Source organism: Paraburkholderia sp. J8-2 (genome assembly GCF_905220195.1).
Classification (GTDB): domain Bacteria; phylum Pseudomonadota; class Gammaproteobacteria; order Burkholderiales; family Burkholderiaceae; genus Paraburkholderia.
Genome location: NZ_CAJMZA010000035.1, coordinates 1 through 57241, shown reverse-complemented (window position 1 = coordinate 57241; position 57241 = coordinate 1). Strand labels below are relative to the sequence as shown.

Sequence of the window (57241 nt, the reverse complement as noted above, 5' to 3'; positions counted from 1 at the left end):
CGTAGCCGACCACGAGGCCTTCGATGCCGGGCAGGCGGCCGAGCACCGGATTCCAGTCGGGCGTGACGTCGTAGACGCCGGTCCACGACGACGCGATGCCCGCCGTTTCGTAGGCCGGAAAGCGCTCGGCCACCTGCGCGCCGACTTCGACGACGTAGTCCATCGGAATGTCGCCTTGCTCGGTTTCGGCGGCGGCGAGCTTTTCGCCCACGATGCCTTCGCTCACCAGCATCTGACTGCCGCCGTAGCTGCGGTAATAGAGCATGCCGGGCGAGGCCAGGTCCTTGAATACCGGCATCGAGAACGTGTACTTCGCCGCGTCGCATTCGAGCGCGAGCACCGCGTGGCGTTCGGGCATCACGGGCAGGTTGCGGCCGGTCCAGCCCGCAAGTTCAGGCGTCCAGATGTTCTGTGTGCTGATGACGACGCCCGCTGCGAAGTCGCCCGCGCTCGTCGATACGCCGACCACGCGGTTGCCTTCGAACAGGATCTTGTTGACCGCGACGTTCTCGCGGATCGTCACGCCGCCGCGGCGCGCGGCGCGCGCGAAGCTGGTGGCGACGAGATACGCATCGGCGAAACCGGCTTCGGGCTCGTAGCCGATCAGCGCGGCGTCGTCGAAGCGGGCGATCGGCAGCAGTTCATGCGCGGTTTTCGCGTCGAGCAATTCGAGCGGCACGCCCTGGGCCTTTTGCTGATCGAGCGACGCGCGCAGCGGCTCGAGCTTGTCGCCTTCGCTCGCCACGATCATGTAGCCGCACTTCACGAGTCCACAGGACGCTTCTTCGTCGCCGAGATAGGCCGGGAAGTTGTTGAAGACTTCCCAGCTCTTGAGCGCGAGTTCCACGTTTTCCTTGACGGAGTAGTGGGTCCGCAAGATGCCGGACGACTGCGAGGTCGTCCCGGCGCCAATCGTGCCGCGATCGAGCACGAGCACGTTCTTCGCGCCGAGCTTCGCCAGTTGAAATGCGACGGAGCTGCCGATCACGCCAGCGCCAATCACGACCACATCATATTTGTCCACGGTTTCGCGTCCTTTCCTGAGCAAAGGGTATGGGGCGAAGTGTGAGACGCCATAAACCGCGGCGCGCCAATATAAGCAGGATCGATGCTTAGTAAAAGCGGGCGTCGCACTGCCGCCGCGCACAGGCCGTGCGCGCGGTATTCGGGCGCTATCCGCGCGGTTCTGGGTGGCGCTTGCCTTACGCGGGACTGGCCCGGTCGCATTCGCAGCGACGCGCACAGAATCACCACGACTGGACGCGCTCGCGTCGCCGCATTGAATTCACGCCATCGCAAGACCAACGCCGGCTTGATTGCTGCATAAGCGCCGGTGATGTCGCAGGCAACCGCTATCCGGCAACGTAGGATGGGTTTCAGGCCGGTCGTGCCGCTTCGCGCGGCGCGTGCCGGGAACTCCACAAGGCTGCGGCCCTTGCATGTGTGTGCGAGCCGCAGCCGTCCCGCACAGTCAGATATCGGTTGAAATGGACACGAAGAACTTCGCAGCGCGGTTTGGCCCGCGCGAATCGATGGAGTATGACGTCGTCATTGTCGGTGGAGGGCTGGCCGGTCTTTCCGCCGCCATCCGCCTCAAGCAGATGGCGCAAGAACGCAACGCTGATGTGAGCGTGTGCGTGCTCGAGAAAGGTTCGGCCATCGGCGCGCATACGCTCTCGGGCGCGGTCATGGACCCGCGCGCGCTTTCCGAGCTGATTCCCGACTGGAAGGAGCGCGGTGCACCGCTCGACGTACCGGTGACCGAAGACCGTTTTCTCTTCCTTTCCGAAGGCGGCGCGAGGCCGGTGCCCAACTGGCTGCTGCCCGATAACTTCAGGAACCACGGCAACTATGTCGTGAGCCTCGGCAATGTGACACGCTGGCTCGCGGAGCAGGCCGAAGCGCTGGGCGTGGAGATCTTCGCGGGCTTCGCAGCGGCGGAAGTGCTCTACGGCGAGCACGGCGAAGTGCGGGGTGTGGCGACGGGCAATATGGGCGTCGGCAAGGACGGCGAGCCGACTGCGAACTTCCAGCTGGGCATGGAACTGCACGCGCGCTATACGCTATTCGCGGAAGGCGCGCGCGGCCATCTCGGCCGCGAGCTGATCGGCCGTTTCAAACTCGACGAGGGCGCCGATCCGCAGGTATACGGGCTCGGCATCAAGGAACTCTGGGAGATCGATCCGGCCTTGCATCAGCCGGGCCTCGTGATACACACCGCGGGCTGGCCGCTCGAAAGCGACACCTACGGCGGCTCGTTTCTCTATCACCTGAACGACAACCAGGTGGTGGTGGGTTTCGTCGTGGGGCTCGGGTACACGAATCCGTATTTGTCACCGTTCGAGGAGTTTCAGCGCTACAAGACGCATCCGGCGATCCGGCGCTTTCTCGAAGGCGGCCGGCGTCTGTCGTATGGCGCGCGCGCCATTGCGGCGGGCGGCCTCATGTCGATGCCCAAACTCGTGTTCGCGGGCGGCGCGCTCCTGGGTTGCGAGGCGGGCATGCTCAACGCCTCACGCATCAAGGGCAGCCACGCGGCGATCGCCTCGGGCATGATGGCGGCGCAAGCGGCGTTCGACGCGTTGCAAGCGGGGCGTGGCAACGACACGCTCGAGGCGTACCCCGAGGCCTTCGAGCAATCGTGGCTCAAGGAAGAACTGCATCGTGCGCGCAATTTCAAGCAATGGATGAGCAAGGGCCTCTATCTCGGCAGCATGATGGTCGGCCTCGAGCAAAAGGTGCTGGGCGGACGCGTGCCATGGACGCTTCACCATCATCATTCGGATCACGAAACATTGCGGCCGGCAGCGCAGTGCAAGCCGATCGCCTATCCGAAGCCCGACGGCAAGCTCACGTTCGACCGGCTTTCTTCGGTGTTTCTCTCGAATACGAATCACGAAGAGAACCAGCCCGCTCATCTCACGCTCAAGGATGCGAGCGTGCCCGTGCGTGTGAATCTCGACCGCTACGCGGGGCCTGAAGCGCGGTTTTGCCCGGCGGGCGTCTACGAGTTCACGGGCGATGAAGGCGCGAGCGATCGCACGCTAGTCATTAATGCGCAGAACTGCGTTCACTGCAAGACCTGCGATATCAAGGACCCGACGCAAAACATCGTGTGGGTCACGCCCGAAGGCGGCGGCGGACCGAATTATCCGAACATGTAAAGCAAAAGGGCTCATCGTCGCGATGAGCCCTTTTTTCATGCGTCCCGGCTGTCACCGGGAGCAGGAACCGCGCGTGACGCTTACACGCCGAAACGCCACTCGCGCGTGGGCAGGTAGGTTTCCTTCACGACGCGCGGCGAGGCCCAGCGCAGCAGGTTCAGATACGAACCGGCCTTGTCGTTCGTGCCGCTCGCACGGCCGCCGCCGAACGGCTGCTGGCCGATCATCGCGCCAGTCGGCTTGTCGTTGAGGTAGAGGTTGCCCGCGGCGTTCACGAGCACGTCCTCGGCCTGATGCAGCGCGAAGCGGTCGGTGCAGAAGATCGAGCCGGTGAGGGCGTACGGGCTCGTCGCGTCGATCAGCGTGAGCGTGTCGTCCCATGCGTTGTCGTCGTACACATACACCGAGAGGATCGGCCCGAACAGTTCCTCGGTCATCAGCGCGTGCTTCGGATTGCTCACTTCGAGCACGGTCGGCTCGACAAAGTAGCCGGGTTCCGACCACGTCTTGCCGCCGCTCACGAAGGTGACAGCCGAGTCGTCCTTTGCCGCGGCCAGCACGCGGCTCAGCTTGTTATGCGAGGCTTCGGAAATCACGGCGCCCATGAACGTGCTGAAGTCGGCTACGTCGCCCACTTTCAGCTCGGCAAGGCGCGCGCGCAATTCCTCGCGCACGGTGGACCACAGGCTGCGCGGAATATAAGCGCGCGAGGCGGCGCTGCACTTTTGCCCTTGATAGCCGAACGCACCGCGAATCAGCGCGATGGCGACTTCGGACGGGTGCGCCGACGCATGCGCGAGCACGAAGTCCTTGCCGCCCGTTTCGCCCACGAGGCGCGGAATCGTGCGGAACGAGTCGACCTTGGACGCCACGCCCTTCCAGAGCGACTGGAACACCGCCGACGAGCCCGTGAAATGAATACCCGCGAGATCGGGCGAGGCCAACGCCACGCGTGTGGTGAGTTCGGCTTCGCCCGGCACGAAGTTGATCACGCCCGGCGGCAGGCCCGCCTCTTCGAGCGCTTCGAAGAAGATGTAATTGGCGAGCGCCGACTTTTCCGAGGGCTTCCACAGCACGGTATTGCCCATGATGGCGGGCGCCGTGGTCAGGTTGCCGCCGATGGCCGTGAAGTTGAACGGCGAGACGGCGTAGACGAAACCTTCGAGCGGACGCCAGTCGGCGCGGTTCGCGGCGGTTGCGACCGACATCGGCTGCTCCGCATACACGCGTTGTGCGTTGTAGGCGTTGAAGCGCAGGAAATCGATCAACTCGCAGGCGCTGTCCGGCTCGGCCTCTTCCACGGTCTTGCTCTGGCCGAGCATGGTCGCTGCGTTGATCTTCATGCGCGAACGCGTGGCGATGATCTCGGCGGCGCGATGCAGGATCGTTGCGCGGCTCGCGTGCGTGAGTCGGGCCCAATCTTTCGCCACGCGTTTGTTGCTCGCAATCGCTTCCTGGACCTGGGCTTCAGTGGGCCGGTGGATGCGGGCGAGCAGGCGCTGCGTGTCGTGCGGTGCGCGCACTTCGACGACGTCGTTCGAGAAGTAGCGCTTGCCGTCGATCACGGTGGGGATCTCGACCACGTCGCGCTGTTCGAGCGCCTGGCGCAACTCCGCTTGCGCTTGCGTGCCCGCGCCGAAATGCACTTCGGGTTCGTTCGCGGGCTGCGGGAATTGAGGACCTGAAATCACACTGGCTCCTAAGGGAAGGGGATTCGAAAACGCCGCCGGCGTAGCGGTTCGCATGCAGCGGCACGCCGCGCGCGCCGCTTTGCGCCGAAGGCGAAGCTCAGTGTCCAGACTAGTGGCAAGGCGGCAAACCGCGCGTTGCTAAACCTCGACTTATGCTTTGGATCGGCGAGGGTTATGGAAGCGGCGGAACATGCGGCCATCGCGCGGCGCGCATCATTGCTCGTCGGCGATACAGACATCCTCGGGCGCGAGCGCGAGCGCTTTGGCGATGTCGCGTGACACCTGGCGCTCGAACGCGCGCTTGAGCAGATCGTAGAGATCGGCGGGCAGATGGCCGAGTTCGTTCTCGCGCGAGGCGAGAAAGAACGAACGGCTCAGGCCCTGGTAAGCCCGGCCGTGCCGCGAGAACGACGAAAGCGCGACCACGCGCAGATCGGGCACGTAATGGCGCGACTGCCACAGACACAGCGGCGTGGTCACCGCGAAGCCGAGACCGGCGGCCACGAGACTGAGCATCGGGTCGGTGGCGTCGAATTCGCAGGTGCGCTCGATGTTTTCGGCGTTGGCGGCGAGATAGGCATCGACGTGTTGGCCGATGACCGAACGCGCGCTGTAGCGGATGAGTTGAAGCTGGCGGCTGAGTTCCGTGAGCGTCGTGAAGCGGTCCACTTCGAAGCTGCGCGGCAGCACGACCACGTAGGGCTCCGAAAACAGCTTCTGGCGGCGAATGCCGGGCACCTGCGAAAGCTCGGTGGTCGTCACGGCCATGTCGAGCTGGCGCGCCTCGAGCTGCGCGTCGAGCGTGGGCGTGATGCCCGACCACAAACGGATTTGATGCGACGTGCCCGCGAGCGCCTTGATGATGATCGGGCCGATGGTGGCCGCAAACGAATCGACGCATCCGAGACGCACGACAACGCGCTTGGCGCGCGTGACGTTGCGCACGGCTTCGACCATCTGGTCAGCGCCTTGCAGCAGCACGGTGGCATGTTCGAACAGGCGTTGACCGGCGGCGGTAGGACGCGCGGGGCGCGTGGCGCGATCGAGCAACGTGGTGTCGAGGATGGTTTCGAGCGCCTTGATGCGTTGTGAGACGCCGGCTTGCGAGATCGCGAGGCGGCTTGCCGCGTCTGAAATCGAACCCGATTCGACGACGGCCACCCAGCTTGCGAGTAAATCCCAGTCTGGATACTGTTCAGGTGCGCTTTCTTTCATGGTCGCCTGCAACGTGACAGCACGAATGCTAACACGGTTGCCTGAGCGTAAATATTAGGGAATCGCGCGTTGCCGTTACTTTGGCAGCCGGTCGGCGTGGGTTGACGTTGCGTGCGACGGCGCGAGCGTTGGCGCGCGCGGAAAGCGTGCGAGCGCGCCCTCGAGCGCATCGAGCAGCGCACTGAGCGTGGCAACCGCTTCGGCGCCTTCTGCCTGCTCGCGCTCGTATTCGAGCGCTGCCCGCCAGCGGCCCGCGATCTCCATTTCGACGGCGTGGATGCCCTCGTCGGGCGCGCCGTAGTGCTGCGCCGCGAACACGTCCGCGACCTTGCCGTTCACGACCCACGAGCGGCCGTGCTCGCCAACCGTATCGGTGAGCGCGGACACGAGTTGACGGTCGCACGAACGGCCGCGATTGCTGCCGACGTTGCAGTCGAGCGCGCCGCTCTGGTTGCGGTAAGGCGAGAGCCAGTAGCTCGCGTGCGAAACGAGCAGCAGCACGTTGGCGTGAAGGCTGCGCAAGCGTTCGATTTCCGCCGCCACGGCCGCATGAAAGGGACGCCAGTACTGTTCGACGCGGGCTTCGACCTCGCGCTCGGAAGGCGGGTGCGAGTCGTCGTAGAGCGGCTCGCCGCGCGAAGTGTGCGTGCGGCACAGGCCGCTTCGGCTCAGGCGCAACGATAGCGGACGGCTTTCCGTTGCCACGTTGAAGTCGATGACGCAAGGATGGTAGCGCGCACTGATCGTCGTGATGCCGCGCTTCGCGGCGAGGGCTTCGAGGGCGAGGCCCGCCGGATCGGCCATACGTCCCTCGATGGCGGTCCATGACGCGCTGCTCAGCAACTCGCCCGGAATCCGGCTGCCGCTATGCGGCGTGACGATGACAAGCGGTGAATCGGCACGAAAAACGTGCCCGAAAGCCAGGCTCTGCATGTTCAATACCCTCGGGTTCGCTTGCGCGCGTGTTTCGCTGGCAGCGGCGCGCCGGCCTTGAGCGCGGCGCGCGTTGTCCTAAGGTAGCCGAACCCGTTGCGAAACGCCGGTGCCTAAGCGGCTCTTTTCCTAACCATAAGCACCGCTTACGCAAATACGCCGGCGTTCGCGCGTTTTAGAACCGGTGCCGCATCCCGACAATCGCCATGACCTGGTTTTGCGTGGTCGAAGCGGTGAGGAAGTTGATGTTCGCGACCGCCTTTTCCCCCGTGGAATCGGTGCCGGATGCGTGCTGGTAGACCGCGTCGACGTACAAATCGGTGCGCTTCGAGAGGAAGTAATCGGCGCCCATCACACCCTGGTGATATGTCGCGCCGTTCACGCCATAGCCCTTGGTGTAGTCGTAAGCCGCGCCCAGCAGCAGCGCAGGCGTGAGCTGATAGCGGAAGTTCGCCTCGACATTGTGGAATTTCGCGTCGCCGCCGGCTCCCGTGGCAGGCAGCCCGGCGAGCGCGCCGATGTCCTTGAACTGCGTGTTGCTGTACGTGACGCCGAAGGTCGCGGCTTCGTAGGTATATTGCGCGCCCGCGACGATAACCTGCTGCGTTTTCGCCGACGCATAACCGGAGTAGACGCGGCTCGACGTCATGTTCGACGCCGTGGTGCTCGAGGTCGAGTTGTTGCCGAAGTACGAGTAGTTCGGGTCCCTGGCGTTGAGGTACGACACGCCGAGCACCAGAGGCCCGCGCGTGTAGTTCGCGCCGAGCGACCAGATCTGGTTGCGGGTGAAGTCGCCCGCCACGCCGCCTAGGCTGTAAAGCCCGCCGAACGTGAAGCCGCCGTAGGAGAGGCTCTTGTACTTGATCGCGTTGTTCACGCGGTTGGTGCCGTTCAGGTTGTCGAGGTCGCCGGGATGCGCGCCAAAGTACGGCGACCACACGTTCGCCGCTTCGAACATGTACGTGAAGTCAGTGATCGAATCGTACTGGCGGCCGAGCGTGATCGTGCCGAGATTCGCCGACGACAGTCCCACGTAGGCCTGGCGTCCGAATTCGTCGCCGCCCTGGCCAAGCTTGCCGGTCGCCACGTTGAAACCGTTTTCGAGCACGAACAGCGCCTTGAGCCCGCCACCCAGGTCTTCGTTGCCGCGCAAGCCCCAGCGGCTGCCCTGGATATTGCCGCTGCTCATCTGATACTGGCTATGGCCGCCGGCATTGTTGGCATAGAGGACGCCGACATCGATCAATCCATATAGCGTGACGGAGCTTTGGGCGTGCGCAGCGCTAGCGAATGCGAGCGCAATAGCCGCTGCAAGAAGGTGTTTTTGCATGTGAAGGTCTCTGCGGTTGAAAGAAGAACGAAGCCGGCGAAGCCGTTGGCGACGCCATGCGCTCGCAGAGTAGGTAGGTCAAAAAAATCGGCCGCGAAACGATCGGCGGATCTTATTCAGATAATAAGAGGGGGTGATATTCGCGTGACAGCATGCAATGACGGGCGATCTTCGGCTCTCGTGCTCGCGCGCGTGAGCATCACGGGCCGTTAATTTCTTTATCACGTTTCGTGATTGATTTCGCGTGCGGCCGCATTCTGGATGACGCTGACCGACTCTGGCGATACACGCCGCGGCCGTGCTTCGCTTGAACGAATCGTGGCGTCATTGATCGAGGGACGTGCGCCCTGCGCATCTGCTTTACGGACGGTAAGAATGAGAGAAGCACAAGGTGACGCCAGCACGCTATTGCTGCAAGAACCGCCAGACGATCGCACGGGCAGCGCGGAATCGAACCTTCCTCTTGACACGCCCGGTCACGCCGCGCCACTACCGGCCGCTCCGGCCGCTGCCTCGCAAACCCCCAGCGAATACCGAACCCTTGCGGGACTGCTGCTCGGCGCGGGCTTTCTGATTCTCGGCAATGGGCTGTTCCAGACGCTGATTCCGCTGCGTCTCGTGCGCCACGGCGAATCCACGCTCATGGTGGGACTCATCCAGTCGTGCTACTACCTTGGCTTTTTGCTCGGCGCATTTACCGCGCGACGTTTAATCGACCGGTTTGGCCAGCATCGGGTCTTTATCGCCTTCGCCGCGTTGGCCGCGATTCTCACGCAAGCGTTCGGAGCGTTCGACTCGGCACCGACGCTCGCGTTGATTCGTCTCGCGACCGGCTTCGCTTTCATGGGCCTGTTTTCGTCTATCGAAAGCTGGATTCAGGGCACGGCGTCGAATGCCAATAGAGGGCGCATATTCGGCACCTACTCCACCGTCAACTATTTCTCGCTGTGCGCGGGGCAATTATTGCTGAATATCGGCAGCCCGGGCGCTACAACCGGATTTGCGCTTGCCTCTGGACTTTTCTCAGCGGCGATCATTCCTGTGGCGTTGCTGTCGGGCTGGCCCAGGACGGCGAATAGCGGCGCGATTGAACCGTTGCGCGGGCATAGCTGGATCGAGGTCCTGCGAGCGTTGACCCGTGCGACGTCGCTTGCGGTGCCGGGCTGCATTCTCGCGGGGTTTCTCTACAGCAGCTTTTTTTCGTTGATGCCCGTCTTTCTTGTGCGTTCCGGCTTCGCCACGACCAATCTTTCGCTATTCATGGGCGTCTGTCTACTCGGCGCGTTGTTTACGCAGCGGCCGATAGGGCGGCTTTCCGACCGTTATGCGCGGCGTGTGCTCGTGTTCCGGATAGCGTTGCTATCGGCGGCGCTGAGCGTGGCGCTCGTCGTACTTCACGAAGGTGCGTTTCTCTGGATTGGCGCCATTGCGTATGTCGCGGTGACGTTCACGCAGTATGGACTTGTCGCGGGCGACACCAATGACCGTATCGATCCGCAATTGCGTGTGGCGATCTCTTCGCTGTTGCTGGTGCTGTTCTCATTGGGCGGCATGACAGGGCCTGCCATCGCATCCATGTTCATGACCGTGCTGGGCGCGAAGGGCCTTTTCGCTTTCAATGCATTTTCGTGCCTGGTACTGGCGTGGGCGGCGAAAGGCAGTCGCAAAACAATGCGCTAAGTGAACTTAGGGCGGTGCCCACCGCAAAGCGACAATTTGCGCTCAGCCCGGCCTCTCGCCGCCAAGATCGACTGTGCTCACAAAGTCCTCCGTCACGCGAGGCAGCGTGCGGCCGCGCTTCTTGACGAGCGCGATCGGGCGCACGAATGCCGGATCGTCAATCGGCCTAGTGACGAGGCCGCGCTCGGCATGCACTTCACGCGCCGATTCCGGTAGAACCGAAATCCCCAGGCCGCCGCGCACCATCGCAACGGCGGTCATCATGTACATCGGCTCGCACGCGATATCGGGCGTGCAACGCGAGTTCGACAGCGCGGCATCCACCACCGCGCGCACGCTGGTTCCCGGCGCGGTCAGCACGAGCGGCATCGAAGCGAAGTCGTCCACCGTCACCGTGCGCTTGCGGGCAAGCGGGTGGGTCTTCGGACACACGATCACGAGCCGGTCCTCGCCCGTCTGCAGAACATCGAGCGTCGCATCGACGCTGTGGCCGCCCGTCAGGCCAATATCGACCTCTTCATTGCGCACAAGTGCGTTGACGGCGCTCGCGACGACATCGCGAACCTGAAAGCGCGCCTGTGGCACGCGTAGACGAAACGCCTGAATGAGTTCGGGGAGCGCGCTGGCCGCGAAGGTCGGCAGACACGCGAGCCGCACCGTGCCGCTCGAACCGTCGCCGAGGGCGCGCGCGTCCCGCAGGGCCTGCTCCATGTCACTGAGCGACCGCGTCAGGATAGGCAGCAATTCGCGTCCCGTTTGCGTCAGTGCGACGCTGCGGCTGTTGCGATCGAACAGTCGCGCGCCCACGGTTTCTTCCAGACGCCGAATCTGCACGGTCAGCGCGGGCTGCGACAAATGCAGCCGGGCCGCCGCGCGCGTGAAGTTGCCCGCGTGCGCCACGGTCACGAAAGCTCGAATGTCGCGGAGATTGAGATCCATAACAAACTGTGATTGCTGCGATCAATTCATTTCAATTGCGTTATTGCACCGCCGAACTTACGCTGGTCCGCACTAAAAGACAAGACTGGAGACACAACATGCTGCCTTTGCTGGGGCTCGTGACGATCGTGGTGTTGCTGGCCGCGATTCTTTCAAAACGCATGTCGCCGCTCGTCGCGCTCATCATCGTGCCGATCGCCGCGTCGCTGATTGGCGGATTCGGCTTGCAGACGAGCAAATTCGTTGTCGACGGATTGAAGAGCCTCGCGCCCGTCGTCGGCATGTTCGTGTTCGCGATTCTCTATTTCGGCACGATTACGGACGCGGGCACGCTCGATCCGATCATCGACCGCATCCTGCGCACGGTCGGCACCAAGCCGACGCGTATCGTGGTGGGCACGACACTGCTCGCGCTGCTCATACACCTCGACGGCTCGGGCGCCGTGTGCTTTCTCGTCACGATCCCCGCGATGCTGCCGCTGTACGAGCGCCTGAATATGGACAAGCGCGTGCTCGCGGCGGCCGTTTCGATGGCGGCGGGCATCAACTTCCTGCCATGGACGGGGCCGATGATCCGCGCATCGGCGTCGCTGCATCTGCCTATTTCCGCGCTGTTCAACCCGCTGATTCCGGTGCAGGCAATCGGCCTCGTATTCGTGTTCAGCATGGCCTGGTGGCTCGGCTGGCGCGAGGAGAAGCGCCTCGGTTATTCGTCTGCGAACGGCGCTGTGCCGGTGCCAAAACGCGAACTCACGCCCGAGGAGCAAGCGCTGCGCCGCCCGCAGAACTTCTGGTTCAACATCGTGCTGACGATCATCGTGCTCGGCACGATGGTCGTGATGGGCGAGAAGATTCCGCCCGCGATCATGTTCATGGTGGGCCTGTGCATCGCGCTGATGGTGAATTACCCGAACGTCGACATGCAGCGAAAGCGCATCGACGCCCATGCGCGCGCCGCGCTGATGATGGCGGGCATCCTGCTTGCAGCCGGCGTGTTTACCGGCATCATGCAGGGCAGCGGCATGCTCAAGGCGATGGCGCAAGCGGCGGTCGGCTTCGTGCCGCCATCGTTTGCGGGGCAGATTCCGGTTGCGCTCGGCGTGCTGTCGATGCCGCTCTCGATGCTGTTCGACCCCGATTCGTTTTATTTCGGCGTGCTACCGGTTATCGCCGAAGTCGCGTCGCAGCTGGGCGTGCCGGCGGTGCACATCGGCCAGGCCGCGCTGCTCGGCCAGATGACTACCGGTTTTCCCGTGAGTCCGCTCACGCCCGCGACGTTTCTGGTCGTCGGCCTGTGCGGCATCGATCTCGCCGATCATCAGAAGTTCACGTTCCCGCTGCTATTTGGCGCATCGATCGTCATGACGATCGCGTGCGTCGTGCTGGGTGTGTTTGCGTTGTAAACAGGAGTCATTGACGTCATGAACCGGACCGAATCACCGAAACGCGTACGCATAGGCGCGGGCGCTGGCTACTCGGGCGACCGCATCGAGCCCGCTGTCGAACTCGCGGAGCACGGCGCGCTGGACTACCTCGTATTCGAATGCCTCGCGGAACGTACGGTCGCGATCGCACAGCAGACGCGCCGTCACCAGCCCGAGCTTGGCTACGATCCGCTGCTCGAAGCGCGCATGCGCGCCGTACTGCCGGTCGCCGTGAGCCAGCGCGTGCGCATCATCTCGAACATGGGCGCCGCCAATCCGCGCGCTGCGGCGACCAAGACCGCGCAAATTGCGCAGGAACTTGGCCTGAGCGGACTGAAGATTGCGGCCGTCACCGGCGACGATGTGCTCGATGTCGTCCTGCAATCCCAACTGCGCTTCGAGGAGTCCGGCGACGATGTGAGCCGCTACACGGACCGCATCGTCTCGGCGAATGCGTATCTCGGCGCGGCGCCGATTGTCGAAGCGCTCGCGGCGGGCGCGGATATCGTGCTGACGGGGCGCGTCGCGGACCCGTCGCTGTTCGCGGCGCCGCTCATTCACGAGTTCGGCTGGCGCATGGACGACTGGAACACGCTCGGGCAGGCGACAGTCGTCGGCCATTTGCTCGAATGTGCGGGGCAGGTGACGGGCGGCTATTTCGCCGATCCCGGCGTCAAGGACGTAGCGAATCTCGCGCGGCTAGGTTTTCCGATTGGCGAGGTGAGTGCCGATGGAAGCGTCGTCGTCACGAAGGTGCCGCATGCGGGCGGGCGCGTGACCGAGGCGACATGCAAGGAGCAATTGCTCTACGAGATTCACGATCCACAACGCTACTTTCAACCCGATGTCGTCGCAGACTTCACCGAGGTTCGCGTCGCACAGAAGGCACATGACCGCGTGCGCGTGACAGGCGGACGCGGCAGCGCTCGAACCGGCACGCTGAAGGTGTCGGTCGCATATGTCGACGGCTACATCGGAGAGGGGCAGATTTCCTATGGCGGGCCGGGTGCGCTCGCGCGTGCGCGGCTTGCGCTCGACATCGTGCGGGAGCGTCTGGCGATCACGGGCGTCGAGACGAGCGAACTGCGCTTCGACCTGATCGGCGTGAATGCGCTTTATGGCGATGCCCTTGCGGCCCATCATGAAGAACCGTACGAAGTGCGCGTTCGCGTGGCGGGGCGCGCGGCGAACGCAAAGGAAGCGGCGCGCATCGGCAACGAGGTCGAAACGCTCTACACCAACGGGCCTGCGGGCGGCGGCGGCGTCACCAAATCGACGCGCGAGGTGCTCGCCGTGCAGTCCGTGCTGCTGCCGCGCGAACAGGTGAGTGCGGCTTTCCAATTTGTCGAGGCAAGCGATGAAACTGCGTGAACTGGCCCACGGCCGCACCGGCGACAAAGGCAATACGCTGAATATTTCGGTGATCTGTTTTGACGCGAAGCACTACGCCCATCTGCGCAACGTCCTCACGCCGGAGCGCGTCAAGGCTCACCTCGCCGACGTGGTCAAGGGCGACGTCGTGCGCTATGAACTGCCGCTTCTCGGTGCATTCAATTTCGTGCTCGGCAACGCGCTCGGCGGAGGCGTCACGCGCTCGCTGGCGCTCGACGCGCATGGCAAGTCGATGAGCATGGCGCTCCTCGATATCGAAGTGGACGACCTTCCCGAGTGAGCGAAAGGAGGCGCGCCCGTCGAGAGACGGGCCGCCTCCCTTTGAAACGGGCTCAAACGAGCCGCTTAAGGGTTCACCCCAATGTCGATTCGCGCGTCAAAATTTGTATGATGACCCGATGACATGGCGAATCTGATGATATGTTCGAGAAAATTCCCACGCGGGCGCTGAGCGACACCGTCGCGCAACAACTGCTCGCCCAGATCGACAAAGGCACGTTCGCGCGCGGCGGCAAGCTGCCGACCGAAGCCGTGCTCGCTCAGGAGTTCGGCGTGAGCCGCACGGTAATCCGGGAGGCCATTTCGCGCTTGAAGAACGAGGGCGTGGTCGAGCCGCGCCAGGGCAGCGGCGTCTACGTATCGGCGCATGGCGCGATCCGGCCGCTGCGCATCGACTATGCGGAAGCGATGGAAGGCGGCTCGGTCCTGCAGATTCTCGCGGTGCGCCGCGCGATCGAAGCCGAAGTCGCGGCGGAAGCCGCGATGCGCCGCACCGATGCCGACATGATGGCCATCGACGCCGCGCTCAAGAGGATCGATGAAGCCGTCGCCGAGGGCCGCGACGGCGTTGCCGAAGACGTCGCGTTTCATCGCGCGATTGCCACCGTAACGGGCAATCCGTACTTCCTGAAGACGCTGACGTTTCTCAATCAATACCTCGAAGCGGGCACGGTCGTCACGCGCCGCAACGAGGCGCTGCGCGAAGACTTCTCGCGTCAGGTGCGCGACGAACACGCAGCGATCGCCGCGGCAATCCGCGCCGGCGACCCCATGGCGGCGCGCAACGCCGCGCAAACCCACATGTACAACGCGGCGCGCCGTTTGGCCGAAGCCGGTATCTGCTGATTTGCAGACGCGTTCGCCAGCGCCATGCGCGGCGCGCTGTCTGCTGCATTGTTCGTAGAGGAAAGGGTATGTCGAGAAATGTCGGAGTGATCGGTCTGGGTGCGATGGGCATGGGTGTCGCACGTTCGCTGCTGCGCGGCGGCTTCAACGTCCATGCGTGCGATGTGCGCCGCGAAGTGCTCGACCAGTTCGTCGCCGACGGCGGCACGGCTTGCGCGAATCCTGCCGAGCTTGGCGCGCAGTGCGACGTGGTCGTCACGCTCGTCGTGAATGCCGCGCAAACGGAAACGGTGCTGTTCGGCGAGCACGGCGCGGTCAAGTCGATGAAGCCAGGCGGCGTGGTGATTGCGTGCGCAACGGTTGCGCCGGACTTCGCCATTGACCTCGGCCGTCGCGTGGAAGCGGCCGGCCTGCACATGCTCGATGCCCCCGTGTCGGGCGGCGCGGCGCGCGCCGCGTCGGGCGAAATGACCATGATGACGTCCGGGCCCGCTGCCGCATACGCCGCGTGCGAAGACGTGCTCGCCGCGATGGCGGGCAAGGTGTATCGGCTGGGCGAGCAGCACGGCGCGGGCTCGAAGGTGAAAATCATCAACCAGTTGCTCGCGGGCGTGCACATCGCCGCCGCCGCCGAGGCGATGGCGCTGGGTCTTCGCGAAGGCGTGGATCCCGACGCGCTCTACGACGTGATCACGCATAGCGCCGGCAACTCGTGGATGTTCGAGAACCGCGTGCCGCACATTCTCAACGGCGACTACACGCCGCTGTCGGCCGTCGACATCTTCGTGAAGGATCTCGGCCTCGTGCTCGATACCGCGCGACGCTCGAAGTTTCCGCTGCCGCTCTCGGCGGCCGCGCATCAGATGTTCATGATGGCCTCGACGGCGGGCCACGGCGGCGAAGACGATTCCGCCGTCATCAAGATTTTCCCGGGCATCGATGTCCCGGCGAAGCGGTAAGCGAGAAGGGCGCAACGACATGACGAACCTGAACGCCTCCGCCAGCAAGCCGCTGCTCGGCTGCATCGCCGACGACTTCACGGGCGCGACCGATCTCGCGAACATGCTGGTGCGCGGCGGCATGCGCACCGTGCAGACGATCGGCGTGCCCGCCGCCGACACGCGCATCGAAGCCGATGCGCTCGTGGTCGCGCTGAAGTCGCGCACGATCGATGCCGCCGACGCCGTGGCGCAGTCGCTGGCCGCGCTCGAATGGCTGCGCGCGCAAGGCTGCCGCCAGTTCTTCTTCAAGTACTGCTCGACCTTCGATTCGACGGATAAAGGCAACATTGGGCCCGTGGCCGACGCGCTGCTCGACGCGCTGTCGCGCATCGACGGAACCGCGCCATTCACGATCGCTTGCCCCGCGTTTCCGGAAAACGGCCGCACGATTTATCGCGGGCATCTGTTCGTCGGCGACGTGCTGCTGAACGAGTCGGGCATGGAGCATCATCCGCTCACGCCGATGACGGACGCGAACCTCGTGCGCGTGCTGCAACGGCAGACGCACTCGAAAGTCGGCCTCGTACGCTATGACGCGGTGGCGCAGGGCGCACAAGCCGTACGGGCTTCAATCGACACGTTGCGCGCCGACGGCGTGCGCATGGCGATTGCCGATGCGGTCTCCGACGCCGATCTCTACACGCTCGGCGAAGCCTGCGCGGACCTGCCGCTGATCACGGGCGGCTCGGGCGTCGCGCTCGGTCTGCCCGCGAATTTCCGCCGCGCCGGTTTGCTCGCCGATGCCGCCAACGCAGGCGAGCTGCCGCGTATCGACGGCGCGTCGGCAGTGCTGGCGGGCAGTGCGTCGAAGGCGACGAATGCCCAGGTGGCCGCCTGGCGCGAAACGCGCCCCGCGTTCCGCATCGATCCGCTCGCGGCGGCGCGCGGCGAGCCTGTCGTCGAACACGCGCTGGCCTTTGCACGCGAGCACATGAACGCCGCGCAGCTGCAACCCGTGCTGATCTACGCAACGGCGTCGCCCGACGAAGTGAAGGCGACGCAGCGCCAACTCGGCGTCGCGCAGGCGGGCGAGCTGGTCGAGCGCACGCTCGCATCGATTGCGCGCGGTCTGCGCGATCTCGGCGTGCGCAAGTTCGTTGTCGCCGGTGGCGAGACCTCGGGCGCAGTGGTGCAGGCGCTGGGCGTCGACATGCTGCGCATCGGCAAACAGATCGATCCGGGCGTGCCCGCCACCGCCACGATAGGCGGGGAGCCGCTTGCGCTCGCGCTCAAATCCGGCAACTTCGGCGCGGTCGACTTCTTCGCGAAGGCGCTGCGTCAGCTTGACGGAGACGCGCAATGACGGCAGCCATTCACACGAGCGGCGAAGCCCGCGTCCGCGAAGAAATCTGCGTGACGGGCGCAAGCCTGTACGCGCGCGGTTACACGGTCGGCAGCGCGGGCAACATCAGCGCGCGGCTCGACGACGGCTGGCTCATCACGCCGACCGACGCCTGCCTCGGCCGGCTCGATCCGGCGGAGATCGCGAAGGTCGACCTGAATGGCAACGCGGTTTCGGGCGGCAAGCCGTCGAAAACGCTGGCGCTGCATCGCGGCGTGTACGAGCGTAACCGCGAAGCGCGCGGCATCGTGCACACGCATTCCACTCATCTCGTCGCACTGACGCTCGCAGGCGTCTGGAGCGACGCCGACGTGCTGCCGCCCATCACGCCGTACTACGTCATGAAAGTCGGCCACATTCCGCTGATTCGCTACCGGCGGCCCGGCGATCCGCAAGTCGCACAGGAGATCGCCGCGCTCGCAGAAAGCGTGCGCGGCGTGCTGCTCGAACGGCTCGGGCCGGTCGTTTGGGAGCGCTCCGTTTCGCAGGCTTCGTACGTGATCGAAGAACTCGAAGAGACGGCGCGCTTGTGGCTGATGACGAACCCGCGTCCCGCGCCGCTCAGCGACACCGCGCTCGAGGAGTTGCGCACGGTCTTCGGCGCGCGCTGGTAGCGCGTTCGAGCCCATCGAGCTTGCCGCGCACCCACGCGCACGCTCCGTATTACCCACCTTAGACAGAAAGCCGGAGGGCCGTCCGACGCAACGAGGACGGCCTGTAACCAGCGCCACCCCGAAGGAGACAACGCATGACAAGCTATCAGGCGGCATCCGTTCGCCCTGCATCCACCGCCGCCGCAGCCGGGCAACCCGGCGCGGCCGAAATCGAACGCACCTATGGCAAGGTGTTCTGGCGCATCGTGCCATTTTTGATGCTGTGCTACGTGGTCGCGTATCTGGACCGCGTCAACGTGGGCTTTGCAAAGCTGCAGATGTCGCAGGACCTCGCGTTCAGCGAGACGGTATTCGGTCTCGGCGCGGGTGTGTTCTTCGTCGGTTACTTTCTCTTCGAGCTGCCCAGCAACATCCTGATGCACCGGCTCGGCGCACGCATCTGGATTGCGCGCATCATGATCACGTGGGGCCTGCTTTCCGCCGTGTTCGTATTCGTTCGGACTCCCACGCAGTTCTACGTGCTGCGCTTCCTGCTCGGTCTTGCCGAAGCCGGTTTCTATCCGGGCGTCATTCTGTATCTCACGTACTGGTTCCCGTCGCATCGCCGCGCGAAGATCATCGCGGTGTTCATGTCGGCGATTCCGGTTTCGGGCATTTTCGGCAATCCGTTGTCGGGCTGGATCATGCAGACCTTCGACTCCCATCACGGCTTCGCGGGCTGGCAATGGATGTTCCTGATCGAAGCGGTACCTGCCATCGCCATCGGTATCGCGACGATCCTGTATCTCGACAACGGCATCGCCGGCGCGAAATGGCTGACGCCGCGCGAAAAGCAACTGCTCGCCGACGAAATCGCCGCGCAGCCGCAGGAAGAGGCGAAGTCGCATTCGATTGGCGCGGTGTTCCGCGACCCGCGCACGTGGTGGATGTCGCTGATCTATTTCGCGTTCGTCACGGGCCAGTACGGGCTCACGTTCTGGATGCCGACGCTCGTGAAGTCGACGGGCGTGACGGGCGCGTTCGAAATCGGCCTGCTGAGCGCGATTCCGTTTCTCGTTGCCATCGTCGTGATGAACATCATGGGTCACAGCGCGGACAAGCGCCGCGAGCGCCGCTGGCATCTGATCGGGCCGGCGCTCGCGGGCGCGGTCGGCTTCACGGTCGCGGCTTCGTTCGCGAACAACACGGCCGTGTCGATTGTTTTCCTGTCGATCGCGGCTGCGGGCGTGTTGACCTGCGCGCCGCTCTTCTGGTCGCTGCCCACGGCGTTCATGTCCGGCGCGACGGCGGCGGCGGGCATCGCGATCATCAATTCGATCGGCAATCTGGCGGGCTTCGCAAGCCCGTACATGATCGGCTATCTTAAGGATCTCACGCACAGCACGCAGTCCGGCATGTATGTGCTGGCCGCCATGCTCGTGATCGGCGCGCTCGCCGTCTGGCTGACGCCCGCGCGGCTCGTGAACCGCTAAACACGCGTATTTAAGGAGTTGCTTCGATGCCACGCTTCGCCGCCAATCTGTCGATGATGTACAACGAACACGCGTTCCTCGATCGTTTCGCCGCCGCCGCGCGCGACGGTTTCGAGGCCGTGGAGTTTCTGTTCCCCTATGAGTTTCCAGCCGCCGACATCAAGGCGCGGCTGACTGAAAACGGCCTCACGCAGGCGCTTTTCAACGCGCCGCCGGGCGACTGGGCGGCAGGCGAGCGCGGCATCGCGTCGTTGCCGGGCCGCGAAGACGAGTTTCGCCGCAGCGTCGATACGGCACTCGATTACGCGCGCGTGCTCGGCAACGACAAGCTGCATGTGATGGCCGGCTTGATCAAGCCGGAGCAGTCGCGCGCCGCGCACCGCGACGTGTATCTGAAGAATCTCGCGTATGCGGCGAAAGCGGCCGAAGCGGACGGCATCACCGTCGTTATCGAGCCGATCAATACGCGCGACATTCCCGGCTTCTTTCTGAACCGGCAAGACGACGCGCAGGCGATCTGCGCGGAAGTCGGCGCGCCAAACCTGAAAGTGCAGTTCGATCTGTACCACTGCCAGATCGTCGAAGGCGATCTCGCCGTCAAGCTCAAGCGCGACATGAAGGGCATCGGGCATATCCAGATCGCGGGCGTGCCCGAGCGGCACGAGCCGGATATCGGCGAAGTGAACTACCCGTATCTGTTCTCGCTGATCGACGCACTCGGCTACGACGGCTGGATCGGCTGCGAATACCGGCCGCGCGCGGGCACGTCGCAAGGGCTGGGATGGATCCGGCCGTATGTGAAAGCGCGCGCCTGAGCGCATTCGAAAGACACACTGAGGAACCACAGCAACATGAAAGTACTGATCACGGGCGGAGCGGGATTTCTCGGCCAGCGTCTCGCGCGCGAACTGCTGGCGCGCGGCGAACTAACGGGCGCGCACGGACAGCGCGAGCCGATCACCGAACTGGTGTTGCTCGACGTCGTCGCGGCGCCGGGTCCGAACGACGCGCGCGTGCGTGTCGAAGTCGGCGACATTGCCGAGCGCAGCGTGCTCGAACGTCTGATCGACGACAGGACGGCAGCGATTTTTCATCTCGCGGCGATCGTCAGCGGCCAGGCGGAAGCGGACTTCGATCTCGGCATGCGCATCAATCTCGACGCGTCGCGCCTGCTGCTCGACGTGTGCCGCGAGCGTGGGCATCGGCCGCGTGTGGTGTTCACGAGTTCGGTCGCCGTCTATGGCGGCGATCTGCCCGATGTCGTGCTCGATGAAACCGCGTTGAATCCGCAGTCGTCGTATGGCGCGCAAAAGGCTGTCGCCGAGTTGCTGCTCAACGACTTCTCGCGGCGCGGTTTTGTCGATGGCCGCGTGCTGCGCCTGCCCACCATTAGCGTGCGGCCGGGCAAGCCGAATGCGGCGGCGTCCTCGTTTGCCAGCGGCATCATTCGCGAGCCGCTGAACGGGCAGCCGGCCGTGTGCCCGGTGAGCGGCTCGACGCGGCTGTGGCTGCTGTCGCCGCGCAAGGCGATCGAATGCCTGATCGCGGGCTGCGAGATCGACGGCGCGGCGCTCGGCAACCGGCGCACGGTGAATCTGCCGGGCGTGTCGGTGACGGTCGACGAGATGATCGCCGCCCTGCGCGAAGTGGCGGGCGAAGCCGTCGCAGCACGGATCGAATGGAAGGCGGATGAGCGCGTCGAGAAGATCGTCGGCAGCTGGCCCGCGCAATGGGACATCGCGCGCGCAACGCAGCTCGGCCTGCAAGGCGATGCGTCGTTCAAGGATATCGTCCGCGCGTTCGTCGACGACGAACTCGGCGGGAAGATTCCGCAGCATTGATGACGCGCGCTTGTCGCGCAGGAAATAGCACACGCCGCCGTCGCAGACCTGAGTGTTTGCGACGGCGGCGTTTGTCATTTCCTTGTAATGATTGGGTAACGGCCCTGTTAGCGCACACTGCTTAGACTGCAAGCATGCCCGGCTGGTATAAGGGCGCAAACGAGCACAGAATCAGTGACACGCGCATCAACGTGCAGGGATCGGACGCCATGAAAATCCTCGTCATCGAAGACGAAGCGAAGACCAGCGAGTACATCCAGAACGGCTTGACGGAAGCCGGTTACGTGGTGGACGTGGCCACGAACGGCATCGACGGGCTGCATCTTGCACAGGAAATGGGCTACGACCTGATCCTGCTCGACGTGATGATGCCGGAGATGGACGGCTGGACCGTCATGAAGAAGCTCGGCGCACGCACCAAAACGCCGGTGTTGTTCCTGAGCGCGCGCGGCACGCTCGAAGACCGCCTGAAGGGCCTCGATCTCGGCGCCGACGATTATCTCGTCAAGCCATTCTCGTTTGCCGAGCTGCTCGCACGCATCCGCATCATATTGCGGCGCGGTCAGCCGCAAAAGCCGGATGAACAGGTCTTCGAAGTCGGGGATCTGCGCGTGGATGTGCCGAAGCGGCGCGTCGACCGGGGCGGCGTGCGCCTTACGCTCACCAACAAGGAATTCAACCTGCTGGCGTTCTTTCTGGAGCATCAAGGCCAGGTGCTCTCGCGCGCCCTGATCGCTTCGCGCGTGTGGGACATGAATTTCGACAGCGATAGCAACGTGGTCGATGTCGCGGTGCGCCGGCTGCGGCAGAAGATCGACGACCCTTTCACCGTTCGCCTGATTCATACGATACACGGTGTGGGGTACCGTTTCGAGTACGAAGCATGATGCGGCTTTCGCTCACCACGCGCCTTGCGTTGTTGTACGCACTTATCGTATTTACGGCGATGGCTTTGCTCGGCGCTTTGCTATACCGCGGCCTGGAGCAGCAACTGAGTGTGCGCGACGACGCCGCGCTCGTGACGCGGGTGGACCAGCTTCGCACGCTCATGAACGATGTCGACGTGCGCGAGCTGATTCGGGACAAGCCTCATCTCTTCGCGAACATGCTCGGCAATACGGAATCGCTGCTTATCGTGGGCTTTCCGGGTGAGGCGCCGCTCATTACGGTGAATCCGGGGCACAGGGCGGTGCCCGACGTGACGCCTGTGCCGGTGGACGCGCCACTCACGCTCGGCGCCGTCCGCCATACGCTTGCGGCCGATGGAACGCCGTTCATCTACGTCGCCGCCGCGGCGCACGACGCAGCCGGGAAGCAGGATCTGCAGATCCTCTCAGGCCGCCTGCTGACCGAGCGCACGCTGTTGTTGCGGGCCTACCGCAACCGGATACTGCTATTCGCCTCCGCTGGCGCGACCATCGCCGCCTTGCTCGCTTTCGTCGTCGCGCGCCGCAATATGCAGCCATTGCGCGTGCTCGCCGCGCAAACCGGGGCGATCGGCATCAGCACGCTGTCGACGCGCATCGAGCAGCGCGCTGCGCCCCCCGAACTCGACGCCCTGATCGCCGCGTTCAACGGCATGCTCGACCGGCTCGAACGCGGGTTCACGCAGTTAAAGCAAGTGTCGGCGGACATGGCGCACGACCTGCGCACGCCAATTGGCAACCTGCTGGGGCAGACCGAAGTCGGCCTGAGCCAGACGCGCGACACCGTGTACTACCAGCGGTTGCTCGGCTCGAATTACGAGGAACTGCAGCGCCTGTCGAAGATGATCGACAACATGCTTTTTCTGGCGCGCACCGAGCAGGCCGACAACGCTATCGAGCGCAAGGCGTTGCCGCTCGCCGTGGAATTCGAGCGTATGCAGGAGTACTTCGAAGGTCTCGCGGAGGACCGCAACGTGAGCCTCGAGTGGCGCGGCGAGGGCGACGTGTGCGCGGACCCGGATCTGCTGCGCCGCGCGCTGGGGAATTTGCTTGCGAATGCCTTGCGGTATGCGGAACCGGGCTCGGCAATCTCGACCGTGGCGGATCAGGGACCGGAGGCCACGACGCTGCATGTCGAGAACCGCGGGCCGACGATCGAGCCGCATCATCTCGAACGGATTTTCGATCGCTTCTACCGGGCCGATCCGTCGCGACATCGCTCATCGGAGTCGAGCGGGCTCGGGCTTTCGATCGTGCGCAGCATCATGCAGCTGCACGGCGGCGCGTGGCGCGCGTCGAGCAGCAACGGCGTGACGCGCTTTACGCTCGTGTTCCCGCGGCAGCGCGAGCAGCGGGGCCGATAAGCACCCCATGGGCGGCGGTGCGGCAAACCGCGCTATGATGGGCTGCCTTGAATCGGGAATGCGGGACGCAACCCATCGGTGCGCGCATGGGTTGTTCGTACGAGTGGAATTCAGCATGTATTCCAGTCACGAAGCATCGAATAAGCGATGAAACAACGTACATGGCCCAGATGCGCTGTCGTTTGTTCATGCCTGGCTTTCATGCCGCTTGCGGGTTGCGTGGCCCGCGGCGCGCCGTCCTGGTCGCTCTTCGGCGCGTACTTTCCGTACTGGCTCGTGAGCGCCGTGATCGGCGTCGTGGTCGCGATCGTCGCTCATCGCGTGTTCGTCGGGACCGGCTGGGTTCGCCGGGTGCCGTACCAGCTTTCCGTGTGTACCTCGATCGGCATCGTCGTCGGGGTGCTGGCCTGGCTGTGGGGAACGGGGCAGCTCTGACATGAAAATGGCCGGCCAGAATCCTCGACACGCATGGAAGGGCCGCGCCATAGCGGCCGTGATCGTCCTGCTCGGCGCGGCGGCACTCTGGTACGCGTACGATCGCTCGTCGCGCTATCCGTCCACCGACGACGCGTCCATCGACGCGGACGTCGTTCACGTCGCGTCGCCCGTGGGCGGCCGGATCATCCGCGTTCCCGTGGAGGAGAACCAGCATGTCGCGAAGGGCGACGTGCTGTTCGAAATCGACCCGGTGCCGTACCGGCTCGGCGTTGCGCAGGCGCAGGCCGAAGTCGAACTGGCGCGCGCCTCGCTCGCCACGCGCCGCCGCACGCTGATCGGCGAAACATCGAACGCGACCATCGCAGCCGACCAGACCCGCCGCGCCACGCACAACTACGACCTCGCGACGCGCAGCGTCGACCGGCTGCGTCCGCTCGCAGCGCAAGGCTATGTTTCAGCACAGCAGCTCGACCAGGCGGTTGTGGCGCAGCGCGATGCGAGCGTTTCGCTCGCGCAGGCGCAGGTGCAACAGCGCGCTTCTGCGCAGACGATAGGCGACGACGCCGACGCCATAGCGGCCCTGCATGCGCGCGAGGCCGCGCTCGCGATCGCCCAGCGCGCGCTCGACGACACGGTCGTGCGCGCGCCGTTCGACGGCTACGTGGCAGGTCTGACGATTCTCGCGGGCGAGACGGTCGCGCCGAACCAGTCCATCTTCACGCTGGTGCATTCGGGCGAATGGTTCGCGGTGGCGAATTTTCGCGAGACGGCACTCGGCGCGATCGAAGTCGGCGACTGCGCGACCGTGTACTCGATGATCGACCGAAAACAGCCGATGAGCGGCAAGGTGATCGGCATTGGCGCCGGGATCCTGGACACGGACCGCGTGAACCTGCCGCGCAGCCTGCCGTACGTGCAGCAGTCGGTGAACTGGGTGCGCGTGGCCCAACGTTTTCCGGTTCGCGTGCGCATCGACGCGCCGGTCAACAAGCTGGTGCGCATTGGCGCCAGTGCGATTGTCGAGGTCCGGCATGGCCAGTCTTGCCGGTGACATCAGGCGGCCCGGTCCGCGGGAAATCGCGAAGCTGCTCGCGCCGTTTCCGGGGCGCGCCGCGATCGTCACGCGCATTGCGCTGATCTGCGCGCTCACGGTACTCGTGACGACCGGCTACGCCACGCCCGATGCCGCGACTTCCGTGTATATCGTGTTCTTCCTGAACCGGCCCGACCGTATGACGAGCATCGTCATGTCGTTCGCCTTGATGCTGATCGTGACGGTGATCATCGGCATCGTGATGATCTTCGCAATCCTCACCATCGACCAGCCGCCGCTGCGGGTCGCGAGCATGGCGCTGCTCTCGTTCGGACTGCTATTCGCCACCTCGGCGAGCAAGCTACGGCCAATCGGCGCCATTCTTGCGATGATCGTCGGCTTCGGACTCGACGAGCTTGGCCTCGCGCCGGTCGGCGAAGCGGCCACGCGCGGCCTGTTGTACGCGTGGCTGATGGTCGCAATTCCGATTGGCGTGGCGATCGTCGTGAACCTCGTGAGCGCGCCGTCGCCGCGCCGGCTCGCCACCTCGCAGCTTGCGCGGCGCCTGAAGCTCGCCGCGCGCCGCCTCACGGGCACGGCGACGGACGAGGAGCGCGCCGCATTCGAAGCGTGCATGCGCGAGGGCGACCATCAGATCCTCGCGTGGCTCAAGCTCTCGAAACTCGAAGGCACGTTGGCGCCGGCCGACGCTGCGCCGCTGCGCCAGGCAGCGGCGTCCACAACGGCGATTCTGGTCGCAACGGAATTCGCGGCGAGCGAACCCGGCGCGCGTCTGCCCGACGCGTGCGCGGCGCAGCTTGCCGAAACGATGACGCAGATGGCCGCGATGCTCGAAGCGGGCGGCTACCCTGTGGACGTCACGCTCGACGTGCCAAAGGTGCCTGAGCCAACCGCGCTACAGGCGCTCGTGCTCGCAGACCTGCGCGCCGCACTGGAGGGCTTCGCGGTGCCGTCTGCTGAGGCCGCCGCAGCGCCGGTTCCTGATCCTGCTCCCGCTCATGAGAAAACCGCCGGGCCGCCCGCGCGCCGCGGCTTTTTCGACGCCGATGCCTTTTCGAATCCCGATCACATCCGCTACGCGCTGAAGACCACGGCTGCGGCGATGTTCTGCTACGTGCTGTATCAGCAGCTCGACTGGCAGGGCATCCATACGTGCTTCATCACCTGCTATATGGTCTCGCTCAACACCACGGCCGAGACCGTCGAGAAGTCGACACTGCGGATCACGGGCTGTCTCATTGGCGCTTTGCTCGGCACGGCGGCGATCGTGTTCGTGACGCCGCGTCTCACCTCGGCGGGCGAATTGATGGCGCTGGTGTTCGCAGGCGCGTGGCTCGCCGCATGGGTGGCGATGGGGTCGGCGCGGATCTCGTACGCGGGCATGCAGATCGCGTTTGCGTTCTTTCTGTGCGTGATCCAGGGCGCGGCGCCCGCGTTCGACCTCACGCTCGCACGCGACCGCGTGATCGGCATCCTGATCGGCAACGTCGTGATCTATCTGGTCTTTACGCGCGTCTGGCCCGTGAGCATCGCGAGCCGCATCGACGCAACGCTCAAGGCGCTCGTTGCGCAGTGGACCCGCATCGCGCAGGCAACGGACGCCCGGACGCGCAGCGCGCTCGCGGGCGGTGCGCTGGCCCAGTACGGCGGACTGCGCCAGGATCTCGGCCTGATTCACTACGAGCCATCGTGGGTGCGCCCCGAGCCCGACTGGGTGGCGAGCCGGCGGCGCGCGCTCGCGGAGCTCGAGGCGCTGGAGGCGCCGCTGGTCCTCGCGGCAGGACGAGCGGGCGCAGCGCGGCTGGGTGAAATCGCACAGCGTCTCGCACCTGGCGACGACGCGCACTTGCAGGCCCCACAGCATGCCGCCGAGGCCGCAAAGGACCGCACGGCCGACCCCGCACTCGATGCACTCCACAACGTTATCGCGAAGCGATTTGGACAGATCGCCGACATCGCGCGCCCAGCTTCGGACGGGGAGACGACGACCGATGCGCGCCCCTGAACCGATGCCCCGGCTTGTCGCGTTGACTGCCACGTTGGCTGCCACACTGGCTGCCGCGTTGGCTATCTCGGGCCTCCAGGGCTGCGCGACGTCGTCGATCGATCTCGCGCCGCCCGCGGCGGACCGACCGTGGCAGCCGCAGACGGACGCCGACGGCAACATCGTGCCCGGCCCGCCACGTAACGCCAGCGACGCGGCGCAGGCTGGCTACACGTTGCCGCGCAGCGCCGCGCTGGCCTCGATCGAACCCGCCGCGGCGTTCGATGCGAACCACGCGTACACGCTGCCCGAGCTGATCGATCTCGCGGAGTCCACGAACCCGCTCACGCGCATCGCCTGGAACGACGCACGCAACGCGGCGCTCGCGGCGGGCGTTGCGAAGACCGCGTATTTGCCGCAGCTTACCGCCACCGCCATGGGCGGCTACGAGGCGGCGAGCGGCGCGACGTCGACGCCGCTGCTCGGCAACACCTCGACCAGCTCGAACATTCACGGCACCGTTTCGGTGCTGTCGCTGCAATGGCTGCTATTCGATTTCGGTGGCCGGCGCGCGCGCCTCGACGCGGCGAAGCAGCTTTCCCTGGCGGCGAACGTCGCGTTCACGTCGGTTCATCAGCACGTGATCCACGAGGTGAGCATCGCGTATTACACCTACGAAGCCGCCAGCGCAAGGGAGCATACCGCGCAGCAGGCGCTCGACAACGCGGACGGCATTCTCAGCGCCGCGCGCGCCCGGCGAAAGCAGGGCGTGGGCACGGTGGTCGAAGTCGCACAGGCCACGCAGAACCGCGCACAAGCCAATTTACTGAAGGTGCAGGCCGACGGCGCCGTGAGCGACAGCTATCTGAGCCTCGTCTCTGCGCTCGGCATTTCGCCGTTGTCGAAACCTCAGATCGCTGCGTTGCCGGCACGCACGCTCACGCCGGCGCTGCATCAGAGCGTCGATGAAATCGTCGCCGATGCGATCGCGCGACGGCCGGACGTGCAGGGCGCCTACGCGCTGGAGGAGGCCAACCAGGCGAAGATCCGCGCCGCCGAATCGGCGTTCATGCCGAAGATCTTTCTCTCCGCCGCGGCCGCATACGGTACCGGCACGACGTCGATCACCGCGATTCCGCCGGTTGGCGATCAGGCGGCCACGGTGAACCTGAACGGCAGCCGCCGCAGCGGCAGCATCTTCCTCGGCGTGACGATCCCGCTATACGACGGCGGCCTGCGTTCCGCCGTGCTGATGCAGGCGCGCAACGACGCGGACAGTGCATCTGCACAGCTGACCCATACGAAGCAGGAAGCGGTCAGGCAGATCGTGGCCGCGCAGAACGGGCTTTCCACGAGCCTCGCGTCGAACGACGCCGCGAAGGCGCTGGTCGAAGCCGCGCAGACGACCTACGACGCGGCATTCTCCGCGTACCGGCACGGCGTCGGCACCATTACCGACGCGCTCCTCACGCAGAACCAGCTGCTCGCCGCGCAGAACGCGTATGCGGACAGCTACAGCGCCGCGCTTTCCGCTGCCGCGACGCTCGCCCTGGCAACGGGCGAGATCGGTGCGCCGTCACTGGAGGGTTCACCGCCTCATTAGGTACAGCGCGCCCGCCGGCTCAACTACCGAAAAAGACCGAGCAAAAGCTGGCTGGGCCAACACAGTCGGACTGTGAAGGCATACGCGTGCGCGAGTCAGCAGCCGAGGTACTCGCCATCGATACGCCACCCATATCGGTTTGCGCGGAATTTTGTGCGTATTGCCCCGCTGCGACCTTGGCCTCGGCTGCCTGAATGTCGGCCGGATAGTTGATGTCGTCGCCGCGGCCCGGGCTGTATCCGGCTTGCTCGACGCGCACGAGGTCCGCACGGACTTCTGCGCGGGTGAGGGGTTGGGCGGACTGCGCGAAGCTATAGGCCGGAACGGCGACGGCGGAAGCCGCAACGAGAACGCTGAGAAGCTTGGACATGATCAATACTCCTATGTACCTGAAAAGCGGATGAGTCGGGAAAGAAGGCCGCAGCATCGACTGTGCATGGACGCGAAGACAAGCTTAGGAGGGACAACTTGAAACTTGGCTAAGCGAGGCAAAGCGTGACTGCGTGGTTGCAGTGTAGGGAGGCGCCTCGATCGGCAGGGTTACCGAGTCGTTACAAGAAAATAACAAGCCTTCCGGCCCTTTGATTCGACTCACCGATGCAGCGACGTCATTTTTTCGTAATGACTGGGTAACCCTCTCGTTCGAGACCGCTTTTTAGACTGGCCGTGTTGTTAATCGATTGATCCACTTCACGCCATTCCAGGGAGCTTCCATGTCTTTGCCCACTTTCCGTTCCGCTATTGCACACGCAGCCGCCGCGCTTTGTCTGGTCGCTGGCGCCGTGACGACGGCGCAAGCCGCGCCCATCAAGAACGTTGTCCTCGTGCACGGCGCTTTCGTGGGTGGCGCCGGATGGCGTCCGGTGTACGACATTCTCACAAAGGACGGCTACAACGTGACGCTCGTGCAAGAGCCGCTCACGTCATTCAAGGACGATGTGACAGCGACGAAGCGTGCTATCGACAGCCTCGACGGCCCGTGCGTGCTCGTCGGCCATAGCTACGGCGGCGCCATCATCACCGAGGCGGGCAACGACGAGCACGTGAAGTCGCTTGTCTACATTGCGGCTCATGCACTCGATGCCGGCGAAACCGAAGTCTCGAATGGCAAGCGTTATCCAAACGCGACGCCCCACGAGGACATCGTGAAAACGGCGGACGACTATCTTTATCTGAACCCGGCGGACTATCCGCGCGATTTCGCGGCCGACCTTCCAATTGCTCAGGCCGAATTCGAAGCCCACGAACAAATGCCGACTTCGGCAAGCGTATTCGCTGCGCAGATCCCTGATCCGGCCTGGAAGATCAAACCGACGTTTTATATGGTCGCGAAGGCGGACAAGATCATCAACCCGGACCTCGAGCGCATGTACGCGAAGCGCGCTCACGCCCAGACGGTGGAAATCGATGGCGCGAGCCACTCGGTGTATGAGTCGCATCCGAAGGAAGTGGCTGCGCTCATTGAGCAGGCGGCTCAGCAACAGGCGCAATGACGGTTTACCTCGCGCATCGCCGGTGTCGCCGGTGTCGCCGGTTCGCGTGGTCGTATGCGGCGGTCACGGTGTGCGACCCGCGCGAGCAGTACCTCGACTGGCGCGTGCCGGGTTTCGACATCCCCGCGTTCCACGCGATGAAAATGGACGTCCCGGCTCAAAGCCGGGTCAAACCGTTTTCAGAATGCGCGGCCGCAAGTCGCTGCCCGGCATCGCCGGGCTTGCAGGCGCATCTTCCTTTGCGGAGCGTAATGACAGGTACCGCAAACAGCACACCCGCAAAAACGATGCGAAGTTGGTCGGCGGCTCGCCGCGCAGCGCAATCAGTTCGTCGTACAGTTTGACCGCGAACTGGCTCGTCGTCATGTTTTCGCGCGCGGCGATTTCCTGCAGCACGTCCCAGAACAGGTTTTCCAGCCTCACGGTCGTGATCACGCCGTGAATGCGCAACGATCGCGTGCGCGATTCGTAGAGGATCGGGTCTGCGTTGACGTAGATTCTGCACATGCTCGATCTCCTTCAGTCTTCATGGGGAGAAGTCTTGCCCTGCCAACATACGCGCAAGCTTCCTGGCTGGCAAACGCAACCCTCCCGAGCCGCGTTTGCCAGCCAAGGGGCGCCTGTCATCAGATCGCGCGGCGCTTCATTTGCCCTGCGATGTAATCGGACTGGCGGATCGCGAGCGTGACGATCGTGAGCGTCGGGTTCTCGGCGGCGCCCGTGGTGAACTGACTGCCATCGGACACGAACAGGTTAGCCACGTCGTGCGTCTGTCCATGCGCGTTGCACACGCCATCCTCCGGCCTCGCGCTCATCCGGCAGGTGCCGAGATTGTGCGTCGAAGGATAGGGCGGCACGCGGTAGACCGTTTTCGCGCCGACCGCCTCGTACACCGCGGAGCCTTGCTTGAACGCGTGCTCGCGCATGGCTTCGTCGTTCGGGTGATCGTCGAAATGGACGTTCGGGACGGGCTGGCCGTATTGATCCTTGACGCTGTCGTTGAGCGTCACGCGATTGTTGGCGCGCGGCATGTCTTCACCGACGATCCACATGCCGGCCGTGTAAGCGTACTGATCCATGGCTTGCGCAAACGACGGCCCCCAGGCGCCCGGATTCAGGAACGCGGCATAGAACGGCAGTCCGAGCGAGATGGTTTCCATGTGGTAGCCGCCGACAAATCCGCGTTTCGGATCGTTCTTCGCCTCGTCCTCGATGATGCCGGCCATTGTCGTGCCCTTGTACATGTCCACCTTCTGCTCGAACGTCGCATACACGGAGCCCGTTGTGTGCCGCATATAGTTGCGCCCGACCTGCCCGGAAGCATTGGCGAGGCCATTGGCAAACTTGCCGGAATGCGAGTTCAGCAACAGTCGCGGCGTCTCGATCGAATTGCCCGCGACTGCCACGACGCGCGCCTTCTGGCGTTGCAGCTTGCCCTGCGCGTCGTAATAGACGACACCGGTCGCTCTGCCTCGCGTGTCATGCTCGATGCGCACCACATGGGCTTGCGTACGCAGTTCAAGATGGCCCGTGGCCTGGCCGCGCGGCAGTTCCGTATAGAGCGTCGACCATTTCGCGCCGGTGCGGCAGCCCTGAAAGCAGAAACCGCGCTGGAAGCAGTGACTGCGATCGTCGCGCACCACGCTGTTGATCGCCATGTGGCCTGTGTTGCATTGCGTGTAGCCGACCTTCGTCGCGCCTGCCGCCATCACCTTGAAGTTGTTGTTGCCCGGCAGGCCCGGCAGCCCGTTGGTGCGGGTGACGCCAAGCTTCTTCTCGGCGCGGTCGTAGTACGGGTCGAGTTCCTCGCGCGTGAGCGGCCAGTCGAGCAGCGTCGCGCCTTGAATGTCGCCATAGGTCGTGCGCGCCTTGAATTCGTGCGGCTGGATTCGCAGGCTCGCGCCGGCCCAGTGCGTTGACGTGCCGCCCACCGTCTTGCAGATCCACGCGGGCAGATTGGGGAAGTCCTTGGCGACGCGCCACGTGCCCGAGGTCGTGCGATTGTCCAGCCACGAGAGCAACTGGAACGAGCCCCATTCGTCGGTCACATAGTCGGCCTGCGTATGCATGGCGCCCGCTTCAAGCACGACGACGTCGATGCCTTTCTGGGCGAGTTCGTTCGCGAGCGTGCCGCCGCCCGCACCGGACCCTACAACGACGACCACGTTGCTGTCGTTGAGCGGGAAGCGCTTCTGGTTCAGATCCATGTTTTGTCTCCTGTGCTCAACTGTCTTTGGGAAGCGGACCGCTCTCGTCGGCAGGGGGGTTGGGCAGCCAGGACAAGTTGTTGAAACCTTTGTACAGGTAGCCGCCGTCGCCCTCGGCCGCCCCATAGCCGAAGTGCTGGTAAGCGAGCGTGTTGCTGTACAGCGAGACGATTGCCGTGCTGCGCACCGTAGTGAAGAAAGGCGTGCCCGCCAGCGCGGCGACGTCGCGCGCCTGTGCCGCGCTCTCGCGCCTGGACCAGTCCGAGCCGCCGGCGCTCGCGTCGAGCTGCTTTACGCCATCGGCCAGTTGCTTGCGTACGGCGGGGTCCTTTTGCGCCTTTGCGTCGAGGTCCTTGACGACGAGCGCGTAGACCGCATTGTCGAGTGTGGGGTGCGGATAGAGCTGGCGCGTGAACGCGAGCAGGACGTCGCCCTGGTGCGTGTCGAGGCCCTGAAGTTCGAGGGCCCAGACCCGGCTGGGCGCGAACATCGCGAGCGTGGAAGTCAGCGCCAGCGTGCCCGTCAGGACTCCCGTGCCTTTGAGCAACTCGCGCCGCGTGAGCTTGATGCGCATTGCGCTTTCCACCGCGTGCGCGTCCGGTTCGTGCGCTATCGGTATGATCGTGGGGCTCATTGTTGTCTCCTGTGTTGGTCTCATGCCATGCATCAAACAAACGCGGCCCTGCGCACGGTCGCTAGCGATAGTGGCCATGCCTTTCCAGGACTTCGATCTTGTAGCCGTCCGGGTCCTGAATAAAGAAGTAACGGGCGATCAGCGAGCCGTCGTCCGCGTGGAATTCGCGCAGGTCGTTTGGCGCTAGACCCATGTCGAGAAGGCGCTGTCGATCGGCCTTTGCGTCGTCGACGACGAAGGCTACATGGCCGTACCCGTCGCCGTGCGAATACGGATCGGCGCGTCCCTTGTTCCAGGTGAGTTCGATTTCCGTGTCGGCCTCGTCGTTGCGCAAATAGGCGAGCGTGAAATCGGGGAAGTCGAGCCGGTGCGAGACCTTGAAGTCGAAAACCTTGTCGTAGAAGTCGAGCGAGCGCGACAGGTCCTGCACGCGAATCATCGTGTGAACAAGCTTGGGCATGCGTTGTCTCCTCGGTCTGCGGCGGTGGCCACTGCGGGTGGCTTGCGTTGTGCGCAGTGATGTCAGTTTAGGCGCGCGAACGGAGGGCAGGTAATGGCCGGCTAAATCGGTGTCGGGACTTACCCTCGAATGCCACTGCGTTCGGCGTCGTCGTGCACGCACTTTCCGCTGGGCGCGTCTCATTTTCGGACACCCTGTCGATCCTCACGCTCGTTGAGCGTCCGATTTTGCGACAGTTGGTCGGCGGGTTCGCTGGGTGGTCCGCTGGTTCGCCGCTGCAGGTGACACATCTTCTCCAAGCCAGCGCATCGACTGCGGACGGCTTCGTTGCTTTCTATTTCTTTTGGCATGGACATTGCGTAACCGGCTCTCGACGTGCGCAACAACGCTAGCCCCGATGGCTCGTGCATTGTCCGGCCATTCTTGAACGGAGGAGACAAAAAGTGAAAGCTGCCGTGCTGCATCAGTACGATGAGTCGCTGACTCGCGAAGAATTCGTGCGCTACGAAGAGGTGGACGATCCCAAGATCGTGCGGCCCACCGATGTCGTCGTGAGGATTGGCGGTGCGGGTGTGTGCCGCACCGATCTGCACGTCGTGGAAGGCATCTGGCGCAGCAAGGTCGATGTGGCGCTGCCCTACATCATGGGTCATGAAAATGCCGGCTGGGTCGAAGAGGTGGGGCGCGGCGTGGAGAGTGTGAAGGTGGGCGATCCGGTCATCTGCCATCCGCTGGTGACGAGCGGACATTGTCTCGCTTGCCGGCGCGGTGACGATATGCACGCCACGGACAGCCGCTTTCCCGGTATCAACGCGAACGGTGGCTACGCGCAGTATCTGCTAACGGGCGAGCGCTCGCTGATCCAGTTGCCGAAATCGCTCGCACCGAAGGACGTTGCGCCTTATACGGACGCTGGCTTGACCGCATACCGCGCCGCAAAAAAAGCCTCGCGCCATTTGCTGCCTGGCCAGTTTGCCGTCGTGATCGGCGCCGGAGGCCTCGGGCATATTGGCATTCAGGTTTTAAAGGCACTCTGCGCGGCTGAAATCATCGTGGTCGATCGCTCCGATGTTGCGCTGCAGCTTGCGAAGGAGTGCGGCGCGCATCACACGGTCAAGGGCGGCGGAGAAGAAGTCGAACACGTCCTGGAACTTACCCGTGGCAATGGCGCGGAAGCCGTCATCGATTTTGTTGGCGAAGGAGACGCGATCGCCAAAGGTCTCGCCATGACGCGCAACGGCGGCTTCTATTACATCGTGGGTTATGGCGGAAAAATCGAATTACCGACCATCGACATGATCACCAGCGAGAAGACCATTGTCGGCAATCTGGTCGGCACGTATCCCGAACTCGTGGAACTGATGGCGCTCGCCGATCGTGGACTCGTCCACCTGTCCACACGGGAGTATCGCTTGAGCGAGGCGAACCAGGCGCTCAAGGATCTGCATCACGGGAAGGTCAAAGGGCGGGCGGTGTTGATTCCGTAACGGTTTCGACGGGACGACTTCAGCGTGGAGATTGCCGTGACCATGGAGCGCGACGCAGCCTCGCTTTTCGAGCGCATGCATTTGATCATTGCGCTAACCGAAGTGAATTCCCGCCATTTGCGCGGGGAAAGCCGACGCGCGGGCGCGGAGATCGAACTGGCATGCGCACTCGCCTGCGAAGAGCGCGATGGCGCCTCACCGGAAAGAGCGGCGCATATCGAGCAATTGCGCGGGCGTTTTCGCGAGGCCGAAAGCGCGTTGCGGGCGATCGAATCCGAGCGGGATCGGCTTGAAAGCGAACTGGGTCGCCTCGACAGCCGAATGACGTCTGGCACACAAGGGGGCTGGCAATGAACCGCATTCCGGTTACCGTGCTCACCGGTTTTCTCGGCGCTGGCAAAACCACGTTGCTCAATCGCATTCTGCGCGAGCAGCACGGCCGGCGCTATGCGGTGATCGTCAACGAGTTCGGGGCCATCGGCATTGACGGGGCCCTCGTCGTCGGCGCAGAGGACGAGGTCATCGAATTGAATAATGGCTGCGTCTGCTGCAAGGTGCGCGGCGATCTGATTCGCGTGGTGTCGTCGCTGGTCAAGCGCAAGGATGGCTTCGACGGGATTCTGATCGAGACTTCCGGTTTGGCCGACCCCGCGCCGGTGGTGCAAACCTTCTTTATCGACGATGAGATCCGCCAGCGCACGAGGCTTGACAGCGTGATCTGCGTAGCCGACGGAGCGCATCTGGCGGCGCGCCTCGCGGACAGCCGTGAGGCTGCGGAGCAGCTCGCGCAGGCCGACATCGTGCTGGTCAACAAGATCGACCTTGTCGATGCGGCGGGTCTCGCTTCGGTGCGGGACGCCGTGCGGCGCATCAATCCGACTGCCGAATGGTTGACCAGTGTGCGCTGCGAAATCCCGCTTGCCGCGCTGCTCGATCGCGGCGCGTTCGATCTCAAGCGCCTGCAGCTTGTCGCGTCGCCGGGTGAAGGCAGCGATGCGCCGCGCGGCGAGCGGACGTATCGAGCGGTGCCGTTTCGCGCTGGCGCGACTGTCAAGCAAGGCCGCCATAGTCACGGCATCGATAGCGTATCGCTGCGTGTCGAGCGGCCGCTCGAACGTACACGCTTTCTCTCCTGGCTGCAGCAACTGGTGGCCGAGCAAGGCCAGGACCTGATGCGCGCAAAGGGTATTGTCGATCTCGCCGGATCGGAGCGCCGCTTTGTGTTTCAGGGCGTGCACATGACGATGGATACCGCCTTCGATCGACCGTGGCGAGACGGCGAGCCGCGCGATAGCCGCCTGGTATTTATCGGCCGCCATCTCGACCGGCGCGACTTGCGCGAAAGCATTCGATACTGCGAGATCGACGCATGAACGCGCCGCAATTTCTGATCGATCTGCTTGGGGCGCGCTGGCAAAGCGACGCGCCTGTCGTCGATGTCGTGTGGGACACGTCGGGGCAATGCGCTGGATTCGCGCTGGGCGACGGCACGCTTGCGCTCGCCACGGGTGGCTGGCCGGGCGGTCCTCGACTCAAGCCACGCGAGAGCGGCGGCGTCGAGTTCGTGCAGGCGCAAGCGCCGCCTGCGCCGCTCGCGCGCTTCAGCGTGCACGAGGGCACGTGCCTGGCGCTTGCCGCCGACCCCGGTGGGGGATTCCTCAGCGGTGGCGACGACGGACGCCTCGTCCATCTGCGGCTCGATGGCACGAGCGAACTCGTCGCGCATGAGGCCGGGGCATGGATCGACCGGGTGGCGGCGAGTCCGCTTGGTGGCCGAGCCTATGCCAGCGGCCGCAGGGTCCATTGGCTGGGACCGAAACCCGCGTGTCTGATGCTGCCGGGATCGGCGACCTTCATGGCGTTCGACCCAGCGGGTAAGCGTTTGGCCATTTCGCATCACGGCGGCGTCACGCTATGGGCGGCCGACACGCTGCGCGAGCGTCAGCTTGTGTGGCCGGGCTATCACCGCAACGTGGTGTGGAGTCCGGACGGCCGCTATCTCGTGACCGGCATGGAGGAAAACGCCTTGCACGGCTGGCGGCTGCCCGATGGCGCGGACATCGACATGGGCGGCTACCCCGGGCAGCCGCGTTCGTTGTCGTTTTCCGCTGATGGCCGCTTTCTCGCCACGAGCGGCGGCATGCGCGCGGTGTGCTGGCGTTTCGATCCGCCCAGAGCCAATGACGAGCCGCATGAATGCGGTATCGCGGGCAAGACGCCGGTCAGCATCGCAGCCTGCCATCCCGTTCATCCGCTCATAGCCGTCGCGTATCACAGCGGCGAGGTATTGCTGTGTCAGCCAGGCAGCAGCGACATCTTGCTCATCAAGGGTTCGGGCAACCGTGCCGTAAGCGCGATCGCCTGGGCGCCGGACGGTCGGCGCCTCGCGCTGGGAACCGAGGCGGGCGAGTTGGCGCTGGTGTTTCTGCCGGAAGAATTGTTTCGCTTCGGACGGCGCAGGTAAGCCGGCAGTGCTCCCTCCCACATATCCAAAGAGAGACGACCATGAATACCGGACTCACTTCCAGGGAACAATGCTTCGAGCGCCTGGGCGCGATGGCGGACGAGATGATCGAGGCGTACGGCAAGGATTTCGCACTAGGGGCGCTCATTCTCACGGCACGCTTTGTCGCTGAAGGAAAATCCCCCGGAAATAGCGGTCAAAGCGCGATTCTTGCCACTGAAAGCCAAGGTGACGTAGCCCGGTAGATGTGCCACGCACCGTACTTCGATATTCGTTTCATTCAATAAGGTATCCGAATTTACATTAAGAATCGATTCAACCGGACGTCCCAATATCGGACAGCATCGTGAACCGGCTTTGTCGCAGAACAAAACATGGCGCACTGCGAGATTTTATAGCAAGCGTCTGTGCCCATTACCAGGCTTGACCCGGAAGAAATAACGACGTCTGGCACGCTTATCGCTCTATAAGCACAGGTCAATCCGAAAGCGTTGACGTCAAGAAGCGCAAAACGAAAACAGCAGGAGACACGATCATGAAGTCAGGCCCAGCAGGCCTGCACTTCGATTTTTCTCCGACCTTTTCGCTTGCCAACGAGACGGCCCGCCCGCGTTGTTGACTCTGGTCGTGACGCTAGCCGGCTCCGCCCGAAGCGTCGCATTGCGGCAGTAATCGAAATGAAACCAGGAGAGCTCAATGTCTGATGGATTAACGCTCAACAAGATCACGTCCCAGCGCGGTATCAGCATTGGCGAAGCGGCGCGCCGCGTTGCCGATCTTGGCTGGACTCCGAGTTACGTCCAGGAAGCCATGACCTTCCCGACGGACTACAAGATCAGCAAGGCGCCACGCGACCCGATGAAACAGGTGCTGCGCTCTTATTTCCCGATGCAGGAGGAGAAGGATAACCGCGTGTACGGCGCACTCGACGCGGCATTGCGCGGCGACATGTTCCGCAACGTCGAGCCCCGCTGGGTGGAATGGATGAAGCTGTTCCTCGCGATCATTCCGTTCCCCGAAATCTCGGCTGCGCGTTCAATGGCGATGCTCGGCCGGCTCGCGCCCGGCGAAGATTTGCGCACCGGCTTTACGATGCAGATGGTCGACGAGTTCCGGCACTCCACGATCCAGATGAACCTGAAAAAGTGGTACATGGAAAACTACATCGATCCGGCCGGGTTCGATATTACGGAAGCGGCGTTTGGCAAGTGCTATGCCACCACGATCGGCCGCCAGTTCGCCGAGGGCTTCCTCACTGGTGACGCGGTGACGGCTGCCAACGTGTTCCTGCAGGTGGTGGCCGAAACGGCGTTCACGAATACGCTGTTTGTGGCAATGCCGTCGGAGGCTGCCCGCAACGGCGACTATGCATTGCCGACAGTATTTCTTTCCGTGCAGTCGGATGAAAGCCGCCATATCGGCAATGGCCACTCTCTGGTCATGTCGATCATCAACGATCCGGACAACCATCTGCTGCTGGAACGCGATCTGCGCTACGCATTCTGGCAGAACCATGCGATCGTCGACGCCGCGATTGGCACCTTCATCGAATACGGCACCACGGACCGCGACAAGAACAAGGAATCGTACGCCGAGTTGTGGCACCGGTGGATCTACGAGGATTACTACCGGACCTACATGCTGCCGCTGGAAAAGTACGGCATCAAGATTCATCACGATGACGTCGCTGCTGCCTGGGATCGCATCGTCAAGCAGAACTATGTTCACAAGGTCGCGCAGTTCTTCTCGGTGGGCTGGCCCGTGAACTTCTGGCGCATCGAAGCACAGACCGAAAAAGACTTCGAATGGTTCGAGCACAAGTACCCCGGCTGGTACGCCGAATTTGGCGACTACTGGAAGTGGTATGCGAAGAAGAGCGTTCCGGGCGAAACCAACATGCTGTTCGATCAGGAAAACGGGTACGTCTATCCACACCGTTGCTGGAGTTGTCTCGTGCCTTGCCTGATTCGCGAAGACTTCGTGGTCGATGAAGTCGACGGCCAGCTGTACACCTATTGCTCGGAGCTGTGCCGCTGGACGCATAAGGTCGCGTTCGCCGACGAATACGAAGGCAGACCGACACCGGCAATGGGGCGCTTCAGCGGGCGCCGCCAATGGGAAGAGTGCTACCACGGTTGGGATCTCGCCGATTGCATCAAGGATCTGGGCTTCGTGCGCAGCGACGGCAAGACGCTCGTGCCGCAACCGCATCTGCGCTTCGACGACCGGCAAATGTGGACGCTCGACCATGTACGCGGCTACACGATCCAGAGCCCGCTTGTCTTGCTGCGGGGCATGACGCCGGAACAGCGCGAGAAACACATCGCCGAGTATCGCGCCGGCTTCAAGATCAATCCGGTGAGCTGACCAGGGCGTCCGGTCCGGCGGCGCGCAGTTTGCCGCCGGACGGATGAGGAGCACACGATGAGCGACACGCAAGAAACGAGGCGCGAGATGGCGGACCAGGGCGACGACAAGATATTCCATACCGTGTACTTCGAGCCAGTCGGCGTGCAGATGTCGGTGGCGGAAGGCGAAACAGTGCTAGACGCCGCGTTTCGCCAGGGCATCGCGGTGATGCATGGATGCAAGGAGGGGCAGTGCAGCAGCTGCAAGTCGCTGCTCATTGAAGGCGATGTCGAACTCAAGAAGTATTCGACCTTCGCGCTGCCCGACTACGAACGCGAATCCGGCCATATCCTGCTATGCCGCACGCTCGCCTATAGCGATCTGACCGTCGAACTGCTGAACTACGACGAAGACCTGATGCGCCGCTCGATCGCGGTCAGCGAATATGACGCGACGCTCACGAAGATCACGGCGCTCACGCACGACATCAGGCTGCTGGAGGTGAAGCTTTCGAGGCCTTTGCGCTTCTGGGCCGGACAATACGTCGACCTGACGATTCCGGGCGCGGGCATCACGCGATCGTTTTCCATGGCCAATACGCCCGACGGTGAATCGACGCTGCAATTCATCATCAAGAAGTATCCCAACGGGGCGTTCTCGTCGCAACTGGATGGCGGGCTCAGTCCAGGGGACAGGCTGATTGCGAAGGGCCCGTACGGCACCTGCTTCCGGCGCGAGGATCAGCCTGGACCCATGGTGCTCGTCGGCGGAGGGTCAGGCATGTCGCCGCTGTGGTCGATCCTGAGCGATCACGTGCAAAGCGGCGAGGAGCGCCCCATCCGCTTTTTCTACGGTGCGCGCAGCCGGCGCGATCTGTTCTATCTCGACGAGTTCGCGGACCTGGCGCAGAGGCTGCCGGATTTCCGCTTTATTCCGGCGCTTTCGAACGCCGAACCGGATGACGGCTGGACGGGCGAGACCGGCTTTATCCACGAGGTGGTCGGGCGCACCCTGCGAGAGGAAGCGCTCGCGGGTGAGATCGACGCCTACGCGTGCGGCCCCACTCCCATGATCGAGGCGGTGATGCCGGTTCTTCAAATGGCCGGTGTTGCGCCCGAGCGGCTGTATTTCGACAAGTTTACGCAGGCGGTTCGCTGACAGGATGTCCATAACCGAAACGTGAAGGAGGACTAACATGAGTACGTTGGCAGAGCAGTCGCCGGTGAAATCGGGCGCGGCCGGCGCGGCCCAGTTTGCCGGCTGGGACAGCCGCAAGTACAACTACTTCGAGCCGAAGGGCCGCAAGGCCAGCCACTACGAAGACATGACCGTAGACGTGCAGCCCGATCCACATCGCTATCTGCTGCAAGACTGGATTCTTTCATTCGCCGACGGCACGCCGACATATTCGCAAACGTGGACGGCTGCCAAAAGCTCGGACTGGCACAAGTTCCGCGCCGTCGACGAGGAGTGGGAGCGCACGCACTACCAGCGTCAGTCGACCATCGTCGGGATGATCAGTGGCGCGATTCAGAACGCGCGGCGCTCCGGGGCAGTCAAGCGCTTCGACAAAACGTGGATCAAGGTGCTGGAAGCGCATTTGGGCGCATACAAGCATGCCGAGTTCGGTTTGGGCACCTCCACGATGCATGCGCAGCGCTACGGCTACACGCAGATGATCAATAGCGCGATCCTGACCAATGCGTCGTACAAGCTGCGCTTCGCTCAGGATTTGACACTCTACCTGGGTGAGATCGCGCTCGACCTGCCCAATCTCGACCTCGATGCGGGCAAGCAGCACTGGCTGAGCGATCCCATCTGGCAGGACACGCGTCGTGCGGTGGAAGCCATCGGCGGGGCCACCGACTTTCTCGAGAAGTACTTCGCCGTGAACGTTGTGTTCGAACCGCTCGTTGCAGACCTGTTTCGCAGCGGATTCATCATGCAGGTCGCAGCGGCGCAAAACGACTTTCTGACGCCGACCGTCGTGTCGGCTGCGGAAGGCGACTACGAGCGCAATCTGGCCAACGCGGTCGAACTGTTCCATATGCTCACGAACGACCCGCAGTACGGCGAAGCCAATCGCAAGCTGTTCGGCGCGTGGCTGGAGGAACACGGCGTGCTGGCTCTGGCCGCTGCGAAGCAGTTGCAGCCGATCTGGTCGATTCCGCACGTGAAAACGGCCCAGTTCAACGACTGTCTGAACAGCGCGATAGAACGGGCGGAGATGATCGCGAGAGAGATCGGCGTTCACTTTCCTTCGTCGATCCGCGCTTGAGCGCCGCTCGAACCATTCGAATCCACCGCGCAGAGGAGTACGCAATGTCAGTGCATACCGACAACATTTTCAAGTCGATGAAGGACGTCCGCTTCGAGCAGACCATCTCGCACCAATGCGGTGTGACGATGAACGATAGCGTCGAGGCGCGCGCGATCGCCGAACTGATGGCTGCGAAACCGGGCATCACGGTGACGTATCTGCCAGCGATGATTCGCATCGACGGCCAGGGCAAGATCGAGTTCAAGATGGGCGAAATCAGCGAAGCGCTAGGCCGCGAGATGACGCCGCATCTGTTCGAGATTTCCACCTCGACCCATTACGGGCGCATGGTGATGATCGACGACGAGACGGTCGTGCTGTTCGGCAATATGGATGATGCGATGGCTTACGAGTGAGCGAACACCCCCCGATCCAACCATACGGCCCGTTTCCCGCTATGGCGAAGGGCCGTTCGTACAACCAAGGAGACGAATGCCATGTATCGAACCACGGACGGTGAAGAAGTCTTCATCATCGACGGCCACGTTCATCTATGGGACGGCAGCAAGGCCAACGTCAAGAACGTGCACGGCCAGCAATTCATTGACTGCTTCTATGCGTATCACTCGAACCTGAGCCCCAAGGAGTATCTGTGGCCCAAGGAGAAGTTCGACAAATACGGCGAAGAGGCGATGGTCGACGACCTGTTCGTCACGGGTTACGACGACATGGCGATTTGTCAGCCAACGTATCTGACCGACTTCTACAAGAACGGCTTCAACACGACCGAGGCCAACTACGTCTTGAAGAAGAAGTATCCGCACCGTTTTATCGTCAACGGTGCGTTCGATCCACGCGATGGGGAAGCCGGCCTCGATCGACTCGAGGAGCTTGCGTCGCTCTACAAGATTCAGGGCGTCAAGCTTTACACGGCGGAATGGCGCGGCGACAGCAAAGGCTACAAGCTGTCGGACCCAGGTGTGCAACGCTATTTCGAACGCTGCGAGAAGTTGGGGATCAAGAACATCCACGTTCACAAGGGACCGACGATTCTGCCGCTGAATCGCGACGCGTTCGACGTGGCCGATGTCGACGATGCCGCGACCAGTTTTCAGAACCTGAATTTCATTGTCGAGCACTGTGGTTTGCCGCGACTCGACGACTTCTGCTGGATCGCGACCCAGGAGACGAACGTCTACGGCGGCCTCGCCGTGGTGCTGCCGTTCATTCATACGCGGCCGGAATACTTCGCGCATGTGATCTCGGAGCTGCTGTTCTGGATCGGCGAGGACAAGATTCTTTACGGCAGCGACTACGGCATCTGGTCGCCGAAATGGCTGATCGAAAAATTCATGGCCTTCGAATTGCCCGAGTCGGTCAGCAAGGAAACCGGTGTGCAGTTGTCATTGACGGCCAAGAAAAAGATCCTCGGGCTCAACGCGGCGCGCCTGTATGGCATCGATGTCGAGGCGCAAAAGGCCTTGCTGGAGGATGTCCGGCAACCGGCAGCGGCAGGCGCATGAGCACGCCGCTCGTTGTGCAAGCTTCGGCCGCAATCGGGGCGGAGGTCGCATCGGGCCGCGTCGCCGAGGTCTGGTCCCGGCTCGCGACGGTTGCTGACCCTGAACTCGACGAGTCGGTGACGGAACTGGGGTTCGTCACCACGGTCGAGGTCGAGGGCGGCTGTGTGTCGATCGGTTTCCGCTTGCCGACCTACTGGTGCGCGGCGAATTTCGCCTACCTGATGGCCGACGACATGCGGCGGGCGATAGCGGGCTTGCCATGGGCGACGAACATCACTATTACGCTCGACGAGCATATGTACGCCGCCGAAATCAATCGAGGTGTAGCCGCCGGACGATCGTTCCAGCAGACCTTCGGCGGCGAGGCCAATGGCGAGGTGGAGGACGTACGGCGCATTTTTCTCGTCAAGGCTTTCCAGCGGCGGCAGGAGGCGCTTTTAAGCTGGCTGCTGGGGCAAGGCAACGAGCCCGCAAAGCTGGTGTGCCTGAGCATGGCGCAGTTGTCGGAGCTGGCAGGCGAGAGCACGGACGATGAGAAAACGCGGCGGCTCGTAGCGCGATACTGCGAGCGGCGATTCGTTGCAGGGCGTGGTGCCGATGCCAAAGCAGAGCACGAAGCGGCACTGGCATTCGTCGACGCGCAAGGTGAAGCGCTGGTTGCAGACGAGCTAGGCGCATACCTGCGAGCGTTGCGAAGGGTCGGCGTCAATGCCGAATTCAACGGCGCGCTTTGCCGCGGTCTGCTGGCTGCCCGCTACGGCGAGGGTTGCACATCCGCACCGGCAGTCGAGATCAAACCGGTGCACTTCGTGCGCACTCGCGATGCGAAGCCCGGCGGGTCGTTCGCGCCAGCACGAGAGGCGCCTCGCGCAGCAGAGTAAACAAGAGCAACCAGAACTAACCGGATCAGGAGGGACAGGATCATGCCGAATATCATGCTGCATGACGACGAAGCGCGCATGGCGCTAGGTCGGGGTATCGCGAAACTGGCCAAGGCAGTGCGAGGCACGCTGGGCCCGCGTGGAATGAACGCAATCATCGACCGGCCAATCGGCTCGCCGATCATCTCGCGCGACGGGGTGAGCATTGCCAGCGAGATCGAACTCGAAGATCCATTCGAGAACATTGGCGCGCAAGTCGTGCGCGAAGTCTCCAGGCAGACCAACGAAGTCGCCGGTGACGGCACGACCACCGCGACTGTGCTCGCCGACGCACTGGTTCAGGAGGGCCTCGCGTGCCTCTCGCAGGGCGCCAACCCGGTCGAACTGGTGCAGGGGCTGGAACTGGCCGTCAACGAGGCAATCGATTCGCTCAAGCGCTCGGCAACGCCCCTGCGCAGCAGTGACGAAGTGCGCGCCGTGGCTGTGGTGGCAGCCAACGACGAGTTTACCGGCAACCTTGTGGCGCAAGCACTGGAACGCGTGGGCGCCGACGGCATCGTCGATGTGGAATACGGCAATACCGTCGAAACCCGTCTCGAAGTGGTGGACGGGATGGCGTTCGATCGCGGCTACCTGTCTCATCACATGGTGACCGACATCGAAAGAATGCAGGTGGTGCTGGACAACCCGCTCATTCTGATGACCGATCAGCGGCTGCAGTCGCAGGAGGAAGTGGCCGCGCTGCAGGCGCTCGCGACGCAGAGCAAACGACCGCTGCTGATCATCGCCGAAGAGGTGGCGCCAGCCTGCGTGATGACGCTGCTCGCATGGCGCGACAACGGCGGCATGCCCGTAGCGGCGATTCATCCACCGGAGTACGGACACTGGCGCAAGGCGATGCTCGAAGACATCGCCATCGTGACAGGCGGCAAGGTCGTTGCCCGCGACCTGGGCGGAAAGCTCGAAGCCACGCAATTGGGCGACCTGGGGAGCGCGCGCCAGGTACGCATCTCGTCGAACCAGACCATCATCACTGCAGGTGGCGGCGATCCCACGGCAGTAGCAGCGCGCCGGCAACAGGTGGCGCGCCAGTACGAGATGGCGCCGGAGAATGTCGAGCGCGACAAGTTTCAGGTGCGGCTCGCCAAGCTGTCGGGCGGCACCGCGCTGATTCTCGCGGGTGGCGCAACCCCGGTCGAACAGAAGCGCCGGCTGCATCTGATCGACGACGCGATTCACGCGGCGCGCGCGGCGATTGCCGAAGGGGTCGTGCCGGGTGGCGGCATGGCCTTGTTGCAGGTCTCGTCCGAACTGGAGGGTGTCATCGCGCGTAGCCATGGCAGCGTGCAGCAAGGTGCGCGGCTCTTGCAAAGCGCCTTGGCAAAGCCGCTCTTTCACATTGCCACGAATTGCGGCCTCGACGGCGCGGCGATCGTCAGCGCAGCGGTACGCGCAAAACCCGGAATGGGGCTCGACGCGCGTCGCGGCGCCTTCGTGAACCTCGCCGAAGCCGGCATCATCGATCCGGTCAAGGTCAGCTACAGTGCGGTGCGAAATGCGGCCTCGGTAGCAGGGTTGATTCTCACCACCCAGACGCTGATCGCCAAAAAGCCGGAGACGACCGATCCGACCGCCGGCCCCGCGTTGGGCGCAGGCGCCGAGCGGCTCGGCCGGGCATAGAAGACAAGACTGGCGTAGCCGGCTTTCCGTATCCGGAGGCCGGTCTGGCATGGCCGCGGCCCGCGCAGACCGGGCAGGCGCCGCCGTGGGGAGACGAACAATGGCGAGAGATACCAGCCGTCACTTCGGTGCGACTGCGACGACGGTCCGGCATGTTGGCGCGATGCCCACGATGCGCGTGCTCAAGGTCACGCTGGGTTGGAGCATCACGCTGTGTGGGCTTTCGGTTTTGCTATGCGATGTGAGCGCAACGACCGCTGCGTTGATGCACGGCGTTGCCAGTGCGATCCTCAAAGCCATAGCGTGATCGCCATACCTGCCTGCCCGGGAGGGCGCTCCTGCGCATTGCGGGAACAACGGGAGCGCACGCATGGATGATCGCGTTCGGCCAGCGAGCGTGGCGAATTCGGGGGCAAGTACAGCCCGCACGATGCTTGCTGCGCGCGAGGTACTGGAAGGGCGCCGTCGTGGCGCCTTGAAGCTGCTGCCGTTTGCCGGTCCGGCGGTCGTCGTTTCCGTGGCCTACATGGACCCCGGCAACTTCGCGACGAATATTCAGGCGGGCGCCCGATACGGCTACACGTTGCTGTGGGTGGTGGTGCTGGCGAACCTCGTGGCCATGTTGTTTCAGGCGATGTCGGCGAAACTTGGCATTGTCACGGGTAAAAACCTCGCGCAATTGTGTCGGGAACGGTTCCCTAAACCGGTTGTGCTGTTGATGTGGGGGGCGAGCGAGATCGCAGCCATGGCCACCGATCTGGCCGAATTTCTCGGCGGCGCGATCGGGCTCGCATTGCTGTTCCATCTGCCGTTGCTCGTGGGAATGGCGATTACGGCGGTGGTGACATACGGACTCCTGTTGTTCGAAAGCGCCGGGTTTCGGCCGCTTGAACTCGCTATCGGCGCACTGGTGGGCGTCATTGGCCTCTCGTATCTCGCCGAGTTGTTCATCGCGCCGGTGGTCTGGCCGAAGGTCCTGCTCCACGCGTTTTCGCCGAACCTGCCGGACAGGGATGCATTGACGATCTCGGTCGGTATCTTCGGTGCGACGGTCATGCCTCATACGTTGTTTCTGCATTCAGCACTGACGCAGGATCGCGTGGTCGCGCGCAGCGGGAAGGAGCGTAAGCAACTATTGAAGTTTTCGAACCTCGAAGTGATGGTCGCGCTGAGCATTGCCGGCGTCATCAATATGGCAATGGTGATCATGGCTGCGAGTGCGTTTCATCATGGCCATGCCGAGGTCGCGGAAATCCAGGACGCGTACCGCACACTTGCGCCGCTGCTCGGCGCAGGCGCGGCGAGCATCTTTCTGATATCGCTGATTGCTTCGGGCGTATCCAGTTCGGTGGTGGGCACCATGGCGGGCCAGATGATCATGCAGGGGTTTGTCGGCTTCAAATTTCCGCTGTGGTTGCGCAGAGCCGTCACAATGGTGCCCGCGTTCGCGGTGGTGGCGCTCGGTGTCGACGCAACCCGTGCGCTTATCTTGAGTCAGGTGGTTTTGAGTCTCGCGCTGCCGCTGCCGATGGCAGCCTTGCTGTGGTTTACGCGTTGCGATGCAGTGATGGGCGACTACGCTAATCGCACGGTTACGACGGTCATCGCCACCTTGGCCGCGCTGGTGGTTTTATCGTTCAACGTCGTGGTGGTGCTGCAAACATGTGGCGTTGGTATTCCCGGCTGGGGGAGCTGACAAACGCGTGACAAAGAGATTAATGAAAGTGCAAGGCGAGGCGGGGTACGCGGTTTGCTGACCGTGTTTCCCCCAAAAGACTTGTTGAGGATTCAGGCATATACTGCGAGCGCGTTCGCTGCTGGGTTTGAAAAATAGAAGTCGGCAAGATTCGTCCAGCCACAATATTCTAGCTAGTCATGACGAAGCCGGCCTCAGGGCCCGGCTCCGCGTTGACCCATCGCCCAGGAGGACGTTGTGGCGAGGAGACATCAGCTTGGCAGCATGTCGGATCCTGGTCATCAGGCTGCGATGCGTGGCATCGTGGCCAACGCGCAGCGCGCTAACCTCCGTCACTCCGATCGGGGCACGATGCTCGCCTGGGAGCGCTTTCTGGCGGGCGAATCCTCGACTTCCGCTCCCCCGGCGCTCATCGACTCATGGCAACGCAGCTTGCGCTCAGGCGTGAGTCCGACTGCGGTTTCAGCGCCTATCGCGGTACATGGCGACGAAGTCGCGGCGCTGCTCTGGCGCCATCGCGATCTGCTGGCCGCGGCTGATCGCCTGTTCACTGTCACAGCCGACCTGTTCGCAGATTCACATTCAATCTTGCTGCTCACGAATCAGGACGGTGTCATCCTGAAAGCAGCCGGCGATTTGCGCACGCAGGCGGCCGGCGAAAAAATCCATTTGACGATTGGCGGCGACTGGTGCGAGGGCAGTGCGGGCACCAACGGTATCGGCACCGCGCTGGCTACGCGCGAGCCGACCTATATTCATGCGTCGGAGCACTTCTGCGAAGGCATCAAGGCATGGAGTTGCGCGGCCGCGCCAATATGCGAGCCGGGCACGGGCGCGGTGATCGGCGTACTCGATATTTCCGGGCCGCCTTCCACTTATCAGATCAACAATCTTACGTTGGCGGTGACCGCCGCGCGTCAAATCGAAATGGTGCTCGCCGAGCAGGCCGCTCGCGAACATATGCGTTTGCTGGCGTTTTGCCTGCAGCGGGTGTCGTCGTCGGATGCGACCGGGATGGTCGCGATCGATCGCAGTGGCCGGCTCGTGCATACCACTGGCAGAGTCACGTTGCCGGTCGGTATTGGCGAGCGTTTTCCTGGCATGAGCGAGACCTCTGCCGTTGAAGACTGGGCGCAGCATTTGCCCGCTGGCTTGAGCGCCGAATGGTTCAACCCTGTCGTCGTCGACGGCAGCCCGATTGGGGCGATGCTGGTCGTGCCGGCCAGGACGCGGCCTGTGAGTGTACGACTCGCCGGTCGCGGCGAAGCTGATCCACAGCGCAACGGCTTCGCGCAAATCCAGGGGCAAAGTTCCGCGATGCAGGCTGCCGTCAATCGCGGGCGCCAGCTTGCCAGCAGGCGTGTTCCGGTGCTCATCGAGGGTGAAACGGGCGTTGGCAAAGAGTTGTTCGCGCGCGCGATTCATGGTGAAGAGGGCGGCACCGGCCCGTTTGTCGCGTATAACTGCGGTGCGGCATCGAAGGAACTGATTGCCAGCGAACTGTTTGGTCACGTGCGTGGCGCTTTTACCGGCGCGACAACGGAAGGGCGGCCCGGCCGTTTCGAACTGGCTCACGGCGGGACGCTTTGTCTCGACGAGATCGGTGAAATGCCGCTCGAACTTCAACCCGTTCTGTTGCGCGTACTGGAAGAGGGCGTCATTTACCGCCTGGGCGATACGCAACCGCGCCGCGTGGATGTGCGCTTGCTGGCAATGACCAATCGCAATCTGCGCGAAGAGGTCGAGTCCGGTCGCTTTCGCCGCGATCTGTATTACCGGATCAGTGTTACGCGCCTACGTATTCCGCCGCTACGCGAACGGGACATCGATATCGATCTGCTAGTCGAGCACTTTAACCGCAAGCTTGCCTTGCGCCATGGTGTCCCCGAACGACAACTCGGCACGGAGGTGATGGCCGTGCTGCGTGCCTACTCGTGGCCCGGCAATGTGAGGGAAATGCGCAACGTAATCGAGAATATGCTGTTGACGTCCAGCGAACCTGCCGTTTCACTCGACGATTTGCCTGTCGAATTGCTTGATGAAATCTCGATGTCCGGCGCCATCCCCTCGCTGCGTGACGAGGCGGCAAGTCTCGAGGCAACCGAGCGTTTGGCCATTGCACGCGCGGTGCACAATACACACGGTAACCTCGCGCAAGCCGCACGCGCGCTCGGTGTCTCGCGAAGCACACTTTATCGAAAGATCGAGCTTTATCAACTGGAAGGCATCGTGAAACCGGCAGCCAGGGAATGAGGTCTGCGTGAACTGGAGCGATCGGTTATTTTCCATAGACTCTCAGCGTGGCGAGACGACAATCGCGACACGGCGGTTTTGAGCCCGGCCGGCTTCCGTGCGGTTATCCGCCACCGGATCACGCTTACCTTTCCCGATGATCTCGACATCCCCGGCAGGCAGGCCGGTGTCGATCAGTTCGAGCGCCACGACCTCCGCACGGCGTCTGGACAACTCGAAGTTATAGGCATTCGCGCCTTCTGCGTCGCTGTAGCCATAGACTCGCACGCTGGTCAGCCCCGCCGACATAAGCGTATGGCCGATGTGCTCGACAATCCTGCGGCTGTCGGGCTTGAGGTTGTAGCGGTCGAAGTCGAACAGAATGGGTCCGGTCGAGCCGAACTCGAAACCTTGTTCGGTCTCCTCGAAGCCCGCCGACGTGAGTGCCTGAACTTGCGTCTGCGTCAGACCACGGTAAAGCGGCGGCGTCTTGCAGGCCCCAAGCAGCATACACAGGAGCAGTGCGCTCCCGATGCCCATCCGCCAGCTACCTGCAGGAGACGAGTGTTTTTTCATCGCATTCCCCTCGAACGCGCCGGCGTTGCGCGCACGGTTGCAAATTCTTGCGACAGATCCGGCTGGTGGACCATGCCATAACGTCAAGCCTGTCCTGCGACACCTTCAGCAAACTGCCACGAGCCCGGCCGCGCTCGCTTGGCCCGGTACATCGCCGCATCTGCGGCCCGCAGCAAGCCGTTCGCGTCACACGCGTGATCGGGATACAACGCAATCCCGACGCTCATCATGGTGGCCACCGTACGGCCATCGGGCAAGGTGATCGACGGTGTCATGCTCGACAGTATGTCCTCGGCGATACGTGTGGCGCTGGCCAGTTCGCGCATCGGCGCCAGCATCACGGCGAATTCGTCGCCGCCGAGGCGTGCCACCAGATCGACCTCGCGCAACTGCGTACGCAACCGCGCCGCGATACCGATCAGCACCGCATCGCCGGCTTCATGGCCGAGGCCGTCGTTGATCTCCTTGAAGCGGTCGCAGTCGAGATAGAGGACGGCGACGCGCTGCCTTGTCACCATGGCCTCGTCGAGCGCACGCATGAGGCGAGCCTCGAATTGCCAACGATTGGGCAGGCCGGTGAGCGCGTCGTGGGTCGCCTTGTGTTCGAGCGACGCGTTTTCGTGGCGCAGGGTGTTTTGCCAGTCTTCGAATTCGTCGAGCAAGGCGTTGAAGTCGTTGCCGAGCTCGTTAAGTTCAGCGATTGCCGCGGGCTCGACCCGCTGCTCGAACGCACGCTCGCGCCGCACTGCGTGGGCAACGCCGGCCAGCGCGTGCAGCGGAGCGACGATGCTGCGCAGCACGCGCTTCGAGCTGACATAAGCGCCAAGCACGCTAACGGCGAGGCACGCGAGGATGCCACCGACGCCGCCGAGCAGAAAACCGAAGAACTGGTGCCCCTGGCCACGCACTTCGACGTAACCGACGACAACGCCGTCGTGGACCACCGGCACGGTGACGGGGCCAGGCAGCGCAATGTCGGCGACCGACCGCTCGAGCCTGGCGATCGCATTGGCGGCTGGCGACTGCCATGCCGCGAAGGGTCGACCCGCGCTGTCCGAGACGACGATCTCGGCCACGTCCTCTTCCTTGGCGATCAGCACGATCGCCTGGGTCGCCGCAATGCGGTCGCCGAATACCAACGCCGCCTCGACCGTATAGGCGAGCGAGCGGGCCAGCAGGTTCAGGTTGTTGCCGGCATAGGCACGCAATGCGATCACGGCGACCATGATCAACGACACTGCGGCCATCGTGACGGCAACGAACGCCAGACGCAGATGCGCGCGGCGCAATACGCTTTGCAGCGTCGGGCGCGCAGGGAAAGCGGGGGGCGTGGGCCGTCTCATGGCGTCACCGGCCGCCGCGCGAGATTGAGGACATTGGGCTGGACGCGTACGCCGCTGCGCGCTACGGCATCGAGATTGATGTCGAACGTAACGCGCTCGCCATCGACATTCAGGCAGAACATGCTGCCCGCGGTGCAGGTCGGATCGTGTTCCGCAATCGTCAGGACCGGGCGGCCAGCCACGGTGGCGCTGACCCGCTGTCTCTCGGCACCGTTCAGGTCGCCGAGATAGACGACTTCACAGGCTGCGCCAAGGGCGGAATCATCAAAGGGGAAATGCTGCACCTCGAGCGGCGTCGAGCCGGCCTGCAGCGTGTCGACCAGGCCTTGTGCGTAGTCGGGCCGGCCCGTCACGCACAGGTGCAGGTGGCCAGGCGGCGTCGGCCAGTGCGTAAAGCTGATGATTCCGAGCACGACCTGGCGCACGGCGGCGTCTCGTGGCGAAACGGTGGGGCCGGTGCGGCTCGCGGTGGTGACGGTGCCCGCCGTGTGGGCCGAATCGACTGTATTGTCGGGTGTGTCGGCGAGCGCGCCCGGTGCCGCGCCCAGCGCGCATGCCGCTGCGAGCAAGGCGTGGCGAAGCCGGGCCGACCAGCCAGGCAGGCCAAACGTCGCCAGCGCCGCGCTCCTTGGCCTCATTGCAGCCGCACGACCGGCGACCGCGGCGGGCACGCTCGCATGCATGATGAAAACACCTGTTGGCGTTGATCCAGGCGCTGCCCTGGCTCCCGCCATTCGCGGGCGTGCACAAGGTGATGCGCGCAGAAGTTCATCTTAAGCGCAAAGTCGCACGATCAACCAGTCGAACACCCGCTTTCGCTGTGGCCATCGACGTTTGCCGCTCTGCAGCGAATTGATCTGTAGATTGGAGGGTCAAAACCGTCGGCACCCAACTGAGGTGAGATTATTCAGGATGTCGAAAGAGCAGCTCTCGGACGTCGGCGGCACCTGCTCCAGCCAACCGTCCAGGCATGATCAATGCAGGCACGCCATGCTGCGCATTTCTGGTCGATCTCCATCAAGTGATGGAGGCGAGCGGGTGCGCGCGAATTTAGAGTGGGAGGAGTGGTCAAGAAATTTCGCCGCACTTCCGACTAGCTCGGCCCGAGGGCAGCCGCGCGCTAACGCGAGCGAGCGGCGCCAAAACAAGCCTGATCTTCGATTGAGGCCGGTGTTCTTTGGCGGGTCACAAGCGGTTTCGTCTGACCTGGTCAGGCGATGAGTCCCACGCTGCCCCCGCCTGGGACGGCGTGGCGTGCAGTGCTGTTCTGTGCGTGTGGACTGCCACGTCATTCACCCTGCCGGGTGCCTTTGCGATAGTCAGTAGGACTACTGCCGGTCCAGTGTTTAAATGCGCGGCAAAAAACGGTAGCGTCGGAAAAGCCGAGATCAAATGCGAGCGCGGCCACGCTCGTGTTCGAGTTTGTCAGCCGATGGACTGCGATATCCCGTCGTAGTCCGTCTTTCACCAGCTGGAAATGCGTTCCTTCCTCTGCGTATCTGCGGTTGAGCGTGCGTACAGACGTGTGCAGCGCCTGTGCAAGATCCTGTATCGTCACCGGCTGCGCAATATTCTGTTCAAGATACTCGCGCGTCTTAGCCACAATGGATCCGTAGTGAAGTGCGGTGAATGTCCAGTCACCGGGAGCACGCTTCAGGAATTCCCATAGCTCGTGTTTCTCGCGTTTGAACGGCTCCGCACAATCCTGGTACAAGAAATAAATGCTCGTCGCCTCTGAATCAAAGTGCGCTGGACCTGGGAACAAGAATGCGTAGTCCTCTACATGCCTCGGCTTGGCGAAACTGAACTCGACTCGATGGAGGTTGATCTCCCTGCCAAGCAGCCATGATGCGATGCCGTGAACGAGCTTCATCATCAACTCATGCCCAAGTGGCGTGACCTGTGTGCCAGACGTTCGCTCCGCCAGAGCCAGTCGCACCAGATCCTTCTTCGTTGATATCTGCAACCGGTAGTCATCCAGCAACAAATTCCAGAAGCGGACAAAACGATTGAACGCCACCAGCACGGTAGGCGCGTCCAGCAAGCTGAGCATCAGGTACTTCAACGTGCCACCCCGGATCGGCCTGGACCATAGTCCCAGCATCTCGTCATCGAGCGTCGCCGCGACTGTCCTGTACAACGCGACGTATTGCTGACGTGTCATTCGAGCGTCAGGCTGATTGAGAAGGGACGGGGGGATGGCGGCGCTGGCGAGTGCTTGTGCTGCTACGCCTTCTCCGTGACGGGCACGAATGACGCGCAGCATCCCGTGCAAGAAGTGGGCGGAAAGCGTGAGAGGGCTTTGCGAGGACAATTTCATGGTTCGTCCATTATGGCGCATTTTGCACATTGATTGGCGCGATGCGCCAGTTCTCTGCTAGCCATGCGCCTATACTGACCGGGAAATTCTGCTACGCCTGAAGTTTGCGATAGCGGCCAGATGGCGCGTTGCGCCAATTTCTGGCGGCGTTTCTTCGTCGGTCAAAAGGGAGCTTGGTTTGAGCACGAGACGGATCGTTGTGACTGGCATGGGTATGGTGTCGCCGTTGGGATGTGGCGTCGAATCCGTATGGAGCCGCATCTTGAAGGGGCATTCAGGCCTGGCCGGTTTGCCTGGCGACGTCACCGAAGGGATTGCATCGAAGGTCGGTGGCGTCGTGCCTGTGTTGACATCAGACTGCCCATGGGGATTCGATCCCGCTCTCGCGGTGGAACCCAAGGACCAGAAGAAGATGGACCGCTTCAGCCTCTTTGCGTTGACCGCGGCGCAAGAGGCTTTGAATCAATCGGGGTGGCAACCTGCAACAGAAAGCGCTCGCCAAAGGACAGCAACAATCGTGGCATCCGGCGTAGGTGGGTTCGGTGCGATTGTGGAGGCCGTCCGGACTACTGACGAACGGGGTCCAAGGCGACTTTCTCCTTTCACCGTTCCGAGTTTCCTGGCCAACATGGCGGCGGGCCATATATCCATTCGCCACGGATTTCGTGGTCCCCTGGGCGCACCGGTCACTGCCTGTGCTGCCAGCGCACAGGCCATTGGCGACGCAGCGCGCCTGATTCGCGCTGGCGAAGCCGATATTGCCGTGTGTGGCGGAGCCGAGGCCTGTATCGATCGCGTCAGCCTGGGGGCATTCGCCGCGGCAAGAACCATGTCCACGGGCTTTAATGATCGACCCGCTCAGGCGTCCCGCCCGTTCGATGCTGGGCGAGACGGCTTTGTCATGGGAGAGGGCGCCGGCATGCTCGTCATAGAAGACCTGGAGCACGCATTGCAGCGGGGCGCCACTCCGCTTGCGGAAGTGATGGGGTATGGCACGAGCGCCGACGCACACCATATGACGTCTCCGCCCGAGGACGGCGCCGGCGGACGTCGGGCGATGGAGCTGGCAATCCAGCAGGCGAACCTTGAACCCAGGCTGATCGGGCATTTGAACGCCCATGCGACGTCCACGCCCGTAGGCGACATCAGTGAGTTGGCGGCCATTAAGGCGATATTTGGAACAGGTCGAGGTCCCGCCGTATCAGCCACCAAATCTTCGACAGGACATTTGCTTGGGGCCGCTGGCGGCGTGGAAGCCATTTTCACGGTGCTCGCGCTGCGAGACCAGCTTGCGCCGCCTACGCTCAACTTGACGCAGCCTGATTCGGCAACGGACGGCATCGACATTGTCGGCGGATCGGCCCGCAGAATATCGACGGAATATGCGATCTCCAATGGATTTGGTTTCGGGGGCGTCAACGCGAGCCTGGTATTCCGTCGGCTTTAATTCCCGCTGCGAGCGCATCGGGCGACCCGCGGATCTACATCAAATGTCATGGCCAGATACAGATGTCGTACGGCCAGCCATTTACAGATGTCGTATCTCTTTCATGGTTCTGTTCGCCCGTATTGTTGAAGAACATGGGTTGAAGCAGCAGGGCGCCTGTGTTCATTCAGCGAGCCCTGGCAGACCGACGGCCAGACTTTGAATCTGGCTTTGCCGCCCGTGCCAGCTTCACGATCACCGCGTCCATGTCCGCCTGCGTGAATTCGCGCGTCTTCTTCGTGCCCGGCACCCGTTCAGCCCGGCGTACCTCGACGCCACGGTTCGTGCGCGAAGGCGAGCCCGAAGCCCGCCGGTCATCGCGCTGCGCCTGCAGGGCCTGCGCCACCGCGAGCGCGTGCGCCAGCCGCTTGTGCTCGATCACCGCACCCTGGTCCACCTCAGTGAGGCGGTCATACTCGCGGTACGGCAGCGGCTGGCCGTCAGCACGGATCTCGATGCGTCCGTCCGGGTACTCCCACACCTCGATGTAACGGTGCACCAGCTTGCGGTTCTGCGGCGTATCGTCGAGCAGGTACATCACGCGGTCGTACTGCACCGTCAGCGCATTTGTCACCCGCCGCGTCTCGCGCCAGGTCATCAGCAGATCGAGATTCTCGTCGGCGCGCAGCGGCCGGTGGGCGTCGAAGCCGCTCTTCGGTGGCTTCGCAAAGCGGGCGTTGTAGCTCGCCATGAAGGAGGGCGCCCAGGCATTCGCTTCAGCCAGCGTGCTGATGCCGCGCAGCCGCATCTCCTTCACCAGACGGTCCTGCAACGTCAGGTGCGCACGCTCCACGCGGCCCTTGGCCGGGCTGGAGTTCGCGCAGAACGTGTCAATGTTCAGCTCGTACATCGCGCGCCCGAAGTGCGTCACGCTGCGCCCGGTCTTGCCGGCGCTGACACTGCGAAACACGCTGGCGCGGTCGCTGTACAGCGCCACCGGCTTGCCGTGACGCTCCAGGTACGCACGCGTGGCCTCGAAATAGCTGAAGGTCGACTCCGTGGCCGTGAAGTGCAGGTGCATCAGGCGGCTCGTCGCGTCGTCCACGTACACCAGCAGCGTGCAGGCCGGCGCGCGCTCCTCGAACCAGCGATGGTCGCTGCCGTCGATCTGGATCAGTTCGCCCAGGCACGCGCGGCGCGCACGGGGCTGGTAGACCTTCGGCGGACGCTGCGCACGTGGAATCCATAGCCCGGCGTCTGCCATCAGCTTCCTGACCGTTTCCTTCGCGAGCCGGATGCCATGACATTCAGCGAGCTTCTCGCACGCCAGCGTCGGGCCAAAATCGGCGTAGCGCTCGCGGATCAGTGCCAGCGCGCGCAACGCCAGGCCTTCGTCGAGCTTCCGGTTGCCTGGCCGTCCGCGTCGGCCCGAAGCCACGCCCGCGGGTCCGTGTTCGCGATAGCGGATCACCAGTCGCTCAACCTGGCGCACGCTCAGACCCAGCCGTTCGGCGGCACGCCCGGGCTTCAAACCCGTCTCGGCCACCGCCTGGATCACCTTGAGTCGGTCAAGCTCTCGCATCGTCAGTGTCACCAGTTCGCCTGGTCGCATGGCTGGCTCCGCAGTTCGCACGAGCCGGTTAGCATGCCAGTGGTCAAAAACACGACATCTGTAAAT

51 protein-coding genes (1 of these 51 cut by a window edge) are annotated in these 57241 nt (G+C 63.4%); 35 read left to right on the top strand and 16 right to left on the bottom strand.

Annotation, left to right across the window (positions count from 1 at the left end; all coding sequences use genetic code 11):
- Window positions 1-1024, bottom strand: partial view of an FAD-binding oxidoreductase gene (locus U5A52_RS37390; protein WP_321916312.1) — the 5' portion only. The gene continues 164 nt to the left of window position 1, outside the view; the window shows 1024 of its 1188 coding nt (coding positions 1-1024); the start codon lies at window positions 1022-1024; its stop codon lies beyond the left edge, outside the window.
- Between the two features lie 463 nt (window positions 1025-1487).
- Between U5A52_RS37390 and U5A52_RS37385 the strand changes: the two genes are divergently transcribed.
- A complete protein-coding gene (locus tag U5A52_RS37385) occupies window positions 1488-3164 on the top strand; it encodes an electron transfer flavoprotein-ubiquinone oxidoreductase (RefSeq protein ID WP_321939086.1) in 1677 nt (558 codons plus the stop codon).
- 80 nt (window positions 3165-3244) lie between these two features.
- On the opposite strand, the gene pruA is transcribed toward U5A52_RS37385, so the two are convergent.
- From pruA to U5A52_RS37365, 4 genes are all read right to left on the bottom strand, one after another.
- Window positions 3245-4855, bottom strand: coding sequence for an L-glutamate gamma-semialdehyde dehydrogenase (pruA, locus tag U5A52_RS37380; protein WP_321939085.1), 1611 nt, complete (start codon window positions 4853-4855; stop codon window positions 3245-3247).
- 213 nt (window positions 4856-5068) lie between these two features.
- Window positions 5069-6070 carry a LysR family transcriptional regulator gene (locus tag U5A52_RS37375; protein ID WP_321916307.1) on the bottom strand — a complete coding sequence of 334 codons (1002 nt, stop codon included), beginning with the start codon at window positions 6068-6070 and terminating at the stop codon, window positions 5069-5071.
- 75 nt (window positions 6071-6145) lie between these two features.
- The gene (locus U5A52_RS37370) at window positions 6146-7003 is read right to left on the bottom strand and encodes an N-formylglutamate amidohydrolase (RefSeq protein WP_321916306.1); all 858 of its coding nucleotides are present in this window, start codon (window positions 7001-7003) and stop codon (window positions 6146-6148) included.
- A 175-nt stretch (window positions 7004-7178) separates the two neighbouring features.
- On the bottom strand, window positions 7179-8333 hold the full coding sequence (locus U5A52_RS37365) for a porin (RefSeq protein WP_321939083.1): 1155 nt from the start codon (window positions 8331-8333) through the stop codon (window positions 7179-7181).
- 375 nt (window positions 8334-8708) lie between these two features.
- On the opposite strand from U5A52_RS37365, the gene U5A52_RS37360 reads away from it, so the two are divergent.
- Window positions 8709-10013, top strand: a complete 1305-nt coding sequence (locus U5A52_RS37360; protein ID WP_321939081.1) for an MFS transporter — start codon at window positions 8709-8711, stop codon at window positions 10011-10013.
- Window positions 10014-10055: 42 nt separating this feature from the next.
- Here U5A52_RS37360 and U5A52_RS37355 read toward each other — a convergent pair whose 3' ends face one another.
- Window positions 10056-10952, bottom strand: a complete 897-nt coding sequence (locus U5A52_RS37355) for a LysR family transcriptional regulator (protein ID WP_321916301.1) — start codon at window positions 10950-10952, stop codon at window positions 10056-10058.
- A gap of 98 nt (window positions 10953-11050) precedes the next feature.
- On the opposite strand from U5A52_RS37355, the gene U5A52_RS37350 reads away from it, so the two are divergent.
- From U5A52_RS37350 to U5A52_RS37275, 16 genes are all read left to right on the top strand, one after another.
- The gene (locus U5A52_RS37350; protein ID WP_321916299.1) at window positions 11051-12355 is read left to right on the top strand and encodes a citrate:proton symporter; all 1305 of its coding nucleotides are present in this window, start codon (window positions 11051-11053) and stop codon (window positions 12353-12355) included.
- Between the two features lie 18 nt (window positions 12356-12373).
- A complete protein-coding gene (locus U5A52_RS37345) occupies window positions 12374-13747 on the top strand; it encodes an acyclic terpene utilization AtuA family protein (protein ID WP_321939079.1) in 1374 nt (457 codons plus the stop codon).
- The gene (locus tag U5A52_RS37340) at window positions 13734-14048 is read left to right on the top strand and encodes a hypothetical protein (protein ID WP_321916297.1); all 315 of its coding nucleotides are present in this window, start codon (window positions 13734-13736) and stop codon (window positions 14046-14048) included. Before U5A52_RS37345 ends, U5A52_RS37340 begins: the two co-directional genes overlap by 14 nt.
- A gap of 140 nt (window positions 14049-14188) precedes the next feature.
- Entirely contained in the window at window positions 14189-14893 is a 705-nt protein-coding gene (locus U5A52_RS37335; RefSeq protein WP_321916296.1) for a FadR/GntR family transcriptional regulator, read from the top strand.
- A gap of 68 nt (window positions 14894-14961) precedes the next feature.
- Window positions 14962-15852, top strand: coding sequence for an L-threonate dehydrogenase (gene ltnD, locus U5A52_RS37330; RefSeq protein ID WP_321916294.1), 891 nt, complete (start codon window positions 14962-14964; stop codon window positions 15850-15852).
- 28 nt (window positions 15853-15880) lie between these two features.
- Window positions 15881-17197, top strand: coding sequence for a 3-oxo-tetronate kinase (otnK, locus tag U5A52_RS37325; protein WP_321939109.1), 1317 nt, complete (start codon window positions 15881-15883; stop codon window positions 17195-17197).
- The gene (locus tag U5A52_RS37320; protein ID WP_321939077.1) at window positions 17194-17850 is read left to right on the top strand and encodes an aldolase; all 657 of its coding nucleotides are present in this window, start codon (window positions 17194-17196) and stop codon (window positions 17848-17850) included. The genes otnK and U5A52_RS37320 overlap by 4 nt, the downstream gene beginning before the upstream one ends.
- Window positions 17851-17984: 134 nt before the next feature.
- The gene (locus tag U5A52_RS37315) at window positions 17985-19322 is read left to right on the top strand and encodes an MFS transporter (protein WP_321939075.1); all 1338 of its coding nucleotides are present in this window, start codon (window positions 17985-17987) and stop codon (window positions 19320-19322) included.
- Window positions 19323-19348: 26 nt separating this feature from the next.
- A complete protein-coding gene (otnI, locus tag U5A52_RS37310; RefSeq protein ID WP_321939073.1) occupies window positions 19349-20137 on the top strand; it encodes a 2-oxo-tetronate isomerase in 789 nt (262 codons plus the stop codon).
- A 36-nt stretch (window positions 20138-20173) separates the two neighbouring features.
- A complete protein-coding gene (gene denD, locus U5A52_RS37305; RefSeq protein ID WP_321939071.1) occupies window positions 20174-21163 on the top strand; it encodes a D-erythronate dehydrogenase in 990 nt (329 codons plus the stop codon).
- A gap of 209 nt (window positions 21164-21372) precedes the next feature.
- Window positions 21373-22050 carry a heavy metal response regulator transcription factor gene (locus U5A52_RS37300; protein WP_321916289.1) on the top strand — a complete coding sequence of 226 codons (678 nt, stop codon included), beginning with the start codon at window positions 21373-21375 and terminating at the stop codon, window positions 22048-22050.
- A complete protein-coding gene (locus tag U5A52_RS37295) occupies window positions 22047-23453 on the top strand; it encodes a heavy metal sensor histidine kinase (protein WP_321916288.1) in 1407 nt (468 codons plus the stop codon). The genes U5A52_RS37300 and U5A52_RS37295 overlap by 4 nt, the downstream gene beginning before the upstream one ends.
- A gap of 201 nt (window positions 23454-23654) precedes the next feature.
- On the top strand, window positions 23655-23888 hold the full coding sequence (locus U5A52_RS37290; RefSeq protein ID WP_415774111.1) for a hypothetical protein: 234 nt from the start codon (window positions 23655-23657) through the stop codon (window positions 23886-23888).
- Window position 23889: 1 nt separating this feature from the next.
- The gene (mdtN, locus tag U5A52_RS37285) at window positions 23890-24942 is read left to right on the top strand and encodes a multidrug transporter subunit MdtN (RefSeq protein WP_321939068.1); all 1053 of its coding nucleotides are present in this window, start codon (window positions 23890-23892) and stop codon (window positions 24940-24942) included.
- Window positions 24923-26950 carry an FUSC family protein gene (locus U5A52_RS37280; protein WP_321939067.1) on the top strand — a complete coding sequence of 676 codons (2028 nt, stop codon included), beginning with the start codon at window positions 24923-24925 and terminating at the stop codon, window positions 26948-26950. Before mdtN ends, U5A52_RS37280 begins: the two co-directional genes overlap by 20 nt.
- Window positions 26937-28532 (top strand): TolC family protein, encoded by a 1596-nt coding sequence (locus tag U5A52_RS37275; protein ID WP_321939065.1) that lies wholly within the window; start codon window positions 26937-26939, stop codon window positions 28530-28532. Before U5A52_RS37280 ends, U5A52_RS37275 begins: the two co-directional genes overlap by 14 nt.
- A 19-nt stretch (window positions 28533-28551) precedes the next feature.
- Here U5A52_RS37275 and U5A52_RS37270 read toward each other — a convergent pair whose 3' ends face one another.
- Window positions 28552-28902 carry a DUF4148 domain-containing protein gene (locus U5A52_RS37270; protein ID WP_321939063.1) on the bottom strand — a complete coding sequence of 117 codons (351 nt, stop codon included), beginning with the start codon at window positions 28900-28902 and terminating at the stop codon, window positions 28552-28554.
- Between the two features lie 343 nt (window positions 28903-29245).
- On the opposite strand from U5A52_RS37270, the gene U5A52_RS37265 reads away from it, so the two are divergent.
- The gene (locus tag U5A52_RS37265) at window positions 29246-30025 is read left to right on the top strand and encodes an alpha/beta hydrolase (RefSeq protein WP_321916282.1); all 780 of its coding nucleotides are present in this window, start codon (window positions 29246-29248) and stop codon (window positions 30023-30025) included.
- Between the two features lie 168 nt (window positions 30026-30193).
- Here the strand turns inward: U5A52_RS37265 and U5A52_RS37260 are convergent, their stop codons facing one another.
- The 4 genes from U5A52_RS37260 to U5A52_RS37245 form a co-directional block, all read right to left on the bottom strand.
- Complete coding sequence (locus U5A52_RS37260) at window positions 30194-30532, bottom strand: ribbon-helix-helix domain-containing protein (protein WP_321916280.1); 339 nt, start codon at window positions 30530-30532, stop codon at window positions 30194-30196.
- A 119-nt stretch (window positions 30533-30651) separates the two neighbouring features.
- Window positions 30652-32232, bottom strand: coding sequence for a GMC family oxidoreductase (locus U5A52_RS37255; RefSeq protein WP_321939061.1), 1581 nt, complete (start codon window positions 32230-32232; stop codon window positions 30652-30654).
- Window positions 32233-32248: 16 nt separating this feature from the next.
- A complete protein-coding gene (locus U5A52_RS37250) occupies window positions 32249-32866 on the bottom strand; it encodes a twin-arginine translocation signal domain-containing protein (protein WP_321939059.1) in 618 nt (205 codons plus the stop codon).
- 61 nt (window positions 32867-32927) lie between these two features.
- Window positions 32928-33326 (bottom strand): VOC family protein, encoded by a 399-nt coding sequence (locus tag U5A52_RS37245; RefSeq protein ID WP_321916277.1) that lies wholly within the window; start codon window positions 33324-33326, stop codon window positions 32928-32930.
- A 443-nt stretch (window positions 33327-33769) separates the two neighbouring features.
- Here U5A52_RS37245 and U5A52_RS37240 point away from each other — a divergent pair, with 443 nt between their 5' ends.
- From U5A52_RS37240 to U5A52_RS37170, 15 genes are all read left to right on the top strand, one after another.
- A complete protein-coding gene (locus U5A52_RS37240; protein WP_321916276.1) occupies window positions 33770-34813 on the top strand; it encodes an NAD(P)-dependent alcohol dehydrogenase in 1044 nt (347 codons plus the stop codon).
- A gap of 42 nt (window positions 34814-34855) precedes the next feature.
- Entirely contained in the window at window positions 34856-35167 is a 312-nt protein-coding gene (locus U5A52_RS37235) for a hypothetical protein (protein WP_321916337.1), read from the top strand.
- Complete coding sequence (locus U5A52_RS37230; protein WP_321939058.1) at window positions 35164-36186, top strand: GTP-binding protein; 1023 nt, start codon at window positions 35164-35166, stop codon at window positions 36184-36186. The genes U5A52_RS37235 and U5A52_RS37230 overlap by 4 nt, the downstream gene beginning before the upstream one ends.
- The gene (locus U5A52_RS37225) at window positions 36183-37277 is read left to right on the top strand and encodes a WD40 repeat domain-containing protein (protein ID WP_321916274.1); all 1095 of its coding nucleotides are present in this window, start codon (window positions 36183-36185) and stop codon (window positions 37275-37277) included. Before U5A52_RS37230 ends, U5A52_RS37225 begins: the two co-directional genes overlap by 4 nt.
- Window positions 37278-37318: 41 nt before the next feature.
- Window positions 37319-37522 (top strand): hypothetical protein, encoded by a 204-nt coding sequence (locus U5A52_RS37220; protein WP_321939056.1) that lies wholly within the window; start codon window positions 37319-37321, stop codon window positions 37520-37522.
- 451 nt (window positions 37523-37973) lie between these two features.
- Complete coding sequence (locus U5A52_RS37215) at window positions 37974-39644, top strand: aromatic/alkene/methane monooxygenase hydroxylase/oxygenase subunit alpha (RefSeq protein ID WP_321939055.1); 1671 nt, start codon at window positions 37974-37976, stop codon at window positions 39642-39644.
- A 57-nt stretch (window positions 39645-39701) separates the two neighbouring features.
- Window positions 39702-40784 carry an NADH:ubiquinone reductase (Na(+)-transporting) subunit F gene (locus tag U5A52_RS37210; RefSeq protein WP_321939054.1) on the top strand — a complete coding sequence of 361 codons (1083 nt, stop codon included), beginning with the start codon at window positions 39702-39704 and terminating at the stop codon, window positions 40782-40784.
- 37 nt (window positions 40785-40821) lie between these two features.
- Window positions 40822-41904 carry an aromatic/alkene monooxygenase hydroxylase subunit beta gene (locus tag U5A52_RS37205; RefSeq protein WP_321939052.1) on the top strand — a complete coding sequence of 361 codons (1083 nt, stop codon included), beginning with the start codon at window positions 40822-40824 and terminating at the stop codon, window positions 41902-41904.
- 44 nt (window positions 41905-41948) lie between these two features.
- Window positions 41949-42302: an MmoB/DmpM family protein gene (locus U5A52_RS37200; protein WP_321916269.1), complete on the top strand. Its 354-nt coding sequence runs from the start codon at window positions 41949-41951 to the stop codon at window positions 42300-42302.
- 81 nt (window positions 42303-42383) lie between these two features.
- Window positions 42384-43409, top strand: coding sequence for an amidohydrolase family protein (locus tag U5A52_RS37195; RefSeq protein WP_321939050.1), 1026 nt, complete (start codon window positions 42384-42386; stop codon window positions 43407-43409).
- Window positions 43406-44290, top strand: coding sequence for an iron-sulfur cluster assembly protein (locus U5A52_RS37190; protein ID WP_321939049.1), 885 nt, complete (start codon window positions 43406-43408; stop codon window positions 44288-44290). Before U5A52_RS37195 ends, U5A52_RS37190 begins: the two co-directional genes overlap by 4 nt.
- A 42-nt stretch (window positions 44291-44332) precedes the next feature.
- Window positions 44333-45970, top strand: a complete 1638-nt coding sequence (locus U5A52_RS37185) for a molecular chaperone GroEL (protein ID WP_321939047.1) — start codon at window positions 44333-44335, stop codon at window positions 45968-45970.
- Between the two features lie 100 nt (window positions 45971-46070).
- The gene (locus U5A52_RS37180) at window positions 46071-46277 is read left to right on the top strand and encodes a hypothetical protein (protein WP_321916265.1); all 207 of its coding nucleotides are present in this window, start codon (window positions 46071-46073) and stop codon (window positions 46275-46277) included.
- Between the two features lie 63 nt (window positions 46278-46340).
- The gene (locus U5A52_RS37175) at window positions 46341-47666 is read left to right on the top strand and encodes an Nramp family divalent metal transporter (RefSeq protein ID WP_415774110.1); all 1326 of its coding nucleotides are present in this window, start codon (window positions 46341-46343) and stop codon (window positions 47664-47666) included.
- A gap of 264 nt (window positions 47667-47930) precedes the next feature.
- On the top strand, window positions 47931-49919 hold the full coding sequence (locus U5A52_RS37170) for a sigma-54-dependent Fis family transcriptional regulator (protein WP_321939045.1): 1989 nt from the start codon (window positions 47931-47933) through the stop codon (window positions 49917-49919).
- Window positions 49920-49961: 42 nt separating this feature from the next.
- Here U5A52_RS37170 and U5A52_RS37165 read toward each other — a convergent pair whose 3' ends face one another.
- From U5A52_RS37165 to U5A52_RS37150, 4 genes are all read right to left on the bottom strand, one after another.
- Complete coding sequence (locus U5A52_RS37165; protein ID WP_321939043.1) at window positions 49962-50474, bottom strand: OmpA family protein; 513 nt, start codon at window positions 50472-50474, stop codon at window positions 49962-49964.
- Between the two features lie 83 nt (window positions 50475-50557).
- Window positions 50558-51817, bottom strand: a complete 1260-nt coding sequence (locus U5A52_RS37160; RefSeq protein WP_321939041.1) for a diguanylate cyclase domain-containing protein — start codon at window positions 51815-51817, stop codon at window positions 50558-50560.
- A complete protein-coding gene (locus tag U5A52_RS37155) occupies window positions 51814-52500 on the bottom strand; it encodes a YfiR family protein (RefSeq protein WP_321939040.1) in 687 nt (228 codons plus the stop codon). Before U5A52_RS37155 ends, U5A52_RS37160 begins: the two co-directional genes overlap by 4 nt.
- 605 nt (window positions 52501-53105) lie before the next feature.
- Window positions 53106-54137, bottom strand: coding sequence for an AraC family transcriptional regulator ligand-binding domain-containing protein (locus U5A52_RS37150; protein WP_321939037.1), 1032 nt, complete (start codon window positions 54135-54137; stop codon window positions 53106-53108).
- Window positions 54138-54345: 208 nt separating this feature from the next.
- Here U5A52_RS37150 and fabF point away from each other — a divergent pair, with 208 nt between their 5' ends.
- Window positions 54346-55584 (top strand): beta-ketoacyl-ACP synthase II, encoded by a 1239-nt coding sequence (fabF, locus tag U5A52_RS37145; protein ID WP_415774112.1) that lies wholly within the window; start codon window positions 54346-54348, stop codon window positions 55582-55584.
- A 166-nt stretch (window positions 55585-55750) separates the two neighbouring features.
- Here the strand turns inward: fabF and U5A52_RS37140 are convergent, their stop codons facing one another.
- Complete coding sequence (locus U5A52_RS37140; protein ID WP_321918067.1) at window positions 55751-57175, bottom strand: ISNCY family transposase; 1425 nt, start codon at window positions 57173-57175, stop codon at window positions 55751-55753.
- Between the last annotated feature and the right edge of the window lie 66 nt (window positions 57176-57241).

What these genes read in the sequence shown, in the direction of transcription:
- U5A52_RS37385 (WP_321939086.1), top strand. Translation starts at nt 1,488, where the DNA reads ATGGACACGAAGAACTTCGCAGCGCGGTTTGGCCCGCGCGAATCGATG.
- U5A52_RS37375 (WP_321916307.1), bottom strand. Translation starts at nt 6,070, where the DNA reads ATGAAAGAAAGCGCACCTGAACAGTATCCAGACTGGGATTTACTCGCA.
- U5A52_RS37370 (WP_321916306.1), bottom strand. Translation starts at nt 7,003, where the DNA reads ATGCAGAGCCTGGCTTTCGGGCACGTTTTTCGTGCCGATTCACCGCTT.
- U5A52_RS37365 (WP_321939083.1), bottom strand. Translation starts at nt 8,333, where the DNA reads ATGCAAAAACACCTTCTTGCAGCGGCTATTGCGCTCGCATTCGCTAGC.
- U5A52_RS37360 (WP_321939081.1), top strand. Translation starts at nt 8,709, where the DNA reads ATGAGAGAAGCACAAGGTGACGCCAGCACGCTATTGCTGCAAGAACCG.
- U5A52_RS37355 (WP_321916301.1), bottom strand. Translation starts at nt 10,952, where the DNA reads ATGGATCTCAATCTCCGCGACATTCGAGCTTTCGTGACCGTGGCGCAC.
- U5A52_RS37350 (WP_321916299.1), top strand. Translation starts at nt 11,051, where the DNA reads ATGCTGCCTTTGCTGGGGCTCGTGACGATCGTGGTGTTGCTGGCCGCG.
- U5A52_RS37345 (WP_321939079.1), top strand. Translation starts at nt 12,374, where the DNA reads ATGAACCGGACCGAATCACCGAAACGCGTACGCATAGGCGCGGGCGCT.
- U5A52_RS37340 (WP_321916297.1), top strand. Translation starts at nt 13,734, where the DNA reads ATGAAACTGCGTGAACTGGCCCACGGCCGCACCGGCGACAAAGGCAAT.
- U5A52_RS37335 (WP_321916296.1), top strand. Translation starts at nt 14,189, where the DNA reads ATGTTCGAGAAAATTCCCACGCGGGCGCTGAGCGACACCGTCGCGCAA.
- ltnD (WP_321916294.1), top strand. Translation starts at nt 14,962, where the DNA reads ATGTCGAGAAATGTCGGAGTGATCGGTCTGGGTGCGATGGGCATGGGT.
- U5A52_RS37320 (WP_321939077.1), top strand. Translation starts at nt 17,194, where the DNA reads ATGACGGCAGCCATTCACACGAGCGGCGAAGCCCGCGTCCGCGAAGAA.
- U5A52_RS37315 (WP_321939075.1), top strand. Translation starts at nt 17,985, where the DNA reads ATGACAAGCTATCAGGCGGCATCCGTTCGCCCTGCATCCACCGCCGCC.
- otnI (WP_321939073.1), top strand. Translation starts at nt 19,349, where the DNA reads ATGCCACGCTTCGCCGCCAATCTGTCGATGATGTACAACGAACACGCG.
- denD (WP_321939071.1), top strand. Translation starts at nt 20,174, where the DNA reads ATGAAAGTACTGATCACGGGCGGAGCGGGATTTCTCGGCCAGCGTCTC.
- U5A52_RS37300 (WP_321916289.1), top strand. Translation starts at nt 21,373, where the DNA reads ATGAAAATCCTCGTCATCGAAGACGAAGCGAAGACCAGCGAGTACATC.
- U5A52_RS37295 (WP_321916288.1), top strand. Translation starts at nt 22,047, where the DNA reads ATGATGCGGCTTTCGCTCACCACGCGCCTTGCGTTGTTGTACGCACTT.
- U5A52_RS37290 (WP_415774111.1), top strand. Translation starts at nt 23,655, where the DNA reads ATGCCGCTTGCGGGTTGCGTGGCCCGCGGCGCGCCGTCCTGGTCGCTC.
- mdtN (WP_321939068.1), top strand. Translation starts at nt 23,890, where the DNA reads ATGAAAATGGCCGGCCAGAATCCTCGACACGCATGGAAGGGCCGCGCC.
- U5A52_RS37280 (WP_321939067.1), top strand. Translation starts at nt 24,923, where the DNA reads ATGGCCAGTCTTGCCGGTGACATCAGGCGGCCCGGTCCGCGGGAAATC.
- U5A52_RS37275 (WP_321939065.1), top strand. Translation starts at nt 26,937, where the DNA reads ATGCGCGCCCCTGAACCGATGCCCCGGCTTGTCGCGTTGACTGCCACG.
- U5A52_RS37270 (WP_321939063.1), bottom strand. Translation starts at nt 28,902, where the DNA reads ATGTCCAAGCTTCTCAGCGTTCTCGTTGCGGCTTCCGCCGTCGCCGTT.
- U5A52_RS37265 (WP_321916282.1), top strand. Translation starts at nt 29,246, where the DNA reads ATGTCTTTGCCCACTTTCCGTTCCGCTATTGCACACGCAGCCGCCGCG.
- U5A52_RS37260 (WP_321916280.1), bottom strand. Translation starts at nt 30,532, where the DNA reads ATGTGCAGAATCTACGTCAACGCAGACCCGATCCTCTACGAATCGCGC.
- U5A52_RS37255 (WP_321939061.1), bottom strand. Translation starts at nt 32,232, where the DNA reads ATGGATCTGAACCAGAAGCGCTTCCCGCTCAACGACAGCAACGTGGTC.
- U5A52_RS37250 (WP_321939059.1), bottom strand. Translation starts at nt 32,866, where the DNA reads ATGAGCCCCACGATCATACCGATAGCGCACGAACCGGACGCGCACGCG.
- U5A52_RS37245 (WP_321916277.1), bottom strand. Translation starts at nt 33,326, where the DNA reads ATGCCCAAGCTTGTTCACACGATGATTCGCGTGCAGGACCTGTCGCGC.
- U5A52_RS37235 (WP_321916337.1), top strand. Translation starts at nt 34,856, where the DNA reads ATGGAGCGCGACGCAGCCTCGCTTTTCGAGCGCATGCATTTGATCATT.
- U5A52_RS37230 (WP_321939058.1), top strand. Translation starts at nt 35,164, where the DNA reads ATGAACCGCATTCCGGTTACCGTGCTCACCGGTTTTCTCGGCGCTGGC.
- U5A52_RS37225 (WP_321916274.1), top strand. Translation starts at nt 36,183, where the DNA reads ATGAACGCGCCGCAATTTCTGATCGATCTGCTTGGGGCGCGCTGGCAA.
- U5A52_RS37220 (WP_321939056.1), top strand. Translation starts at nt 37,319, where the DNA reads ATGAATACCGGACTCACTTCCAGGGAACAATGCTTCGAGCGCCTGGGC.
- U5A52_RS37215 (WP_321939055.1), top strand. Translation starts at nt 37,974, where the DNA reads ATGTCTGATGGATTAACGCTCAACAAGATCACGTCCCAGCGCGGTATC.
- U5A52_RS37210 (WP_321939054.1), top strand. Translation starts at nt 39,702, where the DNA reads ATGAGCGACACGCAAGAAACGAGGCGCGAGATGGCGGACCAGGGCGAC.
- U5A52_RS37205 (WP_321939052.1), top strand. Translation starts at nt 40,822, where the DNA reads ATGAGTACGTTGGCAGAGCAGTCGCCGGTGAAATCGGGCGCGGCCGGC.
- U5A52_RS37200 (WP_321916269.1), top strand. Translation starts at nt 41,949, where the DNA reads ATGTCAGTGCATACCGACAACATTTTCAAGTCGATGAAGGACGTCCGC.
- U5A52_RS37195 (WP_321939050.1), top strand. Translation starts at nt 42,384, where the DNA reads ATGTATCGAACCACGGACGGTGAAGAAGTCTTCATCATCGACGGCCAC.
- U5A52_RS37190 (WP_321939049.1), top strand. Translation starts at nt 43,406, where the DNA reads ATGAGCACGCCGCTCGTTGTGCAAGCTTCGGCCGCAATCGGGGCGGAG.
- U5A52_RS37185 (WP_321939047.1), top strand. Translation starts at nt 44,333, where the DNA reads ATGCCGAATATCATGCTGCATGACGACGAAGCGCGCATGGCGCTAGGT.
- U5A52_RS37180 (WP_321916265.1), top strand. Translation starts at nt 46,071, where the DNA reads ATGGCGAGAGATACCAGCCGTCACTTCGGTGCGACTGCGACGACGGTC.
- U5A52_RS37175 (WP_415774110.1), top strand. Translation starts at nt 46,341, where the DNA reads ATGGATGATCGCGTTCGGCCAGCGAGCGTGGCGAATTCGGGGGCAAGT.
- U5A52_RS37170 (WP_321939045.1), top strand. Translation starts at nt 47,931, where the DNA reads ATGTCGGATCCTGGTCATCAGGCTGCGATGCGTGGCATCGTGGCCAAC.
- U5A52_RS37165 (WP_321939043.1), bottom strand. Translation starts at nt 50,474, where the DNA reads ATGAAAAAACACTCGTCTCCTGCAGGTAGCTGGCGGATGGGCATCGGG.
- U5A52_RS37160 (WP_321939041.1), bottom strand. Translation starts at nt 51,817, where the DNA reads ATGAGACGGCCCACGCCCCCCGCTTTCCCTGCGCGCCCGACGCTGCAA.
- U5A52_RS37155 (WP_321939040.1), bottom strand. Translation starts at nt 52,500, where the DNA reads ATGCATGCGAGCGTGCCCGCCGCGGTCGCCGGTCGTGCGGCTGCAATG.
- U5A52_RS37150 (WP_321939037.1), bottom strand. Translation starts at nt 54,137, where the DNA reads ATGAAATTGTCCTCGCAAAGCCCTCTCACGCTTTCCGCCCACTTCTTG.
- fabF (WP_415774112.1), top strand. Translation starts at nt 54,346, where the DNA reads ATGGGTATGGTGTCGCCGTTGGGATGTGGCGTCGAATCCGTATGGAGC.
- U5A52_RS37140 (WP_321918067.1), bottom strand. Translation starts at nt 57,175, where the DNA reads ATGCGACCAGGCGAACTGGTGACACTGACGATGCGAGAGCTTGACCGA.